Consider the following 57671-nt stretch of genomic DNA (forward strand, 5'->3'; position numbering starts at 1 on the left):
AAGAAGAATAAGAATAAAAAACAGAATACGTAAGATTGTATCTGGTACAGAAACTAGACCAAGATTATCTGTTTTTAGAAGTAATAAAGAAATTTATGCTCAATTAGTTGATGATGTAACTGGTAAAACTATCAGTGCTGCATCTTCAAGAGATAAAGACATTAGTTCTGCTAAAGGCAGCAAATCAGAAAAAGCAACTTTAGTTGGTAAAGCTGTTGCCGAAAAAGCATTAAAAGCTGGTATAGATACAATCTCTTTTGACAGAGGTGGATATTTATATCATGGTAGAGTAAAATCATTAGCTGAAGGAGCTAGAGAAGCAGGACTTAAATTCTAAGAAATTATGTATCAAAAATACAAAAGCGCAGAGTTAGTAAAACCAAGTGGATTAGATCTTAAAGATCGTTTAGTTGGTGTACAAAGAGTTACTAAAGTAACAAAAGGTGGTAGAGCATTTGGCTTTTCAGCAATCGTAGTAGTTGGTGATGAAACAGGTGTTGTAGGACATGGTTTAGGAAAATCTAAAGACGTAGCTAGCGCTATTGCAAAAGCAGTAGAAGATGCTAAGAAAAACCTTGTTCGTATTCCTCTAGTTAAAGGAACTTTACCTCATGAACAAAAAGGAAAATTTGGTGGAGCAAGAGTAAACATCATTCCTGCAGCTCCTGGTACAGGAGTAATTGCTGGTGGAGCTGTAAGAACAGTTTTAGAAGCAGTTGGAGTACATGATGTATTATCAAAATCTCAAGGTTCTTCTAATCCTCATAATGTGGTTAAAGCTACATTTGATGCATTATTACAATTAAGAGATGCAAGAACAATTGCTCGTGATAGAGGAGTTTCTCTTGAAAAAGTTTTTAAAGGATAATAACGATGGCAAAGATAAAAGTAAAAAAAGTTAAAAGTGCGATCAATCGTACACTAAGACAAAAGCGTACATTAGAAGCCCTAGGCCTTAGAAAGATTGGACAAGTAGTAGAGCACGATGCCACACCAAATATCCTTGGTATGGTCGCTAAAGTTTCACATTTAGTTTCTGTAGAAGAAACAAAATAATAACACTGAAAAATGGATTTAAGTAATTTAAAACCTGCAGAAGGTTCAGTAAAAAATCAAGGTAAACGTGTAGGACGTGGACAAGGTTCTGGAAAAGGTGGTACTGCAACTCGTGGTCACAAAGGAGCTAAATCTCGTTCTGGTTACTCTAAGAAAGTTGGTTTTGAAGGTGGTCAAATGCCTTTACAACGTCGTGTACCTAAGTTTGGTTTTACTAATATTAACAGAGTTGAATACCAAGGATTAAACCTTGATACATTACAACAGTTAATTGACGATAAGAAAATTAAAGATACTATCGATTTAGATACAATGATAGCGTTACGCTTAGCTGGAAAAAATGATCTAGTTAAAATATTAGGACGTGGAGAATTAAAGTCTAAATTAAAAGTAACAGCTCATAAATTTACAGCTTCAGCAAAAGCAGCTATAGAAGCAGCTGGAGGAGAAGCAGTAACTTTATAATTAAAACAAGCGCATGAAATTTATAGAGACATTAAAAAATGTTTGGAAAATTGAAGAACTAAGAAACCGAATCATCTTAACACTTGGTTTACTATTAGTATATCGTTTTGGTGCACAAGTCGTACTTCCTGGTATTGATGCAGCGCAATTAGAAGGATTACAAGGTAATACCGAAGAAGGATTATTAGGTCTTTTAAACGCATTCACAGGTGGAGCTTTTGCTAACGCATCTGTTTTTGCTCTTGGTATTATGCCTTACATTTCTGCTTCTATTGTTGTTCAGTTAATGGGAATTGCTATTCCTTATTTACAGAAATTACAAAAAGAAGGCGCAAGTGGTCAAAAGAAAATCACGCAAATTACACGTTGGTTAACTATTGCAATCTGTTTGGTTCAAGCACCAGGATATTTAGCAAGTTTACCAGCTTTAGGTATTCCACAATCAGCCTTTTTATTAGGTCAAGGTGGACTGTTCTATTTTTCTTCTGTTATCATATTAGTAACAGGATGTATTTTTGCGATGTGGTTAGGAGAAAAAATAACCGACAAAGGTATTGGTAATGGTATTTCATTATTAATTATGGTTGGTATTATTGCAACCTTACCTAAAAACTTCTTGTTAAACGCTTCTTCTAGATTAGAAGGAAATAATGTGATGTTAATTCTTTTTGAACTTGTAATTTGGTTAGCTATCATATTAGCATCAGTTATGCTTGTTATGGCTGTTAGAAAGATTGCAGTACAATACGCAAGAAGAACAGCTTCTGGTGGTTATGAGAAAAATGTATTCGGTTCTAGACAGTATATTCCATTAAAGCTTAATGCTTCAGGAGTAATGCCAATTATATTTGCTCAAGCTATTATGTTTGTTCCAGGTTTAATAGGTGGATCTTCATTCTTAAAAGATACAGTCGCTGGACAGTGGATGCAAACAAATTTTTCTGATATATTCGGATTTTGGTACAATTTAATATTTGCTTTATTAATTATAGTATTTACTTACTTCTATACTGCAATTACTGTACCTACAAATAAAATGGCTGACGATTTAAAACGTAGTGGTGGATTTATTCCTGGCATTCGCCCTGGAACTGAAACTTCTGAATATTTAGATAAAATCATGTCACAAATAACATTACCTGGTTCTATATTCTTAGCACTAATTGCTGTGTTCCCAGCTTTTATAGTAAAACTAATGAATGTGCAATCTGGTTGGGCCTTATTTTTTGGTGGTACATCACTATTAATTATGGTTGGAGTTGCAATCGACACTATGCAACAAGTAAATTCATACTTGTTAAATAGACACTATGATGGCTTGATGAAAACTGGTAAAAATAGAAAAGCAGTAGCTTAATTATAATACTATGGCAAAACAAGCAGCAATAGAACAAGACGGAACAATTATTGAAGCATTATCAAATGCTATGTTTCGTGTTGAATTAGAAAATGGTCACATTGTGACTGCACATATTTCTGGAAAAATGCGTATGCATTATATCAAATTATTACCAGGAGACAAAGTAAAATTAGAAATGAGTCCTTACGATTTGTCAAAGGCTCGAATAACCTATAGATACTAATACGATGAAAGTAAGAGCATCAATTAAAAAGAGAAGTGCAGATTGTAAAATCGTGCGTAGAAAAGGTAGACTTTACGTAATTAACAAAAAGAATCCTAGATTCAAACAAAGACAAGGATAGTTATGGCAAGAATTGCAGGTGTAGACATACCAAAACAAAAAAGAGGAGTAATCTCTTTAACTTATATCTACGGAGTAGGTAGAAGTAGAGCAAAAGAAATTTTAGCTACAGCTAAAGTTGACGAAAGTATTAAAGTTCAAGATTGGACAGATGATCAAATAGCAGGCATTCGTGATGCTGTTGGATCGTACACGATCGAAGGTGAATTACGTTCTGAAACACAATTAAACATTAAACGATTAATGGATATTGGATGTTACAGAGGAATTCGTCATAGATCTGGTCTTCCTTTAAGAGGACAACGTACTAAAAACAACTCTAGAACGAGAAAAGGTAGAAGAAAAACTGTTGCTAACAAGAAAAAAGCAACTAAATAATAATTAGTAATATGGCAAAGTCAAGTACTAAAAAACGTAAAGTTATAGTAGATGCTGTTGGAGAAGCGCACATTACTGCGTCTTTTAATAACATTATCGTTTCACTTACCAACAAAAAAGGAGATGTTATTTCATGGTCTTCTGCTGGTAAAATGGGATTTAGAGGATCTAAAAAGAACACACCTTATGCTGCGCAATTAGCTGCAGAAGATGCTGCTGCAGTAGCTCAAGAGGCTGGTTTAAAGAAAGTAAAAGTTTACGTTAAAGGTCCAGGTAATGGTAGAGAATCTGCTATTCGTTCAATACATAATGCTGGGATTGAAGTTACAGAAATTATTGATGTTACTCCATTACCACATAATGGATGTAGACCTCCTAAACGTAGAAGAGTTTAATCTGAATAATAATTCAGAAACTTTAAATAAAAAATTAATAACAAGTATCAACTAGAGATCAACGATTATCGAAGGATAAGATTAAGACCTTAATTCATAATCACTCTAAAAAACAATTAAAATGGCAAGATATACTGGTCCTAAAACTAAAATAGCACGTAAATTTGGCGAAGCTATTTTTGGAGAAGATAAATCTTTTGAAAAAAGAAATTACCCTCCTGGTCAACACGGAAACAATAGAAGACGTGGAAAAAAATCTGAATACGCAATCCAATTAATGGAAAAACAAAAAGCTAAATATACTTACGGTATTTTAGAGCGTCAATTTAGAGGTTTATTTAAAAAAGCAACAGCTGCTCAAGGTATTACAGGTGAAGTTTTATTACAACTTTGTGAGTCTAGATTAGACAACGTAGTTTATAGAATGGGTATTTCTCCTTCTAGAAGTGGCGCAAGACAATTAGTATCTCACAGACACATCACTGTAAATGGTCAGTTGGTAAACGTACCTTCTTATTCTTTAAAAGCTGGTGATGTTGTTGCAGTAAGAGAAAAATCTAAATCTCTTGAGGCTATTGAAAGATCACTTTCTAACTCAAGTCACATTTACGAATGGATTACATGGAATAACGATAAAAAGGAAGGAACTTATGTGTCTATTCCTGCTAGAATCCAAATTCCTGAGAACATCAACGAACAGTTTATCGTTGAATTATATTCTAAATAATAAATTAATCATATTGGGATTTAGCCAAAGGATTTATTTGTCTTCTTCAAACTTATAAATCGCGCAACTAAATAACAATTAAAACGAAGAAATATATGGCAGTATTTAATTTTCAAAAACCGGACAAAGTAATCATGATTGATTCTACTGACTTCGAAGGTAAATTCGAATTCAGACCTTTAGAACCTGGTTATGGATTAACAGTTGGAAACGCACTAAGAAGAGTTTTACTTTCTTCTTTAGAAGGATTTGCAATCACATCAGTTAGAATTGAAGGTGTAGATCATGAATTTTCAACTATTGCTGGTGTTGTTGAAGACGTTACAGAAATAATTTTAAATTTAAAACAAATGCGTTTTAAGCGTCAAATTGAAGACGTTGATAACGAATCTGTTTCAATCTCAATTTCTGGTCAAGAACAAATTACAGCTGGAGATTTTCAAAAGTTTATCTCAGGATTTCAAGTTCTAAATTCAGATTTAGTCATCTGTAACTTAGATCCTAAAGTAAACATTAACGTGGAAATTACTATTGAAAAAGGTAGAGGATATGTGCCTGCAGAAGAAAATAAAAAATCATCTGCACCAATAGGAACAATCTTTACAGATTCAATTTACACACCAATAAAAAATGTTAAATATAGCATCGAGAATTTTCGTGTAGAACAAAAAACAGATTACGAAAAATTAGTTTTCGAAATCATTACTGATGGTTCTATCAATCCTCAAGATGCTTTAACCGAAGCAGCAAAAACATTAATTCACCACTTCATGTTATTCTCTGATGAGCGTATCACTTTAGAAGCTGATGAAATTGCTCAAACTGAAACTTATGATGAAGAATCACTTCACATGAGACAGTTACTTAAAACAAAATTAGTTGATATGGACTTATCTGTTCGTGCACTAAACTGTTTAAAAGCTGCTGAAGTAGATACTCTTGGTGACTTAGTATCGTTTAATAAAAACGACTTAATGAAGTTCCGTAACTTCGGTAAAAAATCATTAACAGAGCTTGAAGAGCTTGTCAATGTTAAAGGTTTAAACTTTGGAATGGACCTTTCAAAATATAAATTAGATAAAGATTAATGACTTCATAATTTGCTCCTCAATAGTGAGTCGAGCAAGATGAAGCTAAAACAAAAATGTCATGAGACACGGAAAAAAAGTAAACCACTTAGGTAGACAAACAGCACACAGAAAAGCAATGCTTGCTAATATGGCTTGTTCTCTTATTGAACACAAACGTATTAACACAACTGTAGCGAAAGCTAAAGCTTTAAAACAATTTGTAGAACCTATGATTACAAAATCAAAGGAAGATACAACGCACAACAGACGTATTGTTTTCTCTCGTTTAAGACAAAAAGAAGCTGTGACTGAATTGTTTAGAGAAGTAGCAACTAAAGTTGGCGATCGTCCTGGAGGGTATACTCGTATTATCAAATTAGGAAATCGTTTAGGTGATAATGCTGATATGGCAATGATAGAACTTGTCGATTATAACGAGATCTACAATGCAGATAAGAAAGCGAAGAAAACAACGCGTAGAAGCCGAAGAGGAGGTGCGAAAGCAGTAACACCACCAGTTGAAACTAAAGCGACTAACGAAGAAGAATAAATGTTAATAAGCATTAATAACATAAAGGATAAACTATTTTAGTTTATCCTTTTTTTTATGCAATTTTGTAAAAATTATGGCGTGACCTTTTTTCGCTAAGGCTACAAAAGGTCGGGCTTTCGGCAGTCGCTTTTATAATTTTCAATTATAAAGAGCTTCAACAAAGCCTTAATCCCTCACGCAAAAGCACACAACACAACAACCTAATAACAATGAAATACCAATCCAGAAGAAAAGCATTAATACTCTTAGCAGATGGCACCATTTTTCATGGTAAAGCTGTAGGAAATAAAGAAGGAACAGCCTTTGGCGAAGTTTGCTTTAATACAGGAATGACTGGCTATCAAGAAATTTTTACAGACCCTTCTTATTTTGGCCAACTTATGGTTACCACCAATGCACATATTGGAAACTACGGAACACATAAAGACGAAAATGAATCTAATAATATTAAAATATCTGGACTCATCTGTAGAAATTTTAGCTACGATTATTCTCGTGATGCAGCAGATAGCTCTTTAGAAGACTTTCTAAACGATAATAACCTGTTCGCCATTTCTGATGTCGATACCAGAGCATTGGTAAGCTATATTAGAGATCATGGCGCTATGAATGCTGTAATCTCTTCAGATGTAGAGCATGTAGAAGATTTAAAAAAACAGCTTGCAGACATTCCACAAATGAATGGTTTAGAATTAGCCTCTAAAGTTTCGACTAAAACACCTTACTATTTCGGAAATGAAAAGGCTTCAATTAAAATTGCAGCTTTAGATATTGGCATCAAAAAAAATATCCTTCGTAATTTATCTCAACGTGATGCTTATATTAAAGTGTTTCCATACAATTCTAAATTTGAAGACCTAGAAGCCTTCAATCCCGATGGTTATTTTTTATCTAATGGTCCTGGAGATCCAGAACCTTTAATAGAAGCACAAGAAGTCGCTAAAGAAATCATTAAAAGAGATTTACCCTTATTTGGTATTTGTTTAGGCCATCAAGTGATTGCTTTGGCTAACGGAGTGTCCACTTACAAAATGCATAATGGACATCGAGGAATTAATCATCCTGTGAAAAATTTAATCACAGGAAAAGGAGAAATTACTTCACAAAATCACGGTTTTGCTATTAATAGAGAAGATGCCGAAGCACATCCTGATTTAGAAATTACGCACGTACATTTAAATGATAATACTGTTGCTGGTATTAAAATGAAAAATAAAAATTGTTTTTCTGTACAATACCATCCAGAAGCCAGTCCTGGACCACATGATTCATCATATTTATTTGATGAATTTATTAATAATATTAAATCAAACTAATACAAAGTAAAAAAAGCATGAGCATAATAATAGATATTCGAGCAAGACAAATTTTTGATTCAAGAGGTAACCCAACTGTCGAAGTTGATGTCGTTACAGAAAATGGTGTTATGGGAAGAGCTGCTGTGCCTTCTGGAGCTTCAACAGGTGAACATGAAGCTGTTGAATTACGCGATGGTGGAAACGCTTATATGGGCAAAGGTGTAATCAAAGCAGTAAGCAATGTAAACACCATTATTGCTCAAGAATTATTAGGGGTTTCTGTATTTGACCAAAATGATATCGATCAAATTATGATTGACTTAGATGGCACACCAAACAAATCTAAGTTAGGTGCAAATGCCATTTTAGGCGTGTCTTTGGCGACTGCAAAGGCTGCTGCTAATGAGTTAGGTTTACCCTTGTATCGTTATGTTGGTGGTGTGTCTGCCAATACCTTGCCTGTGCCAATGATGAATATCATTAATGGTGGTTCACATAGTGACGCACCAATTGCATTTCAAGAATTTATGGTAATGCCTGTTAAAGCAGAAAACTTTACTCATGCGATGCAAATGGGAAGTGAGATTTTTCACCATTTAAAAAAAGTATTACACGATAGAGGCCTGAGCACAGCTGTTGGTGATGAAGGCGGATTTGCACCAACTTTAGAAGGTGGAACCGAAGATGCGTTAGAAACAATTGCTAAAGCTGTTACAAACGCAGGTTATAAATTAGGCGACGATGTCATGATTGCCCTAGATTGCGCTGCTGCAGAATTCTATATTGATGGAAAATACGACTATACCAAGTTCGAAGGCGCTTCAGGACAAGTAAGAACAAGCCATGAACAGGCGGATTATTTAGCGGAGTTAGCTTCTAAATATCCTATCATCTCTATTGAAGATGGTATGGATGAAAACGATTGGGAGGGTTGGAAATATTTAACCGAAAAAATTGGTGATAAAGTACAATTGGTAGGTGACGATTTATTTGTAACGAATGTTGAAAGACTGTCTAAAGGAATTAACGAAAACATTGCCAATTCTATCCTAATTAAAGTCAATCAAATAGGAACCTTAACCGAAACAATTGCTGCTGTAAATATGGCTCACAATGCAGGTTATACCTCAGTGATGTCGCATCGTTCTGGTGAAACAGAAGATAATACCATTGCCGATTTAGCTGTGGCTTTAAACACTGGACAAATCAAAACAGGCTCTGCCTCGCGTTCAGATCGTATGGCTAAGTATAACCAGTTATTACGTATTGAAGAAGAGTTAGGAACTGTGGCTTTTTATCCTAAAGAAAAAGCATTTAAAATTTAAAAAAATATATTATATTTTATAACTTGTCAAATAAAAATAACAGCAATGAAAGGAAAATTATTTACATTAATACTAATTTTTATACTTAGCTTCCCAAAGGCTAATGCGCAAGTATTACCTACAGGTTTTTCTATTGTAGAAGTAGTAAACAATATTGAAAATGTATCTTGCTTTACTTTTGTAGATGCAGATAACATTCTAATAGCAAAACAAAGTGGTGAAATTTATCTTTTAAGCAATGGTGTGCTTTCTAGTGAGCCTATAGTTGAAATTCCAACAATTGTCACTTCTGTTGGAGGTGATAAAGGGTTAGTTGGGTTGAAAATGGATCCAGATTACCCTACTTCTCCGTATGTTTATGTTACTTACACTGTTGAATCAGCAGTATATAATAGAATCTCAAGATTTCAGTTTGTAGATTCTGATATAGAACTGAGTTCGGAAGAAGTATTGTTAGATTTACAGCCAATACCAAACAGATGGCATACAGGAGGATCTATAGTTATTGATGATGAAGGGCATCTGTTTAGTTCTACAGGAGATAATAGTAGCCCTGGGAGAGCTCAATTAATGAACTATACGCATGGGAAAATTGTAAGAATCAATAAAGATGGTACCATACCTATTGATAATCCTTTTTATGTCGGAGATGGTAACCCTGAAGATATAATTTGGTCTATGGGATTAAGGAATCCTTATACAATGGCAATTCATAAACCAACTAATACAATTTTTGTAAATGATGTTGGACAGCACCTATGGGAAGAAGTTAATGACGCAAGTATTGGTGGGCGTAATTTTGGTTGGCCCCTAGAAGAAGGTTATAATAGTGAAGGGTCTATATACGACCCCCCTTCTTATGCTTATGGGCATACGGTTGATGATTCTGACAGGCTTGGAAATGCAATTACAGGAGGAGATTTTTACGACCCAATAGACCCAAAATATCCTAGTGAGTATGTTGGAAAGTATTTTTTTCTAGAGTATGATAAACAATGGATTAATTATATAGACCCTGTACTAGATGGACATGATCATATTCATGATTTAACTAACTCAAGAGAAACATTAGGTACCGAAATACCAAGAGGCGGAATTTATTTAACAACAAGCCCAGATGGGTATTTATATTACTTTAGTAGAATTGAAAATACGTTGTATAAAATAGTCTATTATGATGGTGATGAGCCAATAATATTAGAACATCAAGAAGATACTACTACAATGATTGGAGAGCGCACAAGATTTGAAATTACAGCGGTTGGAGCTCCAGAATTAATATATGATTGGTATAAGGATGGAAGTTTAATTAATAGACCAGTAAACACAAATATATATAGCTTTCCTGATACTCAGGTTACTAGAGCTGGCACTTATCAAGTTAAGGTTTCAAATTCTTTTGGTGAAGTTTGGACTAATGAGTGGGAACTTACTGTTATACCTTTTAATGAAGCTCCAGAATGTACAATTGTTTCACCAGAGCCAACTTTAACATATCAAGCAGGAGATATTATTTCATTTGAAGCTACAGCATCAGACACAGAACAAGGTGTTTTGCCTCCCGAGAACTTTGAGTGGTATGTTAATTTTCATCATGATGACCATGTCCATGATGGACCTCCAATTGCCATTGACTTATCTAGTGGGAATTTCACTATACCTGATGTTGGAGAATCATCTTCAAACGTATATTATGAGTTTATTGTTAGAGTTCATGATGATATTGGTCAGGAAACAGAGTCTTCAGTAAATATTTATCCTCAAATATCTTCAGTGAGTTTTGTAACATCACCTCCAGATTTAGAAGTTACAATTGATGGACCTCGTTATCAAACTCCCTTAACAGAAGATTTTGTTGAACATTTAAAGTTGCCAATAGGAGCACCACCATATCAAACATTACCTGGTGTAGGTGCTATTTATAGACTAAGCCATTGGTCTGAAACTGTCGTTGATGATTTATATACTATTCCAGATGATGATATAGAAATTACAGCTCATTTTGCAGAGTGTACTTATCCTGATAATATTGCATTTTTGGCTTTTGAAGAAACGCCTTTTGGTGTTTCATTTAATTGGCCAGCGACAACACTTCCATGTAATCAGGGCTTTACACTTGAAAATTTGAATTCAGCTGAACTATTTGATGTTTTGGCTTTTAGAGATGTTAGCGAATATGATTATTTAGTTGGCGGACTTGAAGAAGGAGTAGAATATCAATTTAGAGTACAGGCTTATAACGAATATGGTGTGTCTGATTATACGTATGTTAGTTTCACATTAGGTGTAGACGATACAAATCAATTAAGTCATGTATCTGTATTTCCAAATCCAGTACAAAATTATTTTGTTCTTGACGGATTAAAAGTTGAAGCACCTTATGAAATTAATATGTATTCAATTCTTGGTCAGTCTGTCAATCGCCTACTTGTTAGTAATTTAGATGGAAATCAACTTCAGTATGATGTGTCAAAACTATCTAAAGGAGTCTATTTCTTAAGATTGTCTTCTGAAGGCAAAGAAAAGACATTTAAGATTATAAAAAACTAACATCAAGTTGATTAAGTAAACTCATTTATTTTAAATAAAAAAAACCTGTAAAAAATATTTTACAGGTTTTTTGTTTTTCACACGCAACCTTTTACTAATTATTGCATCTATAAAGTAAACTACCAACTATGAAAAAATTAATCCTCCTCCTTATACTTTGTTCTTTTGGATATACACAAGCGCAAATAGTAAATGTTCCAGATGAGAATTTTAAAGCCGCTTTGTTAGAAGCATCTCCAGATAATATTATTGCGAGTAATCTAAGCGGGAGTTACTATAAAATTGATGCCAATGACGATGGTGAAATTCAAGAAAGTGAAGCTTTGAATACTTCTTCATTGATAGTTTATGGTAGAAATATAAATAACTTAGAAGGATTACAAGCATTTACGAACCTTCTTAGTTTGGATTGTAGTAGTAACAATTTAACTGAGATAGATTTGCCAAAATATAAACTTAATAACTCTAAGGGTTGAAATTAACCAGTTAACAGGTTTGGATTTATCCCAAAATACAAATTTAACTAATTTAAGATGCAGTGAGAATAGTTTAAATTCGTTAGACCTTTCAAACAATGTATTACTTGAATATGTAACGGGTTTTTTCAATAACATCACGCATTTAGATCTTTCACAGAATGGATTGTTAAATGTCGCGTCATTTGGTTATAATGATTTAATAGAAGTTAATGCTAAAAATGGTAAAAATGAAAGAATATATTTAGATCCCAATGCTAACCTTGCTTATCTCTGTATAGATGAAAATGACTTGAATTCCTTAGATCAAGTTCCAGAAAATGTAGTAATCAGTTCTTATTGTAATTTTACGCCAGGAGGGAATTACAATACCATTACTGGTCAAGTGTTTTTTGATGTTGATAGTGATGGTTGTAATATAGGCGATGTACCAGCTTTAAATACAAAAGTAGAAATTTACGATGGAACTGAATATGGCGTAACGTATGTTGATGAATATGGTAATTATACTTTTTATGTAGACAGCGGAAGTTTTACAGTTGTTGCAAAAAATGAAAATTATGGTTGTTTTGATAATATTCCTACATTATCTACAGTTAACTTTGAAAATAATTTTAACAATTCAATTTCTAGAGATTTCTGCCTCTCGTCAAATACGAGTTGCATTGATGTAGAAATAGTAATCATTCCAAATATTCTTCCTCGTCCGGGATTTGATGCTAGTTACCAATTAGTTTATCATAATAAAAGTAACGAAACAGTTTCTGGAAATATAGAATTTAATTTTGACGACTCCATTTTAGATTATATATCTTCTTCTATACCATTAGATAATCAAGTCGAAGGAGGTTTATTTTGGAACTATAGTGATTTAACTCCTTTTGAAACTAGAGTTATTGAAGTCACATTAAATGTGAATGGCCCAACTGAAACTCCACCAGTAGATATTGACGATACTTTGGTTTTTTTAGCTACTATTGAGCCTATTGAAGAAGACCAAACGCCAATTGACAATTTTTTTAAATTGGATCAATTAATTAGAGGTTCTTTCGACCCAAATGATAAAACCTGTTTAGAAGGTGAGTCGCTCGAACCAGAGATGATTGGTGAGTATTTACATTATAATATCAATTTTGAAAATACAGGAACAGCAGCAGCAACCTTTGTGGTTGTTAAAGATGTGATTGATGAAAGTATGTTTGATATGAATACCTTACAAGTCATGTTTGCATCACATGAAATGGTAACAAACATAACAGGAAATAAAGTTGAATTCATCTTCGATAATATTAACCTAGAACCAGAAGACAAAGGCAATGTACTGTTTAAAATAAAAACCTTAAATAGTTTAGCGATAGATGATTCGGTGACTAATAGCGCAGAAATTTTCTTCGATTACAATTTTCCAATAGAAACTAACACCACAACCACAACTTTTGAAACCTTATCTGTTGATGAATTTGAATGGAGTAATGCCATTAGTATGTTTCCAAATCCAGTAAGAGATGTTCTTGAAATTAAGGCAGAAGCACTAATGGAATTGATATCAGTTTACGATGTACAAGGCAGAAAAGTGTTTTCAAAAATCATAAACGCGTCTAACACGTCTATTAATGTTTCTAATTTTACGAGTGGTATTTATTTTTTAAACATTCAAACCAATCGTGGTGAACAGGTGGAGAAAATAATAAAAAATTAAAAGGACAGGACAACAATTTAAAGGGAATATGATGTTTTTATATTCCCTTTTTTTATACTATCAATTTTAATAATCATATTATTGAAAATTCCTTGGTCACTTCGCTTTAAAAATCGTGTGATTTTTCGTAATTTAGCCTTCCGAAAAATAAAACAATAGTCAAGAATACGTATGTCAAAAACAGCTACACTAGAAATTGATGGAAATAAGTATGAGTTCCCTTTAACTGTAGGAACAGAAAACGAAGTTGCCATAGATATTAAAACCTTAAGAGGCGTAACAGGAGGAGTAACCACTATAGACCCAGGATATAAAAACACAGGTGCTTGCGAAAGTGCTATAACGTTTTTAAATGGAGAAGAAGGTATTTTAAGATATCGAGGCTATTCTATTGAAGAGTTAGCTGAAAAAGCAGACTTTTTAGAAGTAGCGTTCTTACTTATATTTGGTGAATTACCAACCAAAGAGCAACTTGAAAAATTCCATTCAGATATTAAAGCACAATCTGTTGTTGATGATGATGTTCGAAAAATCATAGATGCATTTCCAAAGTCGGCACATCCAATGGGTGTTATCTCATCTTTAACCAGTGCCTTAACTGCGTTTAACCCTTCTTCTGTGAATGTAGATTCTGAAGAGGAAATGTATAATGCTATTGTTAGAATTTTAGGAAAATTCCCAGTGCTTGTAGCTTGGACCATGCGTAAAAAACATGGATTGCCATTAGACTATGGTGATAATACCTTAGGTTATGTAGAAAACATCTTAAAAATGATGTTTAAAAAACCTAATGAAGAGTATAAGCAAAACCCAATTCTAGTGGATGCTTTAGATAAATTATTAATCTTACATGCCGATCATGAGCAAAACTGCTCTACATCTACAGTACGTATTGTAGGATCTGCACATACTGGTTTATTTGCTTCGGTTTCTTCTGGTATTTCTGCACTTTGGGGACCATTACATGGTGGAGCCAATCAAGCCGTTTTAGAAATGCTTAGCGCCATTCAAGAAGATGATGGCGATACAAAAAAATATATGGCAAAAGCCAAAGACAAAGAAGATCCTTTCCGTTTAATGGGCTTTGGACATCGTGTCTATAAAAACTTTGACCCAAGAGCAAGAATCATTAAAGTCGCTGCAGATGAGGTGTTAGCAGATTTAGGTGTTGAAGATCCTATTTTGGGCATTGCAAAAGGTTTAGAGCAAGAAGCCTTAAACGATGATTACTTTGTGAAACGTAAATTGTATCCAAATGTAGATTTTTATTCAGGAATTATATATAGAGCAATGGGTATTCCAACAGAAATGTTTACCGTTATGTTTGCACTTGGTCGTTTACCAGGATGGATTGCACAATGGCGTGAAATGCGTTTAAGAAAAGAGCCTATTGGACGTCCAAGACAAGTTTATATTGGCGAAAATAGTCGTTCATTTAAAGATATAAAGAACAGGTAAGTATAATTAATACTATTGAAGCTTCATAAGTCATTATGAAGCTTTTTTTTTATATTTACAGCATGCTAAAACTAAACGTCAAAAACGAAACATCACGATTAAGAGCTGTTGTACTTGGTACTGCAGAAAGCAATGGACCAACACCAACTGTAGAGGAAGCGTACGACCCAAAATCTTTAGAGCATATCAAAGCAGGAACCTATCCTGTTGAAGCTGATATGATTCCTGAAATGGAAGCTGTGGCTGCTGTGTTTAAGAAGTATGATGTACAAGTGTTTCGACCAGAAATAATTAAAGAGTGTAACCAAATCTTTACACGTGATATTGCTTTTGTGATAGATGATAAGTTTGTAAAAGCGAATATGCTTCCCGATAGAGAACAAGAGTTTGAAGCTATTGAACATGTCTGGACACAAGTACCAAAAGAACAAAGAATTAAACTGCCTGAGTATTGCCATATTGAAGGTGGCGATGTCATGCTTTATAACGACCACATTTTTATAGGTACCTATTCAGGAGAAGATTATGCCGATTATATTATAGCGCGAACAAATATGGATGCCGTAATAGCGATTCAAGAATTGTTTCCGCATAAAATTGTGAAATCGTTCGAATTGCGCAAATCCAACACCAATCCTAGAGAAAACGCGTTGCACTTAGATTGTTGTTTTCAGCCTGTTGGTAAAGACAAAGCCATTTTGCATCGCAATGGGTTTTTAGTTGAAAGTGAATATGAATGGTTAGTCAATTTCTTCGGAAAGGAAAATATTTTTGAAATCACTAAAGATGAAATGTATAACATGAACAGTAATATTTTTTCTATTGCTGAAGATGTAGTGATTTCTGAACAAAATTTTACACGTTTAAACACCTGGTTACGCGACAATGGTTTTACAGTAGAAGAAGTACCTTATGCCGAAATAGCAAAACAGGAAGGCTTATTACGCTGTAGCACTTTACCTTTAATAAGAGATTAATAAGCACATGCAACAAACAACAAATACCATACTCATGATTCGTCCTATTAACTTTAGGAGAAATGAGCAAACAGCAATAAATAATTATTATCAAAAAGAATCAGATAACGTCTTACCTGAAACTGAAAATGCTAAAGCACAACAGGAATTTGATGCTTATGTAGAAAAGTTACGTGCAATTGGAGTTGATGTTATTGTGGTAAATGATACAGATGAGTTTGATACGCCAGATTCTATATTCCCAAATAATTGGATTTCTTTTCACGAAAAAGGAACCGTTGGACTTTATCCTATGTTTGCTGAAAATAGAAGGCTAGAACGAAGAGAAGATGTTCTTGAAGCTGTTGAAGCTCACGGATTTAAAATTAATAATATTGTCGATTATACAAGTGCTGAAGAAGAAAATGTATTCTTAGAAGGTACTGGGAGTTTATTATTAGATAGAGCAAATGGCATCGCTTATTGCGCTTTGTCTCCTAGAGCAAATGAAGATTTGTTTATTGAATTTTGTGAAGATTTTGAATATACTCCTGTAATTTTTACGGCCAATCAAACTGTGAATGGAAAGCGTGAAGCTATATATCATACTAATGTTATGATGTGTTTAGGTGAAACTTTTGCTGTCATCTGTTTAGATTGTATTGATGATAAAAAGGAACGTAAGAATGTTATGAAGCACCTTCAGGATAGTGGAAAAGAAATCATTAGAATAACTGAAGCACAAGTCAATAATTTTGCAGGAAATATGCTTCAAGTTAAAGCTAAAGATGATAAGCGTTATTTAATTATGAGCCAAGCGGCTTACGATTGTTTGTCGGAAGCTCAAATAAAAATCATTGAAAAACACTGCGCAATTTTAAGTAGTAGTCTTGAAACTATTGAAGCTTGTGGAGGTGGAAGTGCACGTTGTATGATGGCTGAGGTATTCCTGCCAAAAACTTAATGTATTAGATTAAGCTTGCGGATTAGATTTTGGCAATTCAACATAAAAAGTACTTCCAACATGTTCGGTACTTTCTACCCAAATCTTTCCATGATTAAGTTCAACTAATTCTTTGCAAATAGTTAATCCTAAACCAGTTCCTTTTTCATTTTTTGTACCAATGGTCGTGAATGAATTATTTTTAAATAATTGATCTTGATTTTCTTTAGAAATACCAACGCCTGTATCAGTTATACTAATTAACGAATTACCATTGCTTATATGATTTGCTATGGTTATAGTGTCGCCAGCTTTGCAGAACTTAACCGCATTAGTTAAAAGGTTTTGTATAATAATTTCAACCATACTTCTGTCTGCATAAACAAAATCACGCAAAGACAAATCTTCTATTTTAATGCCTTTCTTCTCTGTCTTTTGTTCGATAAGCTTTATTTTTTCACTAAAAACTTCTTGAACATCAAATAAACTTGGTTTAGACTCCAATGATTGCATTTGAGATTTAGACCAATTCAATAAATTAAATAATAGTAAAGAAGCATTATTCGCATTTTCACTTAACTCAGGAATTAAATGATTAAATTCTTCTTGTGAAAGCGAACCATCTTTTAATAAGTCAATAAACCCTTTTATTGAAGTCAATGAATCTTTTAAATCATGTGAAACAATAGAAAACAATTTATCTTTAACCTGATTAATGTCTTCTAAATTTTTTGATTGATCTAAGATGGCTTCATTTTGAAGGTTAATTTGTCTGTTTTTATCTTCAAGTTCTTTGGTGTATTTGATACTATTGTTACGTTTCAAGTAAATAAGAATCAAAAAGGTAGAGGTTATAGCAAGAGCTATGAGTAAAAGATAAAAGATAAACTTTAAACGGTCAATTTCATCTTGACTAGCTTTCTTTTCTTTTTCATGTTGGCTTATAAGTGCTTTGTTTTCTTCTCTAGCACTTACACTTAAATCTTTAGTGTTTTCAATGGTAGAAATAGACTGATTTTGTAAGCTTTCAGATTCTGCGATACGTCTTCTTTCAACCTGATTCTTTAAATCGAAGTGCCTTTTTTGCCAGATATACGCTAATCTGAAATCATTTTCAAGTGAATCTAATTTTGCTCTTAATCTGTAGTTGTTAATTAACTCGTCATTATTTTTTAATGTTCGACCAAGGTCAGTGGCTTCAGAAAGTAAGCGTTCTGCAATAATAGATTTACGTTCTCTTAAATATAAATCTCCTGTAGCATTAAGTGCTGTAAGAACTCCTTGATGATTATTTAGCCTTCTGTTTAACCTTAAGCCTTGTGTTAAGTATTCTTTAGCATCTTCTAAATTATTTAACTGTAAGTACGAATACCCTAGTTTTGTTAACACATCACCTCGTAAGATACTATCACTATCATCAATATTTAAAAGCACATTATCATAATAATATATTGCTCTTTGATAGTCATTTTGGCTAGCGTATAAATCACCTAAACTTTTATTTGCTTCTATGATGCCTTCTTTATTAGAAAGTTCATCTTCTAAGTCTAATGTTTTTTCAAAAAATTCAATAGCCTGATTATCGGCTTTCATATTATTATAAGCAGTAGCTAGGTTTTTATACGAATCGCGAAGTTCTTTTTTAAGACCTCTTTTTTCTAGTTCTTTCATAGCTGAAAGAGAAAGCTGAAGCCCTTTGTCGTAGTTGCCTCGTTCAATTTCAATTAAAGCTAGACTATTATTAATTCTGGCAACACCTAAAGTGTCTGCTAAAGTGGTGTATAATTCTTTAGATTTCACATAACTGTCAACAGCATTGATATAGTCCTCCTTTTTAGAAAAAATAAGTCCTTTGTAGTACGCAATTTCTGCAATTCCAGTAGTGTATTTTAAATCGTTAGAAAGCTTTTCACTTTCTCTAATATACTTTAAAGCTTTATCGTAATCATTTTCCTTATAAAGAATCTTAATAATACGTATAGAAGTATTGACCTTGGTTGTGTCTGGATCTTGGAATGCAACCTGTATATATAAACTCTCTAGTTCCTCGGTTTGGGAATAACCAAGAAAAATAGTAAAAAAGCATATAAGAGTAATTAGTTTCCTCATTTAATACAATTACGTCAGTAAGGTATCAACTTAGAGTTTTTTTTGAGGGAATCAAAAACACTTTGTTAGATTATGTTTAGTTTATTATTTAGTAAAGATTTATCAGATCTTGGGGACTTGATAAAAATTCTTTGAATAACAAAACTCAATAAAAGAGATTAAATAAACTAATTAAAGCGATTTAAAGCAGAAAAATCAGATAAAGTGATGAATTGAAATTTGTGAAATAATATGCAATCGATTAAAGGCATAAAATGATAGAATAAATGCAAGTCTTAGAGTGATTTTTTTTCATTTTGTAATAACTTTCTTATTATTTTTAGCTTAAAAAGAACCTAAAAACCGAAGTGATGACCTTATTTAGCTCATTTTAAAAATAGCAAACTTTAATAAAAACACTATCTTTGCACACTTATAATAAGATGAATAAATGAGCCTTCAAAACACCTTATCAAATCATGTAAAACAAGCAGTAATGTCTATATACAATGTAGCGATAGATACTGTTGAGTTTCAAGCCACACGTAAAGAATTTGCTGGAGATATTACTATCGTAGTGTTTCCTATGTTACGCGTTGTTAAAGGAAATCCAATGCAAATTGGCGAAGGTATTGGTGCTTATTTAGTCGATAAAGTCGAAGAAGTCAAGGCTTTTAATGTGGTTAAAGGCTTTTTAAATATAGAAATAGATGATCATTATTATGTTAATTATTTCAATACGATAAAGACTAACAATGATTATGGTTTTATAAAGCCTGAAGAGAATTCTAAAGCTGTAATGGTTGAGTATTCTTCGCCAAACACCAATAAACCTTTGCATTTAGGGCATATACGTAATAACTTGTTAGGTTATAGTGTCGCTGAAATTATTAAAGCTTCTGGACAAAAAGTCTATAAAACCCAAATTATTAATGATCGAGGGATTCATATTTGTAAAAGCATGTTAGCTTGGAAACGCTTTGGAAATAATGAAACGCCAGAATCTACAGGTCTTAAAGGTGATAAATTAGTAGGAAATTACTACGTTAAATTTGATCAAGAATATAAAAAGGAAATAGCGCATTTAATGGCCAAAGGGCAAACTGAAGATGAAGCAAAAAAGAATGCGCCAATTATTGTCGAAGCGCAGAATATGTTGCGTCTTTGGGAGTCAGGAGATACTGAAGTCGTCGCGCTTTGGGAAAAAATGAATGCTTGGGTATATGAAGGCTTTGATATTACTTATAAAAACCTAGGTGTTGATTTTGATGCCTTATATTATGAAAGTCAGACCTATCTCTTAGGAAAAGAGTTTGTTGTTGAAGGCTTAAAAACAGGCGTTTTCTTTAAAAAAGACGATGGCTCAGTTTGGTGTGATTTAACAGATGAAGGTTTAGATGAAAAAATCGTACTTCGTAGTGATGGTACTGCAGTCTATATGACACAAGATATTGGTACTGCCATTCAACGTGTTAAAGATTATCCTGATGTTGGCGGCATGGTTTATACTGTTGGAAATGAACAAGAGTATCACTTTCAAGTACTGTTTTTAATAATTAAAAAATTAGGTTTCGATTGGGCTAAAAATTTATACCATCTAAGTTATGGTATGGTAGATTTACCTTCTGGAAAAATGAAAAGTAGAGAAGGAACGGTTGTAGATGCCGACGATTTAATAGTAGAGATGGCTGATACAGCTGGCGACATTTCACAAGAATTAGGAAAATTAGAAGGCTATTCTGAAGCTGAAAAGCAAGAGTTGTACAAAATTATTGGTCTAGGAGCATTAAAATATTATATCTTAAAAGTGGATCCTAAAAAACGTATTTTGTTTGATCCTAAAGAGTCTATAGATTTTCAAGGAAATACAGGCCCTTTTATTCAATATACTTATGCTAGAATACAATCTATCTTACGAAAAGCTAATGTAGATAATACAATTAAGCTTGATGCCTCTGATATATCTTTACATGAAAAAGAAAAAGAGCTTATAAAGCAAATATTAAACTTTCCTGAAGTTATTCAAAACGCAGCAAATCATCATAGTCCTGCATTAGTTGCTAATTATACATACGATTTAGTGAAAGAATTTAATTCCTTTTACCAAAATGTATCTATTCTTGGCGCAGATACAGAAAATGAAAAACGATTCCGTGTTCAGTTATCACAAGTGGTTGCTAATACCATAAAGAATGCTTTTGGACTACTTGGTATTCAGGTGCCTGAAAGAATGTAGAAATAATTTCTTAATCTTATTTACTCAAAATTTCAGCAAGCTCAATAGCACAGCCCCAAGCTAGAGTAAAACCAGCACCTCCATGGCCATAATTATGAAAAACATTAGGGTGTGTTTTATCAAACTCAAAACGAACGCTATGTCTTCGTGGACGCAATCCAACTAAGGTCTCTATTATTTTAGGGTCTTCTTGACACAAGCCTTTTAATCTGTTTAAAATGAGTTTAGTGTCTGCTGGTTCATTATTTTTATTCCAGTCGTTTTCGTAGTCTGTACCTCCAACGATACAGTCTTCACTTCTGTTAATGACATAACTTAAGGCTCCTTTTTGGGTAGAATCAGCACAAGAAACAATTGCCATTTTTTCACATCGTAAAATTTGCCCTCGCATAGGATGTAATTCTTTATCATTACACAATGTTTTTGCACCTAAACCAGTACAATTAACAACGTATGTATCTAAACTTGCTAGTTCTTCTAAAGATGAGATTTCACGTTCTTTAAAAGTACCACCATTGGCTAAAAATTGTTCAAATAAATGGGGTAAATACAAATGAGGTTCAGCTAATGGCACATTAGATATAAAAGCCATTTGCATGCCTCTTGGTAATTCTTCTTTTGTAGCTTTTCTAACGGTTCCTTCTGGTAATTGTTTTGTCCAACCTGTGTTGCTTTTTGGTGTGTAAGCTGTTATAAATGGAATAAATATAATTCCGTTTCCTACACTTTCTTCAGTTTTATAATGCATGTAAGTCATAGTAGCCCATGTATTTGTTTTCTTTTTTGGACCAACTTCAAAAGGAAACCATATCGCACCAACTTTACTAGATAAGGTTTTGTCGTAGCGTTCTTTGGCAATCAAATTTACCTGAAAACCAGATTTTTGGAGTTGTAAAGCAGAGGTTAATCCTATAATTCCTGAGCCTATAATAGTCACTGATTTCATAGTGTAATATGATATTTTTTCAGAAAATGATTTTTTATTGTAGTTTTTTGAAGTTAGTTGTTTTTTTATTAAAAATCAAAATAGAAAAAGTATTTTTGTATTATGCAAAACACGCTTCAAAATTATATTCCAGAACCTGCAATACCTTATGTTTTAGACCTATTAAAACAGGATGGTTTAATGGTTAAAATCAAAAATGAGCGTAAAACACGTCATGGTGATTATAGGAAATTGCCAAACGGAAAACACCAAATTACTATCAATGCAAATTTAAATGTGTACAGGTTTTTATTGACCTTAATCCATGAAATAGCTCATTTGGAAGCGTATAAGAATTATGGACGTTTTATTAAGCCGCATGGCAAAGAGTGGAAGCGAACCTTTCAGCATCTCATGTTGCCTGTTATAAATCCGCAAGTCTTTCCAGAACAGTTATTGCCCTTATTAGCTAAGCATTTTATGAATCCTAAGGCTTCTAGCGATACAGATGCTCCATTAGCTTTAGCATTAAAACAATTTGATGCGCCTAATGATAAAACCTTTATTTTTGAAGTACCCTTTGGAAGTGTCTTTAAACTTTATAATGGACGCGTCTTTAAAAAAGGGCAGAAGCGTGTTAAACGATATGAAGCCATTGAAGTTAATTCAGGAAAGTTGTATCTTTTCAACCCAAATGCAGAAGTTGAAATATTAAAAAAAGCTGTTAATGAATAAAAATTATTACGCCATTTTAATGGCAGGAGGAGTAGGTTCAAGATTTTGGCCTGTAAGTACGCAAGATTTTCCTAAGCAATTTCACGATATGCTTGGCACAGGCGATACTTTAATTCAAAAAACGTTTAATCGTTTAGCAAAACTTATTCCGCAAGAGAATATTTTTATTTTAACTAATGAGCGTTATAACGATTTAGTCTTTGAACAATTACCACAAGTGACTAAACGTCAAGTAGTTTTAGAGCCTGCAATGCGTAATACTGCACCATGTATTTTGTATGCTGCATTAAAAATCCAAAAGGAAAATAAAGATGCTGTAATGATTGTGGCTCCAAGTGATCACTGGATAGAAGATGAAAGCACTTTCACGCAAAATGTGCAGCAAGCTTTCGATTTCTGTGAAGAAAATGATGCACTTATGACGCTAGGTATAAAACCAACGTTTCCAAATACAGGTTATGGTTATATCGAGTATGATAAAACAGCGAATAAGAGCATAAAGGCTGTGAATCAATTTAGAGAAAAACCAGATTATGAGACTGCTAAAGAGTTTATTGCTCAAGGTAATTTTTTATGGAATGCAGGCATTTTTATGTGGAGTGTAAATGCGGTTGTAAGGGCTTTTCAAAACAATCAACCTGATTTGTTTGCTTTATTTAAACAAGGCTATGACGTGTATAATACCGATTTAGAAGATGATTTTATACTTGAGAATTATGCTAAAGCTGAAAATATTTCTGTCGATTATGCCATTATGGAAAAGTCAACGAATGTTTTTGTATTACCTGCTGAGTTTGATTGGAATGACCTTGGAACCTGGGGAAGTTTGTATGACAAGTTAGATAAAGACGATAATAATAATGCCGTTGTAAACGCAAGAACGTTGACCGAAGATGCTTCTGGAAACATGATTAGAACTAAGAATGAAAAAATTGTTGTTGTTGATGGTTTGAATGATTATATAATTGTAGATAAAGACGAAGTTTTGCTTATCTTTCCTAAAACAAAAGAACAAGATATTAAAAAAGTACTCCAAAATGTTAAAAATAAATTTGGAGAGAATTACGGATAATTATGAGTGAAGAAAATAAATTTAACTTTTCTGAAGATGAAAATGCAGCTAAAGAACAAGCTGTTGAACAATCTAAAGAAGCTGTAAAGCAAGATGCTAAAGGGCTTTTTCATAGTATTAAGGTCTTTATGGTTGAGCTTTTAGATTTTCGTGATGACACAGATCGTGATGCAACAATTAATGCCATTAAAGGCGATATTTCTTTTAAAGGCGCAACAGCATGGATCTTAATTTGCTCTATTTTTGTCGCCTCTGTTGGTTTAAATGCAGATTCTACTGCAGTTGTAATTGGTGCCATGCTTATTTCACCTTTAATGGGACCAATTTTAGGAATAGGTATGTCTATTGCCTTAAATGATATTGATACGCTCAGAAAATCGCTAATAAATTTAACAATCATGATTGTGTTAAGTTTACTTACTGCGTTTTTGTTTTTTAAATTTTTCCCAACAGCAGATTTAGTGACTAATGAACTTTTTGGACGTACAAAGCCTGATGTGAGAGATGTGCTTATTGCCTTTTTTGGAGGCATGGCCTTAATAATTGCCAGAACTAAAAAAGGAACCATCGCATCTGTTATTTTTGGAGTCGCTATTGCGACAGCTTTAATGCCACCATTATGTACTGCAGGATATGGTTTAGCTCATAATTGGGATTATTTTGTTGGTGCGATGTATTTATTTACAATCAATACCATTTTTATCGCGCTTGCAACATTTATTGTGTTGAAGCTTTTACGTTTTCCAATGCTAAAATATGCGAACTCAAAAAAAAGAAAGCGTATCGCACAGTTTGCTTCTGTTCTAGCCATTTTAGTGATGGCTCCTGCAATTTGGACATTTGTGATTTTCATAAGAGAAAGCGGATTGCAAAGTGATTATAATCAGTATGTAGAAAATGAAATAAAATCGAATAGAGATTTGTGGTTTCAAAATGGAACACTAAACGCTAACGATAAAAAAATCACGCTCTATTTTAATGGCGAAATAAGTGAAGCTACAGAAACTGATTTAAGAAATGAATTAAAAGGCTATGAAAAAATTAGTGATTTTGATTTAGATATTAATGGAAATAAGAATAGAAGTTTTGATAAAATATCTGATGCCTACGACAGAGCTATTAAAGCACTAGATGAGAAAGATTTTATTATTGCTGGTTTACAAGATAAAATAGATAATTTATTAGATGAGATCAGTATTGTTAATCAAAAAAACAATACCATTTCTTTTAGTAATTTATCAAAGGATGCTAAAATAAAATTTAGTGACTTAGAGTATTTTGGATATTCTAAAATGCTTGTTTCTGCTGACTTTATTAAAGTCGATACAATTAATGTGGCTTCTGCTAAATGGAACTCTAAATTAAATGATAGTGTTGTAAAAGTAAGAGATGAAGAGTTAGTGAACTGGTTAAAAACGCAAGTGAAAGCAGATACTATTGTTTTAAAAAGACAGTAAGTTTGTCTTAGGTATTCTCATCAATATACATTTTACGTACTTTTTTAAACAATTCAGAAGAATAGACAAAGTCGGTTACAACAGCATTATCGGTTTTAAAAATGGTTTCTTTTGAGCCTTCCCAAGCTTTTAAGCCATCTTTTAAGAACACAATTTTTTCACCAATTTCCATTACAGAATTCATGTCATGAGAGTTGATGATGGTTGTAATATTATATTCATCTGTAATTTCCTGAATTAAATTATCAATAACAATTGCAGTTTTTGGATCTAATCCAGAATTAGGTTCGTCGCAAAATAAATACTTAGGATTGTTTACTATCGCTCTAGCTATAGCAACTCGTTTTTGCATACCACCAGAAGCTTCACTAGGCATTTTGTTATGCGCATCTGTTAGATTGACGCGATTTAATACAAAATCAACACGATCTTGCATTTCGCTTTTACTTTGTTTAGTAAACATACGTAATGGAAACATGACATTTTCAGCAATAGTCATAGAGTCAAAAAGGGCTGAACCTTGAAAAACCATACCCATTTCACTTCTTAAATCACGTTTTTGATCATCATCTAACTCAGAGTAAATTTTTCCATCATAAGAAATTGTGCCTTCTTCAGGAGTAAATAGCCCTAACAAACATTTTAAAAATACAGTTTTTCCAGAACCACTTTGTCCAATGACTAAACTTGTTTTCCCTTTTTCAAAAGTAGTGCTAATACCTTTTAAAACATGAGCTTCTCCAAATGATTTGTGTACGTTTTTAACTTCTATCATTAGCTTAACAACATTTGAGTTAGTATATAGTTTAAAAGAATAATAACGACACTGGTCCAAACAAAAGCGGTCGTACTAGCTTTACCTACTTCTAGTGCACCACCTTTCATGAAGAATCCGTGAAAAGAAGGAATCGTAGCTAAAACAAATGCAAAAACAAAGGTTTTGATAAAGGCATAGGTGATATGAAATGGAATAAAATCAGTCTGAACACCAATAATAAAATCTTCTAATGAGCTATAGCCACCATAGATACAAGCAGCCATTCCTCCTAATATACCAAGAAACATGGCTATAGAAATGACAAATGGGTATAACATAAGTGCAATAAATTTTGGGAAAACTAAATAGTTTATGGCGTTTATTCCCATTACTTCTAAAGCATCAATTTGTTCTGTAACTCGCATAGTTCCAATACTTGAGGTTATAAAGGAGCCAACTTTTCCAGCCATGATAATAGAAATAAAAGTTGGAGCGAATTCTAAAACAATTGATTGTCGTGTTGCAAAACCAACTAAATATTTTGGAATTAAAGGATTGCTAATATTTAATGCAGTTTGAATTGTAACCACTCCACCAACAAAAAAGGAAATAAAAGCAACAATACCTAATGATCCCATGATGAGGTCATCAATATCCTTAAAGATTAATGTTTTCATTACAGACCATTTTGTAGGCTTGCGAAACATATCTTTAATCATTATAAAGTAAGCTCCTATATTATGAAGGTAAGTCATAAGCAATTTTGTTATGCTAAAGTATAAAAAACTACGAGGTATTTAATGATAAATTAATCTAAAAAGGAAAAATTTCACACATAAAAATCTGTACTTTTGAAAACTGTATTAAATCATCTTATTATGAAGTCTTTATTTTATGTTTTAGTTTTTACTGCTTTCTTTAGTTGTAAAGCGCAAACAATAAGTTCAACACAAGTTGTTAAAACAACAGAAAATGTAATTCATACAAATCCTAAACTTGTAGTTGGTATTGTTATCGATCAAATGCGTTATGATTATTTAACCCGTTTTAACGCTAAGTTTAGCGATGGTGGTTTTAAACGTATGATGCGTGAAGGCTTTAATTGTAAAAACAATCACTTTAATTACATTCCTACCAAAACAGGTCCTGGACATGCTTCAGTATTTACAGGAACGACACCAAAATATCATGGTGTTATTGGCAATAACTGGTTTGATAAAATTTTAAAACGTAGAGTTAATTGTGTAGAAGATAATACAGTAGAACCTATAGGAACAGAAAGTAAAGATGGTAAAAAATCGCCTATAATGCTATTGTCAACAACATTTGCTGATGAAAACAGATTGTTTACACAAATGCAAGGTAAAACGATTGGAATCTCTATTAAACATAGAGGTGCTATTTTACCAGCTGGACATTCTGCAAATGCAGCTTATTGGTGGGATTATGATCATGATGGCAATGGGAATTGGATAACGAGTTCTTTTTATATGAACGACCTTCCTCAATGGGTTAAAGATTTTAATGCTTCCAATGTGGCCGAATCTTATTTTAAAAACTGGGAGCCTTTATATGATATCGATACTTATACTGAAAGCGGGAGTGATTTAAACACCTTCGAGCGTATCTTTGAAGGTAAGGAAACGGCTACTTTTCCTTATAATTTAGAAGAATTAAGACATCAAAACGGAAATTTTAAAATCATTGCAGAATCTCCTTTTGGAAATACATTAACCACAGATTTTGCCTTAAAAGCGATTGATGCTGAAGCCTTAGGGAAAGATGATATTACTGATGTGTTAACCATTAGTTACTCAAGTACAGATAAAGTCGGACATGATTTTGGTGTGAATGCTATTGAAACTCAAGATACTTACTTGCGCTTAGATTTAGATTTAGAACGTCTTTTTAATGCTCTAGATGATAAAGTAGGAAAAGGCGAGTACACTGTGTTTTTAACTTCAGATCATGGTGCTCCTTATACGCCTAGTTATTTAAAATCAAGAAGAATACCTTCAGGTCTTTTTGACTTAAGCCAACTATTTGATGAATTAAATGAGATGCTTTTTAAGCATTATAAAGTTTCAGATTTAGTTTTAAGTAGAATAAATAATCAAATCTTTTTTGACCACGAAAAAATTGAGCAACATAAGTTGGATTTGAAAGCACTAAAAGATAAAGTTGGAAAGCAATTATTGACTTATGATTTGATTGATAAAGTGTATTTGACTTCTGAAATTAACCAGTTTGAAGGAAGCTCAGGCTATTTAGAGGATTTATTAAACAATGGCCATCACCAAAAACGTTCAGGTGATATTTTGTTTGTATTTAATCCTTCGGTTTTTAAAGATACACCATGGAATAGAACAGGAACAGACCATCATTCTGGAATGGTATATGACACACATGTTCCATTATTGTTTTTTGGTAAAGGCATTAAGCAAGGAAGTACTTTTAAGAAAACAAGAATTATTGATATAGCTCCAACTATTTCAGCACTCTTAGGAATTAGCTTTCCAAATGCTGCTACAGGAATTCCACTTGAATTTGTATTAGAATAGTATATTGCTGTTGTTTTTTAGAAAGAAAAAACACTAAAGTTTGTGATGTTATTTTTTATACAAAAAATAGTTATTAACGAGCTCGATATAGGTTTTCTTGGCTTCGTCTTCTGTGATGTCTTGAATTTGAAATAAAGCATTAGTTTTAAATGCATTTATAATTTGTTTTTTGCTGCTAGGCCTTGAGTAATTGTTAGTTGCTTTTTTATAATACGCATATAAGCGTAATAAAAAATCGGCAGGAAAAGGCTCTTGGTGTTCGTTAACTCGAGCAACTGCTTCAGTAAAGGCGATATGTAATTCTTCAGCAGTCATTTATATTTCAGCAATAATACTTTCTCCACCGCGAACTTTTTCATTTAAAGCAACTTTAATTTTGGTGTCTAAGGGTAAAAATAAATCAACTCTTGATCCAAATTTTATAAATCCAGAATCATCACCTTGAATTGCAGAATCACCTTCTTTAGCATAGTTTACAATACGTTTGGCTAATGCTCCAGCAATTTGTCGGTATAAAACTTTTCCATATGTAGAGTTTTCAACAACCACAGTAGTGCGTTCGTTTTCTTCACTCGCTTTTGGGTGCCAAGCAACTAAATACTTTCCTGGATGATATTTGCTAAATAAAACTTTACCGTTAATTGGATAACGCGTTACATGTACATTTAAAGGTGACATAAATACACTGACCTGCAGTCTATTTTCTTTAAAATATTCACTTTCATAAACTTCTTCAATAACAACAACTTTACCATCTACAGGAGACAATACATGTTGGTCATTGTTAATTGTGTTCCTTTTAGGGTTTCTAAAAAACTGAAGGATTAAAAATAAGAAGACACCTAGAGCTATAAACAGTAAAATTTGAAGCCAGTTTATACTCACAAATTTATCAATAAGTAAATAACTAGCAATTACGAGTATAAATGTAATTAGGATGATTTTATGACCTTCTTTATGAAACATAATGTAAAATTCTTAAAAATAAATAAATAAATGGTGCTGCAAATATAATACTATCAAACCTGTCTAATAATCCACCATGACCAGGCATAATAGTGCCACTATCTTTAACATTGGCCTGACGTTTAAATTTTGATTCAATTAAATCACCTAGCGTGCCAAAAACACTTACAATAATACTTAAAATTAACCATTGTGTAAAACTTAAAGTCTGTGTAAAATACGAAATAAAATAACTAGCAATACAGGCAAAAAATAAACCACCAAGAAACCCTTCAACTGTTTTTTTAGGAGAGATGCTAGGAAATAACTTTTGTTTACCAAATTTAGAACCTACTAGATAAGCAAAGGTGTCATTTACCCAAACTAAAATAAAAGCTCCTAATAAAATATTGGGGTTATATGCTTCATAATAGTTTGCAATAAGAATTAAAAAGACAAAAGCACTAGAAAGGTAAAAAGTAGTAATTATAAAGCGTTTAGAACTAAAAAGTGGGATTGTTTTTTCTGAAAACAAATCCTTGATTAAAAAAAGCTGAACAAAAATAGTAATAACTTGAAGGATTTGTGTCGCTTCATATAGACCTACATTAGAGTTCATAAATAGTTGCCAATATCCAAAAACAAAATACAGAACTGTAAAAAGTAGATAAGGAATAAAGCTTTTTAATTGGATGAGTTTTTTAAATTCATGCAAACAGATAAGACCAAAAAGAAAAAACAAAATGATTAGCGCATGCTTGTTATATAAACTAAAAATAAGTAGCAACACATAGAGTAATCCTGAAAATGCGCGAATAGCAATGTCCTTCATTTGTTGGTTATTGTTATTTTAGAAATAAGATGCAATAAATAGATTCACGTTTTATCTTAAAGATCTTCTAAAAGCAACAAATATAAGTTTTTTGAACTACTACCATAAGTTAAGAAGTCTTTTTCATCAGAAGATTTAAAGTGCTTTATAGTTGTAATGTTCGTAGGAATCTTTTGTTTGTTTTTGTTTTTAATGCCTTTTAAGCCTTCTCCAATATTCTCGACAATTTGGCTAGTTGTTGCAAATACGACACAATTAGAAGGTAGTTCTGTTAATTTTTTTTCTGCAATTTGATTAGAGGAAATAAGTAAAGAACCATCATTTGCGATAAGGTTTTCACAGGTAGTAAGCATATATTCGGCTTCAGATATAACTCTAGTAGTTGTTAATTGAGAATTTGAAAACTTGTTTTTTAAGTTTTCGTCTAATAGAAGTACGGAAGATTCATGCCAACTGTTTTCATCAATAATGTTTTGTAAACAATCAAATACTTCGTTTAAATTTTCGCAATACAGGAATTTTCCACCATTAGCTTTAAAGTTTATCGTAAACCTTTCGTCTATTGGCAGCTTTAAGTCTGGCATATATTTACCACGATCGTCTGATTGAAATTCATCTTCTGAATGATCAGATTTGGAACCAAAAATTTTTCTAAAAAGACTCATTTAAATTATAGCAATTTATATCTGTGCTATAGGTTTTTTCAAATATAAAAAATCTTAAACTAACCATAGGGTTAATTTAAGATTTTAAATTAATGTTAACAAAATTCTAAAATATTTTATTAGTCTAATAGTGGGTGTTCTTCGACTTCAAAAGGGCGTTCACCAAAAATTTTCTCTAGGTTATCTTTAAAAATAACTTCTTTTTCAAGCAATACTTCTGCAAGTTCAGTAAGCTTGTCTTTATTTTCTTCTAAGAGCTTAATGGCTCTTTGATATTGCTTTTCAATAATATTAGATATTTCTTTATCAATCAATTCTGCGGTCTGCTCACTATAAGGCTTTGTAAAGCCGTATTCGCTTTGGCCAGAAGAATCATAATAGGTTAAATTTCCAACTTTATCACTTAAACCATAAATCGTTACCATGGCTCTTGCTTGCTTTGTAACTTTCTCTAAATCACTTAAAGCTCCTGTAGAAATTTTATCAAAAATCACTTTTTCTGCTGCACGACCACCAAGTGCTGCACACATTTCGTCTAGCATTTGTTCTGGTCTAACAATTAAACGTTCTTCAGGCAAATACCAAGCAGCACCTAAAGAACGACCTCTAGGTACAATGGTTACTTTGACTAAAGGCGCAGCATGTTCTAGCATCCAGCTTACAGTAGCATGTCCAGCTTCATGAAAAGCAACAGCTCTTTTTTCACTTGGAGTAATAATTTTATTTTTCTTTTCTAATCCACCTACAATTCGATCTACAGCATCTAAGAAATCTTGTTTGTCAACAGCTTTTTTACCTTGTCGAGCTGCAATTAATGCAGCTTCATTACACACGTTAGCAATATCTGCTCCAGAAAATCCTGGGGTTTGTTTAGAAAGGAAGTCGATATCTAAACCATCAGCTTTTTTAAGAGGCCTTAGGTGGACTTCAAAAATTTCTTTACGTTCTCTAACATCTGGAAGATCTACAAAAATTTGTCTATCAAAACGTCCAGCTCTCATTAAGGCTTTATCTAAAATATCTGCTCTGTTGGTTGCTGCAATAACAATAACGTTTGTATTGGTTCCAAAACCATCCATTTCGGTAAGCAGTTGATTTAAGGTGTTTTCGCGTTCATCATTACTTCCTGACATGGCATTTTTTCCTCTAGCACGACCAATGGCATCAATTTCATCAATAAAGATAATAGCAGGAGATTTTTCTTTAGCTTGTTTGAATAAATCACGAACACGCGATGCTCCTACACCTACAAACATTTCAACAAAATCTGAACCAGATAATGAGAAGAAAGGCACTTTAGCTTCGCCAGCTACAGCTTTAGCTAACAATGTTTTTCCAGTTCCTGGAGGTCCTACAAGTAATGCGCCTTTTGGTATTTTTCCTCCTAAAGAGGTATACTTTTCTGGGTTTTTCAAGAAGTCTACAATTTCTTGAACTTCTTCTTTAGCACCTTCTAATCCAGCAACATCTTTAAATGAAGTTTTTACTTCTGTATTTTGGTCAAAAAGCTTGGCTTTAGATTTTCCAATATTAAAAATCTGTCCGCCAGCGCCTCCACCTCCACCACCAGACATACGTCTCATGATAAAAATCCAAACACCTATTAAAAGAATAAAAGGAATAAGTCCAATAAGCAAGTCGCCCCAAGCATTAGATTCGGTTTTATTAACTAAAATATTAGATTTACCAATTGCTTTTAAATCATTTTCAAAATTTGATTGATCTCCAATTTCAAAAGTATAATTAGGAAGTCTTGATGAAGTAGGTAAAAAACTTGAAGGCTTAGATTTTTTATGAATTTCTTTAGCTTCAGCTTCTTTTGTTAAATAAACTTTTGCTAAGCGTTTATTAATTATTTCTACTTTTTCAACATCATTGTTTTCAGCGTATTCAAAAAACTCATAAGGTGTTATGATTTTGGTGTCTTGAAAACCACTTCCGTTTAAAAATTGCATAGCAATAAAAATTGCCAGAATTCCGCCATAAATCCAGTAAGGACTAAATTTAGGTTTTTTACTATTTGTATTTTTTTCGTTTGCCATTAACTTGTTTAATAGTTTGATTCAATTACTGTGGTTTTAGCGTCTCCCCAAAGACTCTCAATGTCATAATACTCTCTAATGTGTTTTTGAAAAACATGTACCACAACGTTAACATAATCCATTAAAACCCATTCTGCGTTGTCCATGCCTTCAATATGCCAAGGTTTATCTTTAAGATTTTTGCTAACTTTTTTCTGAATAGAATTAACAATGGCGTTGACTTGTGTGTTTGAAGTACCTTCACAAACTATAAAATAGTCACATACTGTATTTTCAATCTCTCGTAAATCTAATATATTTATATCTTTCCCTTTTACATCTTCAATTCCAGCTAGTATTGTTGTTATAAGTTGGTCTGGATTCGTTTGTTTTATCGCCATTAATTTGATTTAAATTTGTGCAAAGTTATTATTTTTTTAGTTCTTTATACTGTTAAAAATCTATAAGATTTCACAGAATGAATATAATTAATCCATAATGCGTATAATCAAACTTAATGCCACCAATTCAACTAATACTTATTTAAAACAATTAAGTGGTAAAGAGGTGATTTCTGATTATACAGTTGTGCAGACTCAATTTCAAACTCAAGGTCGTGGTCAAATGGGTACAAAATGGTCCGCAAATTCTGGTGAAAACCTTATGTTTAGTGTATTTAAGGAAGTTTCTTTTTTAAAGTTTGATCAGCATTTTTGTATTAGTATGGTGACTGCTTTGGCAATTATAAAGACTTTAAAATCTTTTAACGTTCCTAAATTGAGTGTGAAATGGCCAAACGACATTTTGTCAGAAGACAAAAAGATTTGTGGTGTTTTAATAGAAAATAGCATTAAGCAAAATAAATTTAAGGACTCTATTATTGGTGTTGGTATTAATGTAAATCAAACTCATTTTGAAAATTTGCCAAAAGCCTCTTCATTACGGATTATTACTGGCAGAACCTTTCATTTTGATGAACTATTAATCAGGCTAATAGAGCATTTAAAACAATATTTTTCTTTATTAGAAGCTCAAAATTTTGAAGCCATAAAAAACGAATACGAATCTTATTTGTTTCGAAAAAATAAGCCTTCTACATTTAAAGATAAAACAGGTAATATGTTTTCGGGTTTTATTCAATCCGTATCAGAAACAGGTAATCTGCAAGTACGCCTTGAAGATGCTATTTTAAAAGAATATGATTTAAAAGAAATTACCCTATTGTACTAGATGTTATTTGGCATGTTAGATGTTAAGGTTTCAATAAATTTGCTAATTGGACCTTTGATCATCATAGCCATCATGGCGTTAAATTCGCCTTCAAAAGCTAATTGTACTTCGCTTGAATTTTCGGAGGTTTCACTAATGTTAGCCGTTAATGAAAAATCTATTTTCCCACCTGCAGCACCTAACACAATTTTATTAGGAGCTATGGCTTCTTTCTTTTTTAGTACAATTTCTGGCATGCCTTTTAAAGCAAACAAAAACGTGTCGTTATCAATCACTTCAAACTTGCTAATGTTTTCAGGCATTAAGTTTTCAAAGTTTTTAACGTCACTTAAAAAATTGAACGTGTCTTGTGCAGATTTATCAATGATTACTTTTGGAGATTCTAATTTCATAGTACTGTTATGTTGTTGTTTATTACTTGTTTAGTTGCGCAACTAAACAGCTATACAACTAATCATCATATGTTTTATATCAAATTGCGTTCCATTCACTCGGATTTGAATTCCAATCTGACAAAGTTTGTAATTGATCTTCAGAAATATATTTAGTTTCTAAAGCCTGTTCAAGCAAATTTTTATAATTACTTAAAGTGTGTAGTGCGATGCCTTCTTTTTTGAAATTATCATCAGCAATAGCAAATCCATAAGAAAAAATAGCAACCATGCCTTTTACATTGGCTTTAGCTTCTTTAAGCGCTCTTACAGCATTTAAACTGCTCTTCCCAGTACTTATTAAATCTTCAACAACCACTACATTTTGTCCGCTTTCTAAGAAACCTTCAATTTGATTTTGGCGACCATGTTTTTTAGCTTCGGGTCTTACATATATAAAAGGTAAACCTAAATATTCTGCAACCAACATACCAATGCCAATAGCTCCAGTCGCTACACCAGCAATAACATCTGGTTTGCCATATTGTGCTTCAATATGTTTACCCATTGTTTCTCTTATGTAATTTCTAACCAGCGGAAAAGATAAAACAATTCTGTTGTCACAATATATAGGCGATTTCCAGCCTGAAGCCCAAGTAAAAGGGGTTTTCGGACTTAATTTTATAGCATTAATTTGCAGTAAAACTTCAGCCGTTTTTTTAGCAGTGTCTTTATCAAAAATCATAGACACAAAATTACACATAAATTTAATTTTAATGCTATTTGTTTTGTGCAAAAAAATGATAAATTTACAAAACCAATCTAGACCTAAAAGATGTATCACGTTTTTGTAAACGATAAACCTATTGTACTTACCTCTGTTGTAGAAAAAGAATCTGGCTTTAAAAACTATTTACTAGATACGGTTAATATAGGTAAAGTTATAAGAGAGTTAAATACCACATCGCTAAAAGAAGCTAGACTCATCCATAAGAATCCTGAAAAATTAATCAAAAAATTTTTAAAGCTTCTACCTAATGTTATTGCAGGAGGTGGAAAGGTGTATAATTCTCAGCGCGATATTTTATTTATTTACAGAAATGATAAATGGGATTTGCCGAAAGGAAAAACAGAAGCACATGAAACCATTGAAGAAACAGCACTTCGCGAAGTTGCCGAAGAAACTGGTGTCGCTGGATTAGAAATTACTAAACCGTTACAAACCACTTATCATATTTTTAAACGTAATGGTAAGCATAAGATTAAAATTACCTACTGGTTTGAAATGAAAACGACATTTAAGGGCAAGCTCTATCCTCAAGAAAACGAAGGAATTACTAAGGTAGAATGGCTTAATGCTAAAGCGCGTACCAAGGCCTTAGAGAATAGTTATGCCAATATAAAAGTATTACTTTAGTTTTTTTGGGCAAGTTTACCTTTGGTAAAACACGCTTTCCGCTATATCTTTTTATGCAACTATTCAGCATAAAAAGGATGCCGCTGCAATCGTTCTTGCGAGATGCATTATTTTATTCGATACACAGGATATTGTAAATGCGCTTTTTCATAATGCGCACTTTTCTTGTGTAACCAATCTAATTGTGCATACCAATTATTAGCAAAGTCTTTATCGTAAGATTTTTTTACATTCAATTCTATTTGAAGCTCTGGATGTTGAACTAATAACTGTTTCGCTTGATCTTCCCAAACATAGGGCGAAAATCCTTCTTTTTGTTGTAAAATAGGATCAAAGAAATTCCAGTTAAAAAACGAATCTGGTGCTTGAGGCTCAAGCGTTTCTAATAAATAACGTAGCCCTTTTTGATTGGTTCTAATAAGGTAATCGCCTTCTCTAAATGCAATACGCTCTGTACTAGATGTTATCGTGGTATTGTAATGCTGGTAATGACCTTCATAGGCTTGCTTACTTGTTTCGTAAGTAGCAATCTTATAAGACTCGACATCAATTACAGTTTGCTTTTCAAGAGTAGTCATTTCTATTTTATTTAAAGCTAATAATTCAATAACATGATGCCAAGCTTGAGGAATTACATAAGCAGATGGTATAGTTACCGAATCTGTAGGTTTAAAGTAATTCTGATAACTGACATCTTTAGTAAATGGTTGGCTTCTGTCAAACTTTAAACGGTCCTTTCCAGTAATACTACTTGGTATCATGCTGCCTTCATACCCTTTAAAAGCTATAGTCGATACTTTTGAAGTATCTATTTGCCAGTTTAGCGGATAGGTTTTATCATTAAACAATTTTTGACTATAACTTTCACGTAAAGTTTTAATTTTATGATGATCTTTCTCAACTATTTCAATCATGCTTTTCATTAGCTCGTAAGTGCCTTCAGCTCTTTGTTTGTAAGGTTTTAACATGTGTGTTTCAACCATCATGCCTAAGGTGTTCCAAAGGGTTGTATAACCAGTCGAATAACGAGGCGAATCCATAAATTGTGAAAAACCTTGTTCAGGTGTTTTGTTAAAGACATTGACATAAGGTGTGATGTCCCATTTCTTGACCGCTAATTTCTGCTCTAATCTCGGCATCATTTCTTGATGTAAATAATTACCTAAAACACCTCCTAATTTATTGTGTTGTGTAAATAAATGTGTTAAAGTATATTGGTAATCTGCACCATTACTCACATGATTATCTATAAATACATCGGGTTGAACTAGATGAAAAATTTCAGCAAATGTTCTTGCGTTTTTTGTGTCGCTTTTTATAAAATCTCGATTTAAATCGTAATTACGCGCATTACCTCTAAAACCATATTCTTTTGGTCCATTTTGATTGGTCCTAGTTGTAGAATTCCGATTTAAACTTCCGCCTACATTATAGATAGGAATCGTTACTAAAATTGTGTTTTTTGGCGCTTCTATTGTTCCTTGTGCCATATCGCGAAACAATAGCATGGTGGCATCAATACCATCCGATTCTCCTGGATGAATACCATTATTAATTAAGATAATACGTTTGTCTTTTCTGATTTCTGAAAAATTAAAAACACCATCAGGATTTAAAGTGACAATATGTAAAGGCTTACCAGAATCTGTTTCACCAATGGCTTGAATGTTAATTTCAGAATACTTATCTGCAAGTTCAGTATAATAGTTAATAACTTCTTGATAGGTCGCAGTTTCAGTACCTTCACTTTTTTCAAAAGTTGTTGTGAAATCAAAGTCGATTTTATTGTGCTCTGATTGACACGCACTTAATAAAATTAATAACAAAACTAATTTCTTCATTTCTAAGGCTTTTAGTAATTCACTAGTTCACAAATATAGCAATATACTCTTGTGTTTTTATTAATTAACTGTACTTTTGCTGCTCCAAAAAAAAGACATGACTGAGTTTATTAGAAGACGTACTAAGAATGCCAAAAACGATATTTTATCAGGTTTAACTGTAGCTTTAGCTTTGGTACCTGAAGCGGTAGCTTTTGCTTTTGTAGCAGGCGTAGATCCTTTAGTTGGTTTATACGCAGCATTTATGATTGGTTTAATCACATCAATTTTTGGAGGACGACCAGGAATGATAAGTGGGGCAACTGGCGCTTTAGCAGTAGTTATGGTGGCACTTGTTGCTAAAGGTAATGCTATGGGAGCTCCTGGAGAACAATTAGGGTTGTACTATTTATTTGCTACCGTTATTTTAATGGGAATTATACAAATGCTGGCAGGTATTTTTAAGTTAGGAAAGTTTGTACGATTGATTCCGCATCCTGTAATGATGGGATTTGTAAATGGTTTAGCAATTGTTATTTTCTTATCGCAGTTAGGCATGTTTAGAGATGCTAATGGCGATTGGTTTTCGGGGTCGCAACTATGGATTATGGTAGGACTTGTTGTTTTAACTATGGCAATTATGTTTGGTTTGCCAAAAATCACCAAAAAATTGCCTGAAGCTTTATTGGCTATTCTAGTGGTTTCGGCGATTGTTATTTTTGGAAATTTAGATGTCGCAACCGTTGGAAGTTTTATTCGTGATGGAGGAGGAGAGGGTCTTAAAGGAGGCTTGCCTACTTTTCAATGGGATATTTTTAATAAAGTGCCTTTTAACTTAGAAACCTTAAAATTTATAGGACCTTATGCTTTAATTCTTGCTGCTATTGGTTTAATAGAGTCTTTAATGACTTTAAATTTAATTGATGATTTAACTGAAACTAGAGGGAATTCTAATAGAGAGTGTTTGGCTCAAGGTGGAGCGAATATTGTTACTGGACTCTTCGGAGGAATGGGTGGTTGTGCCATGATTGGTCAGTCATTAATCAATATAAAAGGAGGAGGACGAGGTAGATTATCTGGTATTGTCGCAGCATTAGCGTTATTAGCTTTTATCTTATTTGCTTCTGGACTTATTGAACAAGTACCTATTGCAGCATTAGTAGGTGTTATGTTTATGGTGGTAATAGGGACCTTTGCGTGGTCAAGTTTTAGAATAATGAATAAAATTCCTAAATCCGATTTATTTGTTTTGTTTTTAGTTTCGGCATTAACGGTTATTTTCGATTTAGCCATTGCAGTTATTGCAGGTGTTATTGTTAGTGCTTTGGTGTTTTCTTGGGAAAATGCGAAGCGTATTAGAGCACGTAAACGTATGAAAGATGATGGCACAAAAGTTTATGAAATTTGGGGCCCATTATTCTTCGGAAGTATCTCTGCATTCAATGAAAAATTCGATGCTAAAAATGATCCTGAAAATGTGGAAATCGATTTTGTTGAAGCACGTATAAGCGATCATTCTGCTATTGAAGCGATATTTAATTTGGTCGAAAAGTATGAAGCTGAAGGTAAGCATATCACACTAAAACATTTAAGCGAAGATTGTAAAGTGCTATTGTATAAAGCCAGTCCTAAGTTTAAACATGTTATTGTGGAAGCTGTAGATGATCCACGTTATCACTTGGCTGCAAATCCTGAAGATTTCCCGAAACCTCTTTCTGAGTATAAACTCTAAGTTATTCTAGGTTTCTTGATTGCCCACTTAATAATTTCCATCCCGCTTTTCTTTTAATTAAAGTGCCAGATTCTATGATTCTAAAAGTCGTATTTGCATTGCTGGTGTCTATCATCGTGCCTTTTACTATTCCTGAATAATTAGCAATAGTATTTTTTAAAGGAAATATTTCAATAGATTCAAATGAAAACTCAATAGATTTTATAAACTTTGAGTTCTGTGTTAATATGGTTTTTACCGAATCTATTGTTAATGCGCTATTATATCCTGGAGGAACCCAATAAAAATCAGAAGAATCATCTAAATAATCAAATTCTGCAACTAAGCCTTCTGTCTTTATAGCCTCGTGATAATCATTAAACATCTCAATAATTTCAGAAGAAATTTTTTGTTTTTCAGTTTCAGAAAGCGGATTGTTATTTTGGCTACAAGCAATTAAGCTACAACTAAGAATAAATAATATAAATGATTTAAGATTCATAACTTTATTTCACTCTTACACTTTTTGGAACTAGCTTGGTATAATCACCATCATTTCTTATAACGTCACGAACTATAGAGGAAGCAATATAACTAGTTTTTGCAGCCGTTAGCAAAAACACGGTTTCAATAGGCGCTAAGTCACGATTAGTATGAGCAATGGCTTTTTCAAATTCAAAATCGGCTGGATTTCTTAAGCCACGAAGTATAAATTCAACATTGTGTTTTAAACAAAAATCAACAGTTAAGCCTTTGTAAGTAACAACTGTTACTTTTGGTTCATCTTTAAAGGCGTCTTCAATAAATTTTTTACGTTGCTCTAAAGAGAACATGTATTTTTTTTCAGCATTCACACCAATTGCAACAATAACTTCGTCAAATAAGGTTACTCCGCGTTTTATAATATCATAGTGCCCTAATGTAATTGGATCAAAGGATCCTGGAAATATAGCTCGTTTCATAATTTAAAATTACGGATTTTATTTTAATGCCTCTTCTATGGCATTGTCAAATAATTCAGAAAGTGATATTCCAGCTTTTGCAGCTTGTTGTGGTAAAATGCTTTCTTTGGTTAATCCAGGAACAGTATTTACTTCTAATAAATGTGGTTCATCATTTTTAAAAATATATTCACTTCGTGAAAACCCTTTCATTTTTAAAATCTCATAAACCTGTTGAGCTACTTTTGTGACTTTGTCTTCTTGAGATTTACTAAGTCTTGCTGGTGTAATTTCTTGTGATTCGCCTAAATATTTTGCTTTGTAATCAAAAAAATCGTTTTGACTAACAATCTCAGTAATAGGAAGTACTTTAGTTGCTCCTTTATAAGTAATTACTCCAACAGAAACCTCTGTTCCGTCTAAAAAAGATTCTATAATAATTTCATCATCTTCTTTAAAAGCAACGTCTATCGCATGTTGTATGTCTTCTTTTTTATATACTTTAGTGATACCATAACTACTTCCTGCTTTGTTGGCTTTAACAAAACAAGGCAAACCGACTTTAGTAATAATGGCATCCTCATTTATAGTATCTCCAAGATTGATATAATAGCTTTCAGCAGTTTTAATGCCATAAGGTTTTAAAACACTTAAACAGTCTCTTTTATTAAAAGTTAAACTGGCTTGATACATGTCGCAACTGGTTTGTGGCATACCTATTAATTTAAAATAGCTCTGCATAAAACCGTCTTCTCCTGGCGAACCATGAATGGCATTAAATACACAATCAAATTTTATTTTTTTGTTGGCAACTGTAACAGAAAAATCATTTTTATCAATAGGGAATTCGCCGTTGTTTGCATCAACATAAACCCATTTGTCTTTAAAAATGTGAATACGATAAGCATTGTATTTGTTTTTGTCAAGAACTTCGAATACAACATTTCCGCTTTTTAAAGAGATTTCATATTCACTAGAAAACCCTCCCATGATAATGGCAATATTTTTCTTCATATTCATAAGAAACGATGGAATAAATCGTTTAGCTAAAATATCATTAATTAATCAAAAGTAAAAACACTTTGGTTTTTATATATTTGCTTATCTAAAACAACAACATGAGTATTGTTAAATTTCTTTCAAGTAAAATATTTTTAAAACAGCTTTTGTTAGCTTTTGTGGCCATTTTTGTATTGTGTTTTATTATGCTTAAGTGGCTTAATATTACGACTAATCATGGAGACTTTGAAACTGTTCCCGAACTAAAAGGGAAGTCTATTGAAGTGGCTAAAATTGAATTAGAAGACAATAATCTAGTCATGCAGATTCAAGATTCTGCAAATTATAACCCTAACTATCCAAAATTTTCTGTTATCGATCAAGATCCTCCTTCTGGAGAAAAAGTAAAAGAAAATAGAAAAATTTATTTAACATTAAATCCGTCAGGTTATAGAAAAATTCAAGTTCCAGATTTAAGAGAACGTACATTTAGACAAGCAAAACCAATGTTAGAAGCTCTTGGTTTTAACATTGGAAACATTACTTATATTGATTACCTTGGTAAGGATGAAGTGGTTAGATTGCGTTTTAATGGCGAGACTTTAAAAGCAGGAGACTTACTACCAAAAACCTCTAAGATTGATTTGGTTTTAGGGAATGGCAATAGACCTTCTTCAAATTAGTTATGACAGAAGATTATACACCCGAAAATCAAAACGATAGCGACGAGTTATACGAACATTATGCGTTTACTGTAGAGAAAGGTCAAAATCCACTTCGTATCGATAAATACCTCATGAATTTCGTCGAAAACGCTACGCGAAATAAAATACAAGCAGCAGCCAAATCAGGCCATATATTCGTTAATGGAGACGCTGTTAAATCAAGTTATAAAGTAAAAGGGAATGATCAAATCAAAGTGTTATTTGAGCATCCACCTCACGAAAATTTGTTGGTCGGCGAAGATATTCCGTTAGATATTGTTTATGAAGATGACCAGCTTCTTGTCGTGAATAAACCTGCAGGTATGGTTGTGCATCCTGGTCATGGTAATTATTCAGGAACCCTTATAAACGCACTTATTTACAGATTTGAAAACCTTCCAAACAATTCTAGCGAACGTCCTGGTTTAGTACATAGAATTGATAAAGATACCAGCGGACTTCTAGTGGTTGCAAAAACCGAAGACGCCATGACTAAACTAGCACTTCAGTTTGCCGAAAAAACAAGCGAGCGTGAATATGTGGCTTTGGTTTGGGGAAATATTGAAGACGAACAAGGCACCATTGAAGGAAATATTGGAAGACATCCTAAAAACAGATTACAAAATACCGTGTATTTAAACGATGAGGAAGATAAAGGCAAACCCGCTGTAACACACTACAAAGTGTTAGAGCGCTTAGGCTATGTCACCTTAGTATCCTGTAAGTTAGAAACAGGTCGAACGCATCAAATTCGCGTGCACATGAAACATATTGGTCACACGCTTTTTAATGACGAACGCTATGGTGGAAATCTCATTTTAAAAGGCACCACATTTACCAAGTACAAACAATTTGTAGACAATTGTTTTAAAGTATTGCCTCGCCAAGCTTTACATGCAAAAACCTTAGGGTTTGTACATCCAAAAACAAACGAATTTATGCGTTTTAATACTGAAATCCCAGAAGATATGCAGCAGTGTATCGAAAAATGGAAGCAGTATTCTAAGCATCAAAATAATTAGTTGGGCGTTTCACGACTTCGCTAAAGCGTCGTCATGTCAGGCTCTCGCAAGTCGCTCTCTTCAAGGAGCTCCAACAAATGCTCCATCCTTAACGCGAATCTGTTTTCATAATAAACATTTATAGAAGCATAGAATATTTCAGTTTGTATAATTAAAAATATCAAGAAGTAAATTGTAAATTTGAGGTATAAGAATGGCAAATATGAAACTAGTATTATCTCCAGCAAAATCTTTAGATTTTGAAAGTCAATTACCAACTATAAAAAGTACTGAAGCTTGTTTTTTAAAGGAAGCTGAGCGTTTAAATAAGTTGCTAAAAAAGAAATCGGCAAGAAGTTTGTCTAAACTGATGCATATTTCAGACAATTTAGGACAACTCAATTACGAGCGCAACCAAGCGTGGACTTTACCTTTTACATCTTCAAATGCAAGACCTGCAGCTTATACTTTTAGTGGCGATGTGTATCGAGGTTTAGATGTGTATAGCTTGCCTTCAGAAAAAATGGCAAAGCTGCAAGAAACTGTTCGTATTCTTTCTGGATTATATGGTGTTTTAAAACCCTTAGATTTAATGCAAGCCTATCGCCTAGAAATGGGCACAAAATTTCCAGTTGGCAAAAACAAGAACCTTTACGAATTTTGGAGAAAAAAAGTAACCCAAGCTTTAAACGAGGAATTGAAAGAAAACGAACTCTTTTTAAATCTAGCCAGTAATGAGTATTTTAAAGCAGTAGATAAAAAAGCATTGAAAGTTCCTGTGATTACCGCAAATTTTAAGGATTTGAAAAATGGTGAGTACAAAATGATTTCCTTTTTTGCGAAATATGCACGTGGTTTAATGGCGCGATATATTATTGATACGAATGCTAATACTTTAGACGATATAAAAGGCTTTAACTACGAAGGTTATGGTTTTAGCGAAGCCATGTCTACAAACACAGAATTAGTTTTTATTAGGTAATTAAGCTTTTGCTTTTTTATCGATACTAATTTTAGTTTCAGGTTTTATACGTTTTTTAATTTTTGGTCTTCTTGCACCAAAAGTCCCTCGATGTATTTTACCTCGTTTTGTTTTTTTATCTCCTTTTCCCATAATTTTGGTTTAATTTGTTTACTTATAGTATAAGGAATTTAATCAACAAAATCAAGTAAACGTGTTTCTACATAAGCATCCATATCAACCGTTTATTCAAAAAGACACCAAGAAACTAATTGTGGGCACATTACCTCCACCACGCTTTAGTGTTGGTGCACTTTTAGAAAAAGATGTGGACTTTTGCTACGGAAGTTATTACAATTCTTTATGGCTTTATATAGATAAAATTCATAATCTTAATTTGCGATATGATAATTCTCAAGCAGCTATTGAAGAACGAAAAGCTTTTTTAATTCAGCACCAAATAGGTGTTTGCGATATTGTCTCAAGTGCAGAACGCGATAAAATAGATGCATCGGACTTAGGAATGAAAAACATAAAGCTTCGCAATCTTATTAATTATATTAAGCAATTTCCAAGTATTGAAACGCTTTTGTTTATTGGTGGAAATAGTAAAAATGGTCCAGAGTATTTCTTCAGAAAACAAATAAAAGAACACCAGATAAAATTAGAAATTGTTTCTAATGAAATTCCTAGAATACATGAGTTTGCTCTAGGAAATAGAACGATTAAAACCGTGTCTTTAACCTCGTCCTCAGGCTCAGCAAATAGAGCAATTGGGAGCATGCTTTTGTATAAACAGCTAAAGCAAAGCAACCCTAAATTTAACACCTTCGATTTTAGAGTTTTGCAGTATCAGGATTTTTTTTAGTTGCAAACAGAAGCAATTTCTTCTGGCGTAATCTGTAATGCTCTTTCATTGGTGTTTAAATTTGAAAGCAGTAACGCTTCGCCATACATTGTAAAGTTTTTAAATCGATGCTCTAGTTTTAAAATCATTCCACCATCAACTTTCTCTCCATAAAATTTCCAGTTATAAGCTTCATGTTTACGGTAAGTGCTAGGTGCAATCTTCACATCTTTACTTACATAATATTTATTCCAAAAATACTTGCCTTGAAATTCTAAAACCTGACAATTATGTCCTAGAATTTTTTCATCTGTATCATATACTTTGAAGTGAAGAATAGAGTCGGTAGATAAACTGTAGTCTTCACATTCTTGCTGTAAATTTGAGTTAATTTTGATTAGACATTTATTAATCTTACTAATATAAAAATAGGTTGTAGTATCGTTATCTATAAAGGTGCTTTGATAATTATTTAAATTAAATTGAAAGATGCTTTTTCTTATTCTATTAAGGTTTAATGAATCGGCATTTAATGAATCACTAGTGTAATGGTATTTATAGATAATCTTTCCTTGAAAGTATTCCTCATCATTCTTGTTACAATGAAATAAAGTAACGCAAAAGCAGAGGAATGAAGTTTTAAAAAAAATAGAGCGCATTTTAATAAAAAAGTTTGTTCTATAAAAATACTAAAATTAAAAATTCATACGAAAACTAACATTTGGCGTGATGCCAAGCGATTGATTTTCGACTTTAGAAATCGTCTCATCTGGACCTAAAGTATAATACGTGTTTATGATATTTTTAGTGTTAAATAGATTCCAAACTGATGCGCCAACTTCGGCCTTGACATTTTTAAAGATATTAAAGTCATGCGTAGCAGATACATCTACACGTAAATAATCATCTAAATGACTGCTATTTGGTGCGCTATAATTTATATTACCATTTACAACTGGAAGCGTATAATCTGGTTGAGTATAGGGTTTGCCAGAATGCCAATTGACACCTAATGCCAATTTTAATTGATTTAAGGTGAAGATGTTAGAAAACGTAATAGCATGAGTAATGTCTGTGTTGTTTGGAAATGTTTGGCCATTATTTAAACTGTTAAAAAGGTAGTTATTTTTACTAAATGAATAACTGAGCCAAGTGTTGAATTTTTCAAACTGTTTGTTAATTAAAAAATCGATGCCTTTAACGTTAAAACTTCCAATTGTTTTTACAAATTGGTACTGATTTTGAAACCCTTGGCTTCTGGTCGTAATTCCATCTACATCTTTATAAAAAGCTTCAGCACTAATGAGGAGGTTGTTTTTATTATAGTGTAATCCAATAGAGGCTTGCTTGCTTTTAATAATTGGAATGTCCTCATCATTGGCTAAAATCCATCGACGTTTTTCAATGCCTAAAAAATCATTCTGTAAATCGATGATTTGTGAAGTCGTTTGACTTTTATATTCTCCTAGTAATTCAAATCTAAAATGATTTGCAAAGCGTTGACTAAAGCTTAATCGTGGTTCGACTAAGACTGCATCAAATTTTGAAATATAGTTGAGCCGTAATCCAGCTTTAATATTAGTGTTGAGCTTATTTGTTAATAATTGACCTTCGGCAAAAACAGAATGCGTTCTAATGACTTCCTTTATATAACTTCTAAATACAGGATTATTAACATCTTCTAAGTTACTAATACCAACTTCAAAAAATTGATAACCCATATTGAAGTTAATGTTTTCATCGATTAACCATGCTGTGTTTAGTTTAAAGGCATTATCAATAACTTCGTTTTCTTGAATTAATCGTTGATTGTTGGTAATATCGAAATTTTTAGCGTCTAAGTCATAATTTGATAAATACATTTGAGCAGTCGTGGTTAATGCAGGATTCCAATGTCTTGTGTAGCTAATTCCTCCAGCTAAATTACGTTGAATGAGCTTACTGTTTAAAGACTCGTTAATATTGTTTATGGTAGATTGCTCTTCGTAATTTAAGTTGTTATAAATGGTTAGGAAACTAATTCGAAGTTTGTCTTTTTTTGAAATGTCAAACAAGAGTTTTCCAGTAAAATCATAGAAATAAAACGTTTCGTTTTTAGAAATGGTGTTATTTTGATTTTCTTGATTGTTCGTAAAATCTGAATCTTGGAAAATACGCTTAAAATACTGGTCATATGTTGGAGCAGTCATGAAATCTGTAAATGAACGTCTGGCAGATAATTGGAGTTCGGCATGTTTACCAATAGGAGCTTTAGTAAATACATCGGCATGTACTAAATTAAAACCAGCTCCAACCTTAAGATGCTCTTGCAAGGTGTTGGAAAGTTTCATATCTATAACACTAGAAACGCCATCTCCATATTGCGCTGAGGTTCCGTTTTTAGATACATTCACTTTACTTGTAAGGTAAGGGTTAAAGGCAGAAATTAATCCGAAGAAATGACCAGATTGATACATTTTTATACCATCCCAAAGGATCAGGTTTTGATCATGTGTTCCACCTCTAACGTTAATGTTAGAAACTGTTTCGTCAACACTTATAATTCCTGGAAGTGCTTGAATAGTTTGTAAAATGTCAGGTTCAATAAGACCAGGAAGAATGTCTAATTGCTCAGGTTGAATAGTAACCATTCCTGAGTTGTTTCTAGAAATACCTGAAGCTAAATATTTAGTAATTACAACCTCATTTAAAAACTGAGTAGTCATTTCATTAGTTGTAGTATTACGCGTTTTTATCACTATAAACCGTTCGTTTAGAACTTCAAAAACTAAAGACGTTTCATCTTCTAAAATTCGTAATATATCCTTAAAAGGAAGTGTGAAATCAGGAGCTTTAATATAAGAATCAGCTATCGTTTCATCTGTATAAGAAAAACTAATCTCATGAGTATTTTCAAGAGTTTTTAAAATTTGCGCAAGCGGTTGCTTTTCATTTTGTGAGCTTTGAGAGAACATCGTCAAAACACTCAAAAAAAAATTAAAAAAAATTAAAAAAGCAATACCTTTTTTATTCACGCATTAATGTTACAGTACTATTATTTCTACTATAGGTTAAATGTAAAGGTAAAGTTACAGATTGTATAGCAACTTGAAAATTATCATGTGTAAAATTACCAGTAAATAACTTGTCTAAATCTATGCCTTTTGTAATGAATTTTATATGATATTGTCTTTCAAATTCATCAAGAACATATTTGTATGGTATACTTTTAAACGTACTTTCATTAATCATCCAGCTTGGTTGCTTTAGTTGTACTTTTTCGTTAGTTATTGTTTTTTCGTCTATAACTAAAAAGCTCTCGCCAGGGCTTAGCTGAAGTTGTTGATTATGATGTGCAACACTTACTAAACCTTCATAACAAACCACCTCAAAAAACTGATTGCGCTGTTTTACATTAAACTCTGTGCCTAAAACTGTGACTGTACCTTCGCTAGTTTTAACCTCAAAAGTAGAGCCTTTAGCCACTTTAAAAAATGCCTCGCCATCTAGAGTGACCACTCTTTTGTCTTTCCATGAGCTTTTATTATAAGTTAAATTAGAAGCAGCATTTAATGTGACTATAGAATTGTCTGGTAATTCAAAATTAGTTTTTTGAGCATCTATGGTTGCAATAGTAATATCTGAATTTGTATTAAAGAACCAAAAACCACCTAAGGTAATAATCGCAATAGCAGCAATACGTAACAAAGGCTTTAACCAACGTTGTGTTTTTGGTTTAAGGCGATTGTTAATTAAATTAAGTTCAGATTTTTCATCAAAATCTGGAGCTTTAAAATGATCTAAACCCTGAGATAATTTCATTAATGCATTGTAGTCTTCAAGGGCTTTAAAAGCCTCAAGTTCTTCAGCATTAAGATCATGCTCTAACCATTTTTGTATTAAATATTCTCTTTTCATAATCTGTATTACAATAATATAACAGCTTTCATTAAAAAACTCCTACCTATAATTCGTCAATCTCTTCTCTTAACTTTTTTAAAGCACCATAAATACGTTTTTCTACAGCTTTTGTAGAGATGTCTAATAGTGATGCGATTTCTTTAAATTTTTTGCCTTCAACTCTATTTAATAAAAATGCTGTGCGCTGAGCTTCGGTTAATTTGCTAATCGCATTTTGTAGTTTTTTCATATACTCTTGTTCTTGCATCACAAATTCTGGCGATTCATTAGTATAAGATTTAGGCTTATTTTGATTATACTTTAAAACTACTTTTTGATGCGCAACTTCATTCAGCATTAAATTATTAGCGACCGTAAATAAATAGCTTTTGGCTTTGTCAGGAGTAACCTTACTGCAGTTTTGCCAAAGCTTTATAAATGCTTCTTGTACTTTATCTTTAGGGTTTAGGTGATCGCCAAATTTGTAGTATAAAAAATTATTCAGGTCTTTAGCATACTTATTAAATATAGCATTAAAACTAATTTCATTACAAACATTATTATTTATTGGTTTTGACATAAAAGCTGATAAAGTATAATACAAAGAAGATACAATATTTTTAAAAAATCAAGGTAGGAGTTTTTTAAAGTTAAATGTTATAGAAGTATATAGCACTAAAAATTGCTATGAAAAGAAAAATTACTTTTAACTAATAAATCAAACTATGAAAGCTTTCAATTTTAAGAAACTCCTTTTTCTACCTCTATTTTTTTTATTGCTCTTTGCGTCTTGTCAAGAGGAAGCAGTAGAAGTAACCAGTCCTGATGACGAAGAAACAATTGCTCCAGATTCTAATTTGGCAAATTTAATGCGTAACACTGCAGCTAATGATGGCTCGTTTGATAATATTATTGATTTTGCAAGTTGTTTAGAAGTTGAACTGCCTGTTACTGTTGTTGTAGATGGTGTTGAAATTATTATAAATTCAGAAGATGATTTTGATTTAATTGAAGCCATTTTCGATGAATTTGATGGTGATGAAGATACTCTTGAAATACTTTTTCCGATTACTATTATTTTAAGTGATTATACTGAAATTGTTATTGAAAATCAAGATGCTTTAGAAGAGTATATTAGAGCGTGTGGCGATGAAAATGAATACGATGATGATATAGAATGTATCGACTTTCAATACCCAATTAGCATATCAATTTATAATACAGACTTTGAAATTATTGATACTGTAACGATAACTAGCGATGCAGGTTTGTATGCTTTTATTGAAAGTTTAGAAGGTGGCGTCCTTGCTAGTATTAATTTCCCAGTGACTATGATTTTAGCCAATGGAGACGTTATTGAAGTGGCAAATAATACCGAATTAGAAAATGTAATTTCTGAAGCTGAAGATGATTGTGATGAAGATGATGACAACGATTGGGATGATGATGATATAGAAGATTGTGATGTCAATTTAGCAGGACTTGAATCTCTGTTATTAGAATGTAATATAATTGCCTCTGTTTATGATAATAGTGGGAATATAATCGATATGAATTATCTGGATTTTAATTCAGATGGTGAAGTGATTGTTAACGGAACGCCTGCAGTAACAGAAGTTGGGACTTGGGGTTTATCAGAGTTTGCTTCAGGATACGTCTTAACGATTAGTGGCTTAGTTACTTTTGATTTATTGAATGGAGAATGGTTGCTTGATGGGTGTGATGGTGATAATATTATCCTTTCACTAGGAACAGGCTCAACCATGATGACTATGCAATTAGAACAAGATTGTAGAGATGTTCCTGATTGTTCAGAATCATTTGTTGTCGCTTCTTTAACAGAATGTTACTGGTATGCAGAAACTAACCTGTTTGATATATTTGTTCCAGAAGAACTTTATTTTTCAATAGATGGAACTGTAGATGTATATAACTCTGAAACTAATGAATTAACAACTTCTGGAACTTGGTCTATTAATTCAGACCCAGGCACAGGTAATCTTTATTTAATTCCTATGTTTAATGAAGAACCATTTTCAATGTTAACAGCATCATGGGAAATGATAGAATGTGATGAAAATAGATTCGAATTTGTAAACGGAGATAATACATTAGTACTTGAACAAGTGTGTGAAGATTGTGATAACCCTGGCACACTAACTAATGATTTAATAATTTATATGCCATTTTCAAATGAAGCTAATGATTTAATTTCGGGAAGAGTAGAAGAGGTCTCAAATGACTTTGTAGAAGATAGAGCTGGAAATTCAACTTGCGCTATAGCATTTTCTGGAAGTGATAATTTCTCGATTCCTGTAACCGATCAAAATCAGTTAATACAAGGTGATAGTTTCACAATAAGTCTTTGGTTTAAAATGCAAAATAGTGAAGTAGGTGATTTAGAAATTTTCTTTAGGTCTCCAGGAGATGCAACTCAAGGTTTTAATCTAGGAGTATACGACTTAAACTCGCCACTGTTCTTTGATAATTTGGGCTTCTCGGTTTGGGATAACGACTGGAATTCTGAAGTAGATGTAGTATGGGATAATACAGATTGGCACCATTTAGTTGCAACAGTTGATAGCGATAATACTGTACGATTATATAGAGATGGAATTTTAAGAAATGTTATTGAAGATTCTGACTTTAGTGTTGGATCAGAACCTTCTAGTATGTATATTATAGGTGAAGATTTTGTTGGACACCTAGATGATTTAAGAGTGTATAAAAGAACTATAAGCTCAAGTGAAGTAGAACAATTGTATGAATTAGAAGGTGATTGCTACACCTGTCTATAGTTTGTTAAATATATGTGCTGCAGATAAATACTAGTAAATACTTTGATAACATCGAGATACTATTTATAAATAACTTTAGTTATATTTAATAATCAATTAATCTAAAACAAAAAATTATGAAAAAAGCACTTATTTTAGCTTGGCTACTCGTATTGTCATTCTCACTTATGTCTGGAATGTGTTCTTCAGATGATCATGATGACGATGACGATGGTGGTCACAGCAATGCTGCAGAAATAGCAGCTTTAGAGAATACAATGGAATCAGGGAACTGGAAAATAACCTATTTCTTTGATACAGATAGTGATGAAACTAGTGACTATACTAGTTATATATTCAGTTTCGAAACAGATGGAACTTTAGTCGCTTCTAATGTCCTAAACACTTATACAGGAAGTTGGTCAATTACAGATAGTAGCAGTAGTGATGACGATGATGATGATAGTAGCGATGATATTGATTTCAACATTAACTTTAGCACACCAGCTGATTTTGTAGAACTTAGTGATGATTGGGATATTATTTTATATTCATCCACAAAAATTGAACTCATTGATGTTAGTGGCGGAGGTGGAGGAACTGACTACCTCACTTTTGAAAAACTTTAGTTTTAGTTGGTTAGTAAATAAAGGAAAAACATAATTTGTTTTTTAGCATGTAATCATTGGTTTTTCCTAAATTTCAAATAGCTGTTTATGAAAATAAGCAGCTATTTTTTTGTTATTATTATTAAATTCTTACTTTTTATTACAGGACAAATCCGTAAATTTGCATCTTTCAAAAGCAAATGATTTATGTTTAATAATTTAAGTGAAAAGTTAGATAAAGCACTACACGTATTAAAAGGACATGGTAGTATTACTGAAGTTAATGTTGCAGAAACCTTAAAAGAAGTACGTCGCGCCTTGCTAGATGCAGATGTTAACTTTAAAATTGCAAAAGAATTTACTAATAAAGTAAAACAAAAAGCTTTAGGACAAAATGTTTTAACAAGTCTACAACCTGGGCAACTCATGGTTAAGATTGTTAAAGATGAATTGACTGAGTTAATGGGTGGAGATGCCGAAGGACTTAATTTATCTGCGACACCAAGTGTAATTTTAATGTCTGGTTTACAAGGTTCTGGTAAAACAACCTTTTCTGGAAAATTAGCCAACTTTCTAAAAAATAAAAAAACTAAAAAACCTTTATTAGTCGCTTGTGATGTGTATCGTCCAGCAGCAATAGATCAATTACATGTTGTAGGAGATCAAATTAATGTTGAGGTGTTTAGTGATAAAGGAAATCAAGATCCAGTAGCCATAGCTCAAGCAGGTATTGCGCATGCCAAAGCTAATGGACATAACATTGTGATTATTGATACAGCTGGTCGATTGGCTGTTGATGAGGCTATGATGACTGAAATTTCTAATATTCACAAAGCTATTCAGCCTCAAGAGACCTTGTTTGTCGTCGATTCTATGACTGGGCAAGATGCAGTAAATACAGCAAAAGCGTTTAATGATATTTTAAATTTTGATGGAGTTATCCTAACCAAACTGGATGGTGATACTCGTGGTGGTGCAGCGATTTCTATTAAATCTGTCGTTAATAAACCTATTAAATTTATTGGAACAGGAGAGAAGATGGAAGCTATTGATGTCTTCTATCCTTCACGTATGGCAGATCGTATTCTTGGAATGGGAGATGTCGTGTCACTTGTTGAAAGAGCTCAAGAACAATTTGATGAAGAAGAAGCGCGTAAGCTTCAAAAGAAAATCGCTAAAAATCAATTTGGATTTGATGATTTCTTAAAGCAAATTCAGCAAATTAAGAAAATGGGGAATATGAAAGACCTTGTTGGAATGATTCCAGGTGCTGGAAAAATGATGAAAGATATAGATATAGATGATGATGCTTTTAAAGGTATTGAGGCTATTATTCATTCAATGACGCCAAAAGAAAGATCACAACCAGCCATTATAAATGCAAGTCGGAAAAAACGTATTGGAAAGGGTTCTGGAACTTCTGTTCAAGAAGTTAATCAATTATTAAAGCAATTCAACCAAATGAGCAAGATGATGAAAATGATGCAAGGTGGTGGCGGAAAACGTATGATGCAAGCTATGAAAAACATGAGATAACCTCATGTTTTTTTATTATGATAAAAAATCAGTGTCACCTCGAGCGCAGTCGAGAGGTCGCATAAACAATTTAGTTTTTATAAGGTCTCGACTGCGCTCGACCTGACATAATAATTTTATTATCAATGACAATTCTAGACGGAAAAAAAGTAAGTAACGACATTAAAGATGAAATTACTGAACAAGTAAAAAAAATGAAAGCCAAAGGCGAAAAAGTGCCTCATTTAGCTGCAATTATTGTTGGTAATGATGGCGCTAGTTTGACTTATGTTGCTAGTAAAGTTCGCGCTTGTGAACGCGTTGGCTTTGAATCAACCATGGTGAGAATGTCTAACACAACGAGCGAGATAGAGTTGTTAGATAGAATTGAAGAATTAAATGAGAATGATGATATCGATGGTTTTATTATTCAACTGCCATTACCTCCTCAAATAAATACGCAAAAGGTATTAATGGCTGTTCATCCTGATAAAGATGTTGATGGTTTTCACCCTACCAATTTTGGAAAAATGGCTTTAGATATGTCCACATTTATTCCAGCAACACCTTTCGGTATTTTAGAATTATTAGATCGCTATGGTGTGCAAACTAAAGGGAAACATACTGTGGTTATAGGACGTTCACATATTGTAGGACGACCAATGAGTATCTTAATGGGAAGGAAAGGGTTTCCAGGAAACTCTACTGTAACCTTAACACATAGTCACACCAAAAATATTACTCAAATTACAAGCCAAGCAGATATCATTATTACAGCTTTAGGTCATCCAAATTATTTAAAAGCTGAAATGGTTAAAGATGATGTCGTAATAATTGATGTTGGTATTACGCGTGTTCCTGATGAAAGCAATGCCAAAGGATATGTTATTACTGGCGATGTCGATTTTGAAAATGTAAGTAAAAAGGCTAGTTATATTACGCCAGTTCCTGGAGGTGTTGGTCCAATGACGATTGCAATGCTATTAAAAAACACCTTATTAGCTAGAGAGCGTCATATGCAATAAAGAACTTATATTGCAGTATGATTTTTAATCTACTAGCTTCTTCAATAAGTTTAGAACGTGTTACTATTGGTAGTGCACAACATGTAGTGCCTATATGTATTGCCTTGCTATGTTGTGTGGTGCTAATTCGTGTTTCTAACCGTAAATTTAACCAGCAACAAAAAGAAAAAACCTTTCAATGGTTAGGGGCTTTTGTGTCTTTAACGGTTCTTGTCTTTCATGGCTATTATATGAGCCTTGGAACATATAATTTTTCTGAAGACTTGCCTTTATTTTTATGCAGTTTCTTGGCTTTAATAATTCCAGTTTTCACACACTTTAGAAAATATTGGATGTATGAGATACTCTTGTTTTGGATTATTGCTGGGACATCTCAAGGTGTAATTACACCAGATATAGCTGAAGGTTTTCCTAGTTTTGATTATTTTAGATATTGGATTGTTCATTTAGGCTTACTCATCATTATATTTTATGCAACTTTAGTTTTGAAGATGCGTCCACAATTTAAAAGCGTCTTTAAATCCTTTTTAGCACTGCAAGTATATGCTATTGTTTTAATGGGTGTTAATTATTTGCTTGATGCAAATTATTCCTATTTAAACAGAAAACCAGAATCGGCTTCAGCACTTGATTATTTAGGTGATTGGCCTTATTATTTGTTGGTCATGGAAGCGATTCTGATTCCGTTTTTCTTATTGATTTATTTGCTGTTTTATCTTACAAGAAAAAAAGCTTTTCTGTAAGTCATTTATTATTGTATTCTTCACTAGAAAGAAAATAATTAATTAATGAAATCACTTTTTTACTTTCGTCATGATGTACAAAATGTCCAGCATTTGAAAGCACGTTTATAGTTAAATCATTGTCAACATGCTCCCAAGTATTATTATGATCTTTGGTAATTAAAAATTGATCTTTTTTGCCATGAATAATAAGTACTGGCATTTTAATATTTTGAAGGTTATCATTTCTTCTTAAAAAGTATTCTTTATTGTAATTTTCAGAGTTTTGAACATTTGCCTTATAGTAGTTTATCATGGCATTTTTATCAGATTTTTCGAAGGCAGTATTATAGAGTTGTTTGTCATAATCGTTAGTCACTTTATTTGAAAACCAATTTTCATTTAAATTTTGCTTAAACTCCTCACTTATAAATGTATCAACATAGCTTGTTTCTTTTTCATTAAAAGGGACTTCCACTTTTTTATCTCCTGCTTTAGGATGAGGCACACTTAAAATGACAAGTTTTTTAATAAGGCGTGGATTTCTAGCGGCTAAGCGCCATGAGATAGCAGCTCCCCAATCATGTGCGACAAGGTATATGGATTTGTTTCCAATATCTCTTATGACTGCTAATAAATCGTTAATTAAAATGTCAAAAGTATAGTTGTCAACACCTTTGGGTTTATCACTTAAATTATAACCTCTTAAGTCTATTGAAGCAACATAATAGTCTTTTGAGAAAAATTCCATTTGGTCTTTCCATGAATACCAAAAATCTGGAAAACCATGTACAAATAATATTAAAGGTTTTTCCTTTTTTCCAGTTGTAACGTAATGAATGTTAATCCCATCATTATTAGCATAATGATGTTCTACTGTATTGTAAAAGCTTTTTTCTTGAGCATATAAAATATTGACGGTTAATAGAAAAACAGCTATAAATGCAATATTTTTTGAGCCTTTTAGTGCGACTATTTTTTTTGATGTTAATGGACTTATTTTAGACATATTTAGAACCACTTTTATAAGAGATTTACTATTCTCTTACACATTCAATCTTCCAAAAAGGAAAGGTTATTGTTCCAGATTTATCCACCCATTCGCCAATCCATTTATAGCCAGATTCACTAATATCGTAAAACGTTAATCTGCTAAAACCTTCAGTCCCACTTGGAGCATTTTGAGCTTTAAATAAAACTATATTTCCATCATCGTTTTTATTGCCTTCCCAAGTACCTAAAGAAGTTGTAGGTCCAGCTGATGAATAATAATGAACATACCATTTACTGCTATCAGCAATAAATTGACGAATGCTTCCAGAATGATTTCCATCGGCTTTTAAAGTTTCATCTTGTACTGCTTTTCCATTCATGATGTATCTCCATTTCCAAGTCATATCTACTGGTTCTGCCCAAGTTTGATCTGGGTTTCTAGAGGTTGATTTACAATTGCATAAGCCAATTAAATCTTGATAGTCTTTAATTTGTTTTGGGGCTTCTGGGTTGGGTTGTCCATAAGGAAAAGCTTTAGAGGCTTCATATTCGTTTTGAGCATAGGTAAATACTGTTGCTAATACTAGAAGAATAGATAATTGAATTGTCTTTTTCATGATAATGATTTTTAGTTACATCAAATCAAATGAAAAAATAAGGATTTAAAAGGATAATTGCAGAGAGTAGTTGCTTATTTGCAGTAAGCTTGGTTAAAGAAAATATAAAGGGTTATGATAAAAAGTCTTTAACTGTTTTTAAATTGCTTTTAGATACTGAGATCTCTATGTTGTTATTGAGTATAAG

61 protein-coding genes (2 of these 61 only partly in view) are annotated in these 57671 nt (G+C 32.6%); 37 read left to right on the forward strand and 24 right to left on the reverse strand.

Annotation, left to right across the window (positions count from 1 at the left end):
- From rplR to ctlX, 20 genes are all read left to right on the forward strand, one after another.
- Positions 1-337: the 3' portion of a 50S ribosomal protein L18 gene (rplR, locus tag ACFS5M_RS05515; protein ID WP_183486612.1), read on the forward strand. Its footprint begins 20 nt before the window's first position; only the last 337 of its 357 coding nucleotides appear in the window; the start codon falls outside the window, past its left edge; the stop codon is at positions 335-337.
- A 6-nt stretch (positions 338-343) separates the two neighbouring features.
- Positions 344-868 carry a 30S ribosomal protein S5 gene (gene rpsE, locus ACFS5M_RS05520; protein WP_183486614.1) on the forward strand — a complete coding sequence of 175 codons (525 nt, stop codon included), beginning with the start codon at positions 344-346 and terminating at the stop codon, positions 866-868.
- Positions 869-873: 5 nt separating this feature from the next.
- Entirely contained in the window at positions 874-1056 is a 183-nt protein-coding gene (gene rpmD, locus ACFS5M_RS05525; protein ID WP_183486616.1) for a 50S ribosomal protein L30, read from the forward strand.
- Between the two features lie 12 nt (positions 1057-1068).
- The gene (gene rplO / locus ACFS5M_RS05530; RefSeq protein ID WP_183486618.1) at positions 1069-1521 is read left to right on the forward strand and encodes a 50S ribosomal protein L15; all 453 of its coding nucleotides are present in this window, start codon (positions 1069-1071) and stop codon (positions 1519-1521) included.
- A 13-nt stretch (positions 1522-1534) separates the two neighbouring features.
- Positions 1535-2878, forward strand: a complete 1344-nt coding sequence (gene secY / locus ACFS5M_RS05535) for a preprotein translocase subunit SecY (RefSeq protein ID WP_183486620.1) — start codon at positions 1535-1537, stop codon at positions 2876-2878.
- A 10-nt stretch (positions 2879-2888) separates the two neighbouring features.
- Positions 2889-3104 (forward strand): translation initiation factor IF-1, encoded by a 216-nt coding sequence (gene infA, locus ACFS5M_RS05540; RefSeq protein WP_028289261.1) that lies wholly within the window; start codon positions 2889-2891, stop codon positions 3102-3104.
- Positions 3105-3108: 4 nt separating this feature from the next.
- Positions 3109-3225, forward strand: coding sequence for a type B 50S ribosomal protein L36 (gene ykgO, locus ACFS5M_RS05545; RefSeq protein ID WP_010519235.1), 117 nt, complete (start codon positions 3109-3111; stop codon positions 3223-3225).
- 2 nt (positions 3226-3227) lie between these two features.
- The gene (gene rpsM, locus ACFS5M_RS05550) at positions 3228-3602 is read left to right on the forward strand and encodes a 30S ribosomal protein S13 (RefSeq protein ID WP_183486622.1); all 375 of its coding nucleotides are present in this window, start codon (positions 3228-3230) and stop codon (positions 3600-3602) included.
- An 11-nt stretch (positions 3603-3613) separates the two neighbouring features.
- A complete protein-coding gene (gene rpsK / locus ACFS5M_RS05555; RefSeq protein ID WP_183486623.1) occupies positions 3614-3997 on the forward strand; it encodes a 30S ribosomal protein S11 in 384 nt (127 codons plus the stop codon).
- A gap of 121 nt (positions 3998-4118) precedes the next feature.
- A complete protein-coding gene (gene rpsD / locus ACFS5M_RS05560; protein ID WP_183486625.1) occupies positions 4119-4724 on the forward strand; it encodes a 30S ribosomal protein S4 in 606 nt (201 codons plus the stop codon).
- 95 nt (positions 4725-4819) lie between these two features.
- Complete coding sequence (locus ACFS5M_RS05565) at positions 4820-5812, forward strand: DNA-directed RNA polymerase subunit alpha (RefSeq protein ID WP_183486627.1); 993 nt, start codon at positions 4820-4822, stop codon at positions 5810-5812.
- Positions 5813-5873: 61 nt separating this feature from the next.
- On the forward strand, positions 5874-6344 hold the full coding sequence (gene rplQ, locus ACFS5M_RS05570) for a 50S ribosomal protein L17 (protein ID WP_183486629.1): 471 nt from the start codon (positions 5874-5876) through the stop codon (positions 6342-6344).
- A gap of 212 nt (positions 6345-6556) precedes the next feature.
- Positions 6557-7663, forward strand: coding sequence for a glutamine-hydrolyzing carbamoyl-phosphate synthase small subunit (gene carA / locus ACFS5M_RS05575; protein ID WP_183486631.1), 1107 nt, complete (start codon positions 6557-6559; stop codon positions 7661-7663).
- Positions 7664-7680: 17 nt separating this feature from the next.
- Complete coding sequence (gene eno, locus ACFS5M_RS05580) at positions 7681-8970, forward strand: phosphopyruvate hydratase (RefSeq protein WP_183486633.1); 1290 nt, start codon at positions 7681-7683, stop codon at positions 8968-8970.
- Positions 8971-9015: 45 nt separating this feature from the next.
- Entirely contained in the window at positions 9016-11520 is a 2505-nt protein-coding gene (locus ACFS5M_RS05585; protein ID WP_183486635.1) for a PQQ-dependent sugar dehydrogenase, read from the forward strand.
- A 128-nt stretch (positions 11521-11648) separates the two neighbouring features.
- Entirely contained in the window at positions 11649-11996 is a 348-nt protein-coding gene (locus ACFS5M_RS05590) for a hypothetical protein (RefSeq protein WP_183486637.1), read from the forward strand.
- A 19-nt stretch (positions 11997-12015) separates the two neighbouring features.
- On the forward strand, positions 12016-13695 hold the full coding sequence (locus ACFS5M_RS05595; protein ID WP_183486639.1) for a T9SS type A sorting domain-containing protein: 1680 nt from the start codon (positions 12016-12018) through the stop codon (positions 13693-13695).
- A gap of 171 nt (positions 13696-13866) precedes the next feature.
- Positions 13867-15153, forward strand: coding sequence for a citrate synthase (locus ACFS5M_RS05600; RefSeq protein ID WP_183486641.1), 1287 nt, complete (start codon positions 13867-13869; stop codon positions 15151-15153).
- Positions 15154-15215: 62 nt separating this feature from the next.
- Positions 15216-16130, forward strand: coding sequence for a dimethylarginine dimethylaminohydrolase family protein (locus ACFS5M_RS05605; RefSeq protein WP_183486643.1), 915 nt, complete (start codon positions 15216-15218; stop codon positions 16128-16130).
- Between the two features lie 7 nt (positions 16131-16137).
- Positions 16138-17073, forward strand: a complete 936-nt coding sequence (gene ctlX / locus ACFS5M_RS05610) for a citrulline utilization hydrolase CtlX (RefSeq protein ID WP_183486645.1) — start codon at positions 16138-16140, stop codon at positions 17071-17073.
- Between the two features lie 9 nt (positions 17074-17082).
- Here the strand turns inward: ctlX and ACFS5M_RS05615 are convergent, their stop codons facing one another.
- Positions 17083-19161: an ATP-binding protein gene (locus tag ACFS5M_RS05615; RefSeq protein WP_183486646.1), complete on the reverse strand. Its 2079-nt coding sequence runs from the start codon at positions 19159-19161 to the stop codon at positions 17083-17085.
- 430 nt (positions 19162-19591) lie between these two features.
- Between ACFS5M_RS05615 and argS the strand changes: the two genes are divergently transcribed.
- Entirely contained in the window at positions 19592-21376 is a 1785-nt protein-coding gene (gene argS, locus ACFS5M_RS05620; protein ID WP_183486647.1) for an arginine--tRNA ligase, read from the forward strand.
- Between the two features lie 16 nt (positions 21377-21392).
- Here argS and ACFS5M_RS05625 read toward each other — a convergent pair whose 3' ends face one another.
- Complete coding sequence (locus ACFS5M_RS05625; protein WP_183486648.1) at positions 21393-22322, reverse strand: FAD-dependent oxidoreductase; 930 nt, start codon at positions 22320-22322, stop codon at positions 21393-21395.
- 102 nt (positions 22323-22424) lie between these two features.
- Between ACFS5M_RS05625 and ACFS5M_RS05630 the strand changes: the two genes are divergently transcribed.
- From ACFS5M_RS05630 to ACFS5M_RS05640, 3 genes are read left to right on the forward strand one after another with little or no spacing between them, the layout of a single operon-like run.
- Positions 22425-23036, forward strand: a complete 612-nt coding sequence (locus tag ACFS5M_RS05630; RefSeq protein WP_183486649.1) for a SprT-like domain-containing protein — start codon at positions 22425-22427, stop codon at positions 23034-23036.
- Positions 23029-24108 carry a mannose-1-phosphate guanylyltransferase gene (locus tag ACFS5M_RS05635; protein WP_183486650.1) on the forward strand — a complete coding sequence of 360 codons (1080 nt, stop codon included), beginning with the start codon at positions 23029-23031 and terminating at the stop codon, positions 24106-24108. The genes ACFS5M_RS05630 and ACFS5M_RS05635 overlap by 8 nt, the downstream gene beginning before the upstream one ends.
- 2 nt (positions 24109-24110) lie before the next feature.
- Positions 24111-25565, forward strand: a complete 1455-nt coding sequence (locus ACFS5M_RS05640; RefSeq protein WP_183486651.1) for a DUF389 domain-containing protein — start codon at positions 24111-24113, stop codon at positions 25563-25565.
- A 7-nt stretch (positions 25566-25572) separates the two neighbouring features.
- Here ACFS5M_RS05640 and ACFS5M_RS05645 read toward each other — a convergent pair whose 3' ends face one another.
- Both ACFS5M_RS05645 and ACFS5M_RS05650 read right to left on the reverse strand, forming a co-directional pair.
- Positions 25573-26340, reverse strand: a complete 768-nt coding sequence (locus ACFS5M_RS05645) for an ABC transporter ATP-binding protein (protein ID WP_183486652.1) — start codon at positions 26338-26340, stop codon at positions 25573-25575.
- Positions 26340-27077: an MlaE family ABC transporter permease gene (locus tag ACFS5M_RS05650; RefSeq protein ID WP_183486653.1), complete on the reverse strand. Its 738-nt coding sequence runs from the start codon at positions 27075-27077 to the stop codon at positions 26340-26342. Before ACFS5M_RS05650 ends, ACFS5M_RS05645 begins: the two co-directional genes overlap by 1 nt.
- A 123-nt stretch (positions 27078-27200) precedes the next feature.
- On the opposite strand from ACFS5M_RS05650, the gene pafA reads away from it, so the two are divergent.
- Positions 27201-28883 (forward strand): alkaline phosphatase PafA, encoded by a 1683-nt coding sequence (pafA, locus tag ACFS5M_RS05655; RefSeq protein WP_183486655.1) that lies wholly within the window; start codon positions 27201-27203, stop codon positions 28881-28883.
- A 48-nt stretch (positions 28884-28931) separates the two neighbouring features.
- Here pafA and ACFS5M_RS05660 read toward each other — a convergent pair whose 3' ends face one another.
- From ACFS5M_RS05660 to rsfS, 6 genes are all read right to left on the reverse strand, one after another.
- Positions 28932-29198 carry an acyl-CoA-binding protein gene (locus tag ACFS5M_RS05660; protein ID WP_183486665.1) on the reverse strand — a complete coding sequence of 89 codons (267 nt, stop codon included), beginning with the start codon at positions 29196-29198 and terminating at the stop codon, positions 28932-28934.
- Positions 29199-29849, reverse strand: coding sequence for a phosphatidylserine decarboxylase family protein (locus ACFS5M_RS05665; protein ID WP_183486666.1), 651 nt, complete (start codon positions 29847-29849; stop codon positions 29199-29201).
- Positions 29839-30660: a phosphatidate cytidylyltransferase gene (locus ACFS5M_RS05670; protein WP_183486668.1), complete on the reverse strand. Its 822-nt coding sequence runs from the start codon at positions 30658-30660 to the stop codon at positions 29839-29841. Before ACFS5M_RS05670 ends, ACFS5M_RS05665 begins: the two co-directional genes overlap by 11 nt.
- Positions 30661-30716: 56 nt before the next feature.
- Positions 30717-31325 carry an LUD domain-containing protein gene (locus tag ACFS5M_RS05675; RefSeq protein WP_183486670.1) on the reverse strand — a complete coding sequence of 203 codons (609 nt, stop codon included), beginning with the start codon at positions 31323-31325 and terminating at the stop codon, positions 30717-30719.
- A gap of 119 nt (positions 31326-31444) precedes the next feature.
- The gene (gene ftsH / locus ACFS5M_RS05680) at positions 31445-33367 is read right to left on the reverse strand and encodes an ATP-dependent zinc metalloprotease FtsH (protein ID WP_183486673.1); all 1923 of its coding nucleotides are present in this window, start codon (positions 33365-33367) and stop codon (positions 31445-31447) included.
- Between the two features lie 8 nt (positions 33368-33375).
- Positions 33376-33747: a ribosome silencing factor gene (gene rsfS, locus ACFS5M_RS05685; RefSeq protein ID WP_183486675.1), complete on the reverse strand. Its 372-nt coding sequence runs from the start codon at positions 33745-33747 to the stop codon at positions 33376-33378.
- 97 nt (positions 33748-33844) lie between these two features.
- Between rsfS and ACFS5M_RS05690 the strand changes: the two genes are divergently transcribed.
- Positions 33845-34576, forward strand: coding sequence for a biotin--[acetyl-CoA-carboxylase] ligase (locus ACFS5M_RS05690; RefSeq protein WP_183486677.1), 732 nt, complete (start codon positions 33845-33847; stop codon positions 34574-34576).
- On the opposite strand, the gene ACFS5M_RS05695 is transcribed toward ACFS5M_RS05690, so the two are convergent.
- On the reverse strand, positions 34573-34968 hold the full coding sequence (locus tag ACFS5M_RS05695; RefSeq protein ID WP_183486678.1) for an SRPBCC family protein: 396 nt from the start codon (positions 34966-34968) through the stop codon (positions 34573-34575). The two genes, ACFS5M_RS05690 and ACFS5M_RS05695, sit on opposite strands and share 4 nt — an antisense overlap.
- 79 nt (positions 34969-35047) lie before the next feature.
- Positions 35048-35692, reverse strand: coding sequence for an orotate phosphoribosyltransferase (gene pyrE / locus ACFS5M_RS05700; RefSeq protein WP_183487294.1), 645 nt, complete (start codon positions 35690-35692; stop codon positions 35048-35050).
- Positions 35693-35782: 90 nt separating this feature from the next.
- Between pyrE and ACFS5M_RS05705 the strand changes: the two genes are divergently transcribed.
- Positions 35783-36364: an NUDIX hydrolase gene (locus tag ACFS5M_RS05705; protein WP_183486680.1), complete on the forward strand. Its 582-nt coding sequence runs from the start codon at positions 35783-35785 to the stop codon at positions 36362-36364.
- A 107-nt stretch (positions 36365-36471) separates the two neighbouring features.
- On the opposite strand, the gene ACFS5M_RS05710 is transcribed toward ACFS5M_RS05705, so the two are convergent.
- Positions 36472-38205 (reverse strand): M14 family metallopeptidase, encoded by a 1734-nt coding sequence (locus ACFS5M_RS05710; protein ID WP_183486682.1) that lies wholly within the window; start codon positions 38203-38205, stop codon positions 36472-36474.
- A gap of 97 nt (positions 38206-38302) precedes the next feature.
- Between ACFS5M_RS05710 and ACFS5M_RS05715 the strand changes: the two genes are divergently transcribed.
- On the forward strand, positions 38303-39916 hold the full coding sequence (locus ACFS5M_RS05715) for a SulP family inorganic anion transporter (protein WP_183486684.1): 1614 nt from the start codon (positions 38303-38305) through the stop codon (positions 39914-39916).
- A gap of 1 nt (position 39917) precedes the next feature.
- On the opposite strand, the gene ACFS5M_RS05720 is transcribed toward ACFS5M_RS05715, so the two are convergent.
- From ACFS5M_RS05720 to ACFS5M_RS05730, 3 genes are read right to left on the reverse strand one after another with little or no spacing between them, the layout of a single operon-like run.
- On the reverse strand, positions 39918-40397 hold the full coding sequence (locus tag ACFS5M_RS05720; RefSeq protein WP_183486686.1) for a hypothetical protein: 480 nt from the start codon (positions 40395-40397) through the stop codon (positions 39918-39920).
- A 4-nt stretch (positions 40398-40401) separates the two neighbouring features.
- Positions 40402-40857 (reverse strand): pantetheine-phosphate adenylyltransferase, encoded by a 456-nt coding sequence (gene coaD / locus ACFS5M_RS05725; RefSeq protein ID WP_183486689.1) that lies wholly within the window; start codon positions 40855-40857, stop codon positions 40402-40404.
- Between the two features lie 18 nt (positions 40858-40875).
- On the reverse strand, positions 40876-41850 hold the full coding sequence (locus ACFS5M_RS05730) for a D-alanine--D-alanine ligase (RefSeq protein ID WP_183486691.1): 975 nt from the start codon (positions 41848-41850) through the stop codon (positions 40876-40878).
- A gap of 104 nt (positions 41851-41954) precedes the next feature.
- Between ACFS5M_RS05730 and ACFS5M_RS05735 the strand changes: the two genes are divergently transcribed.
- From ACFS5M_RS05735 to yaaA, 3 genes are all read left to right on the forward strand, one after another.
- Positions 41955-42518 (forward strand): PASTA domain-containing protein, encoded by a 564-nt coding sequence (locus ACFS5M_RS05735; RefSeq protein ID WP_183486693.1) that lies wholly within the window; start codon positions 41955-41957, stop codon positions 42516-42518.
- Between the two features lie 2 nt (positions 42519-42520).
- On the forward strand, positions 42521-43561 hold the full coding sequence (locus ACFS5M_RS05740) for an RluA family pseudouridine synthase (RefSeq protein ID WP_183486695.1): 1041 nt from the start codon (positions 42521-42523) through the stop codon (positions 43559-43561).
- 202 nt (positions 43562-43763) lie between these two features.
- Positions 43764-44522 carry a peroxide stress protein YaaA gene (gene yaaA, locus ACFS5M_RS05745; RefSeq protein ID WP_183486697.1) on the forward strand — a complete coding sequence of 253 codons (759 nt, stop codon included), beginning with the start codon at positions 43764-43766 and terminating at the stop codon, positions 44520-44522.
- On the opposite strand, the gene ACFS5M_RS05750 is transcribed toward yaaA, so the two are convergent.
- Positions 44523-44654: a 30S ribosomal protein THX gene (locus ACFS5M_RS05750; RefSeq protein ID WP_183486699.1), complete on the reverse strand. Its 132-nt coding sequence runs from the start codon at positions 44652-44654 to the stop codon at positions 44523-44525.
- A gap of 61 nt (positions 44655-44715) precedes the next feature.
- On the opposite strand from ACFS5M_RS05750, the gene ACFS5M_RS05755 reads away from it, so the two are divergent.
- On the forward strand, positions 44716-45369 hold the full coding sequence (locus ACFS5M_RS05755) for a uracil-DNA glycosylase family protein (protein ID WP_183486701.1): 654 nt from the start codon (positions 44716-44718) through the stop codon (positions 45367-45369).
- Here the strand turns inward: ACFS5M_RS05755 and ACFS5M_RS05760 are convergent.
- From ACFS5M_RS05760 to ACFS5M_RS05775, 4 genes are read right to left on the reverse strand one after another with little or no spacing between them, the layout of a single operon-like run.
- Complete coding sequence (locus ACFS5M_RS05760; protein ID WP_183486703.1) at positions 45366-46007, reverse strand: hypothetical protein; 642 nt, start codon at positions 46005-46007, stop codon at positions 45366-45368. The two genes, ACFS5M_RS05755 and ACFS5M_RS05760, sit on opposite strands and share 4 nt — an antisense overlap.
- Positions 46008-46043: 36 nt before the next feature.
- A complete protein-coding gene (locus ACFS5M_RS05765) occupies positions 46044-48302 on the reverse strand; it encodes a TonB-dependent receptor plug domain-containing protein (RefSeq protein ID WP_183486705.1) in 2259 nt (752 codons plus the stop codon).
- Between the two features lie 52 nt (positions 48303-48354).
- Complete coding sequence (locus ACFS5M_RS05770; protein ID WP_183486707.1) at positions 48355-49245, reverse strand: FecR family protein; 891 nt, start codon at positions 49243-49245, stop codon at positions 48355-48357.
- 46 nt (positions 49246-49291) lie between these two features.
- Positions 49292-49807, reverse strand: coding sequence for an RNA polymerase sigma factor (locus ACFS5M_RS05775; RefSeq protein ID WP_183486709.1), 516 nt, complete (start codon positions 49805-49807; stop codon positions 49292-49294).
- Between the two features lie 145 nt (positions 49808-49952).
- Between ACFS5M_RS05775 and ACFS5M_RS05780 the strand changes: the two genes are divergently transcribed.
- The 5 genes from ACFS5M_RS05780 to ACFS5M_RS05800 all read left to right on the forward strand — a co-directional run bounded on the left by ACFS5M_RS05780 (position 49953) and on the right by ACFS5M_RS05800 (position 55895).
- Complete coding sequence (locus ACFS5M_RS05780; protein ID WP_183486710.1) at positions 49953-52025, forward strand: LamG domain-containing protein; 2073 nt, start codon at positions 49953-49955, stop codon at positions 52023-52025.
- A 116-nt stretch (positions 52026-52141) separates the two neighbouring features.
- Complete coding sequence (locus tag ACFS5M_RS05785) at positions 52142-52633, forward strand: hypothetical protein (protein WP_379898169.1); 492 nt, start codon at positions 52142-52144, stop codon at positions 52631-52633.
- A gap of 186 nt (positions 52634-52819) precedes the next feature.
- Positions 52820-54148, forward strand: coding sequence for a signal recognition particle protein (gene ffh, locus ACFS5M_RS05790; protein WP_183486712.1), 1329 nt, complete (start codon positions 52820-52822; stop codon positions 54146-54148).
- A gap of 125 nt (positions 54149-54273) precedes the next feature.
- Positions 54274-55152: a bifunctional 5,10-methylenetetrahydrofolate dehydrogenase/5,10-methenyltetrahydrofolate cyclohydrolase gene (locus ACFS5M_RS05795; protein ID WP_183486714.1), complete on the forward strand. Its 879-nt coding sequence runs from the start codon at positions 54274-54276 to the stop codon at positions 55150-55152.
- A gap of 17 nt (positions 55153-55169) precedes the next feature.
- On the forward strand, positions 55170-55895 hold the full coding sequence (locus ACFS5M_RS05800; protein WP_183486715.1) for a YwaF family protein: 726 nt from the start codon (positions 55170-55172) through the stop codon (positions 55893-55895).
- Position 55896: 1 nt separating this feature from the next.
- Here the strand turns inward: ACFS5M_RS05800 and ACFS5M_RS05805 are convergent, their stop codons facing one another.
- From ACFS5M_RS05805 to ACFS5M_RS05815, 3 genes are all read right to left on the reverse strand, one after another.
- On the reverse strand, positions 55897-56883 hold the full coding sequence (locus tag ACFS5M_RS05805) for an alpha/beta fold hydrolase (RefSeq protein WP_183486717.1): 987 nt from the start codon (positions 56881-56883) through the stop codon (positions 55897-55899).
- A gap of 28 nt (positions 56884-56911) precedes the next feature.
- Positions 56912-57484, reverse strand: coding sequence for a hypothetical protein (locus ACFS5M_RS05810; protein ID WP_183486719.1), 573 nt, complete (start codon positions 57482-57484; stop codon positions 56912-56914).
- A 112-nt stretch (positions 57485-57596) separates the two neighbouring features.
- On the reverse strand, positions 57597-57671 hold the end of the coding sequence (locus tag ACFS5M_RS05815; RefSeq protein ID WP_183486721.1) for a LytR/AlgR family response regulator transcription factor. Its footprint extends 753 nt past the window's final position; 75 of the gene's 828 nt are visible here — the last part of the coding sequence; its start codon lies beyond the right edge, outside the window; its stop codon occupies positions 57597-57599.

It is taken from the genome of Lacinutrix iliipiscaria (genome assembly GCF_042686125.1).
Taxonomy (GTDB): Bacteria; Bacteroidota; Bacteroidia; order Flavobacteriales; family Flavobacteriaceae; genus Oceanihabitans; species Oceanihabitans iliipiscarium.

Bases quoted from the DNA above. Each gene is read 5' to 3' on its own strand.
- ACFS5M_RS05615 (WP_183486646.1), bottom strand. From the start codon at position 19,161: ATGAGGAAACTAATTACTCTTATATGCTTTTTTACTATTTTTCTTGGT.
- ACFS5M_RS05670 (WP_183486668.1), bottom strand. From the start codon at position 30,660: ATGAAGGACATTGCTATTCGCGCATTTTCAGGATTACTCTATGTGTTG.
- ACFS5M_RS05765 (WP_183486705.1), bottom strand. From the start codon at position 48,302: ATGTTCTCTCAAAGCTCACAAAATGAAAAGCAACCGCTTGCGCAAATT.
- secY (WP_183486620.1), top strand. From the start codon at position 1,535: ATGAAATTTATAGAGACATTAAAAAATGTTTGGAAAATTGAAGAACTA.
- ACFS5M_RS05805 (WP_183486717.1), bottom strand. From the start codon at position 56,883: ATGTCTAAAATAAGTCCATTAACATCAAAAAAAATAGTCGCACTAAAA.
- rpsE (WP_183486614.1), top strand. From the start codon at position 344: ATGTATCAAAAATACAAAAGCGCAGAGTTAGTAAAACCAAGTGGATTA.
- ACFS5M_RS05720 (WP_183486686.1), bottom strand. From the start codon at position 40,397: ATGAATCTTAAATCATTTATATTATTTATTCTTAGTTGTAGCTTAATT.
- ACFS5M_RS05590 (WP_183486637.1), top strand. From the start codon at position 11,649: ATGAAAAAATTAATCCTCCTCCTTATACTTTGTTCTTTTGGATATACA.
- ACFS5M_RS05710 (WP_183486682.1), bottom strand. From the start codon at position 38,205: ATGAAGAAATTAGTTTTGTTATTAATTTTATTAAGTGCGTGTCAATCA.
- ffh (WP_183486712.1), top strand. From the start codon at position 52,820: ATGTTTAATAATTTAAGTGAAAAGTTAGATAAAGCACTACACGTATTA.
- rpsK (WP_183486623.1), top strand. From the start codon at position 3,614: ATGGCAAAGTCAAGTACTAAAAAACGTAAAGTTATAGTAGATGCTGTT.
- ACFS5M_RS05600 (WP_183486641.1), top strand. From the start codon at position 13,867: ATGTCAAAAACAGCTACACTAGAAATTGATGGAAATAAGTATGAGTTC.
- ACFS5M_RS05650 (WP_183486653.1), bottom strand. From the start codon at position 27,077: ATGACTTACCTTCATAATATAGGAGCTTACTTTATAATGATTAAAGAT.
- infA (WP_028289261.1), top strand. From the start codon at position 2,889: ATGGCAAAACAAGCAGCAATAGAACAAGACGGAACAATTATTGAAGCA.
- ACFS5M_RS05565 (WP_183486627.1), top strand. From the start codon at position 4,820: ATGGCAGTATTTAATTTTCAAAAACCGGACAAAGTAATCATGATTGAT.
- rpmD (WP_183486616.1), top strand. From the start codon at position 874: ATGGCAAAGATAAAAGTAAAAAAAGTTAAAAGTGCGATCAATCGTACA.
- ACFS5M_RS05665 (WP_183486666.1), bottom strand. From the start codon at position 29,849: ATGTTTCATAAAGAAGGTCATAAAATCATCCTAATTACATTTATACTC.
- rpsD (WP_183486625.1), top strand. From the start codon at position 4,119: ATGGCAAGATATACTGGTCCTAAAACTAAAATAGCACGTAAATTTGGC.
- pyrE (WP_183487294.1), bottom strand. From the start codon at position 35,692: ATGATTTTTGATAAAGACACTGCTAAAAAAACGGCTGAAGTTTTACTG.
- ACFS5M_RS05785 (WP_379898169.1), top strand. From the start codon at position 52,142: ATGAAAAAAGCACTTATTTTAGCTTGGCTACTCGTATTGTCATTCTCA.
- ftsH (WP_183486673.1), bottom strand. From the start codon at position 33,367: ATGGCAAACGAAAAAAATACAAATAGTAAAAAACCTAAATTTAGTCCT.
- ACFS5M_RS05760 (WP_183486703.1), bottom strand. From the start codon at position 46,007: ATGCGCTCTATTTTTTTTAAAACTTCATTCCTCTGCTTTTGCGTTACT.
- ACFS5M_RS05770 (WP_183486707.1), bottom strand. From the start codon at position 49,245: ATGAAAAGAGAATATTTAATACAAAAATGGTTAGAGCATGATCTTAAT.
- ACFS5M_RS05715 (WP_183486684.1), top strand. From the start codon at position 38,303: ATGACTGAGTTTATTAGAAGACGTACTAAGAATGCCAAAAACGATATT.
- ACFS5M_RS05780 (WP_183486710.1), top strand. From the start codon at position 49,953: ATGAAAGCTTTCAATTTTAAGAAACTCCTTTTTCTACCTCTATTTTTT.
- ACFS5M_RS05730 (WP_183486691.1), bottom strand. From the start codon at position 41,850: ATGAAGAAAAATATTGCCATTATCATGGGAGGGTTTTCTAGTGAATAT.
- ACFS5M_RS05810 (WP_183486719.1), bottom strand. From the start codon at position 57,484: ATGAAAAAGACAATTCAATTATCTATTCTTCTAGTATTAGCAACAGTA.
- ACFS5M_RS05695 (WP_183486678.1), bottom strand. From the start codon at position 34,968: ATGAAATTAGAATCTCCAAAAGTAATCATTGATAAATCTGCACAAGAC.
- ACFS5M_RS05625 (WP_183486648.1), bottom strand. From the start codon at position 22,322: ATGAAATCAGTGACTATTATAGGCTCAGGAATTATAGGATTAACCTCT.
- ACFS5M_RS05740 (WP_183486695.1), top strand. From the start codon at position 42,521: ATGACAGAAGATTATACACCCGAAAATCAAAACGATAGCGACGAGTTA.
- ykgO (WP_010519235.1), top strand. From the start codon at position 3,109: ATGAAAGTAAGAGCATCAATTAAAAAGAGAAGTGCAGATTGTAAAATC.
- eno (WP_183486633.1), top strand. From the start codon at position 7,681: ATGAGCATAATAATAGATATTCGAGCAAGACAAATTTTTGATTCAAGA.
- ACFS5M_RS05705 (WP_183486680.1), top strand. From the start codon at position 35,783: ATGTATCACGTTTTTGTAAACGATAAACCTATTGTACTTACCTCTGTT.
- rplQ (WP_183486629.1), top strand. From the start codon at position 5,874: ATGAGACACGGAAAAAAAGTAAACCACTTAGGTAGACAAACAGCACAC.
- ctlX (WP_183486645.1), top strand. From the start codon at position 16,138: ATGCAACAAACAACAAATACCATACTCATGATTCGTCCTATTAACTTT.
- rsfS (WP_183486675.1), bottom strand. From the start codon at position 33,747: ATGGCGATAAAACAAACGAATCCAGACCAACTTATAACAACAATACTA.
- ACFS5M_RS05735 (WP_183486693.1), top strand. From the start codon at position 41,955: ATGAGTATTGTTAAATTTCTTTCAAGTAAAATATTTTTAAAACAGCTT.
- ACFS5M_RS05750 (WP_183486699.1), bottom strand. From the start codon at position 44,654: ATGGGAAAAGGAGATAAAAAAACAAAACGAGGTAAAATACATCGAGGG.
- coaD (WP_183486689.1), bottom strand. From the start codon at position 40,857: ATGAAACGAGCTATATTTCCAGGATCCTTTGATCCAATTACATTAGGG.
- ACFS5M_RS05630 (WP_183486649.1), top strand. From the start codon at position 22,425: ATGCAAAACACGCTTCAAAATTATATTCCAGAACCTGCAATACCTTAT.
- ACFS5M_RS05605 (WP_183486643.1), top strand. From the start codon at position 15,216: ATGCTAAAACTAAACGTCAAAAACGAAACATCACGATTAAGAGCTGTT.
- ACFS5M_RS05635 (WP_183486650.1), top strand. From the start codon at position 23,029: ATGAATAAAAATTATTACGCCATTTTAATGGCAGGAGGAGTAGGTTCA.
- ACFS5M_RS05800 (WP_183486715.1), top strand. From the start codon at position 55,170: ATGATTTTTAATCTACTAGCTTCTTCAATAAGTTTAGAACGTGTTACT.
- argS (WP_183486647.1), top strand. From the start codon at position 19,592: ATGAGCCTTCAAAACACCTTATCAAATCATGTAAAACAAGCAGTAATG.
- ACFS5M_RS05690 (WP_183486677.1), top strand. From the start codon at position 33,845: ATGCGTATAATCAAACTTAATGCCACCAATTCAACTAATACTTATTTA.
- rpsM (WP_183486622.1), top strand. From the start codon at position 3,228: ATGGCAAGAATTGCAGGTGTAGACATACCAAAACAAAAAAGAGGAGTA.
- ACFS5M_RS05645 (WP_183486652.1), bottom strand. From the start codon at position 26,340: ATGATAGAAGTTAAAAACGTACACAAATCATTTGGAGAAGCTCATGTT.
- ACFS5M_RS05775 (WP_183486709.1), bottom strand. From the start codon at position 49,807: ATGTCAAAACCAATAAATAATAATGTTTGTAATGAAATTAGTTTTAAT.
- ACFS5M_RS05675 (WP_183486670.1), bottom strand. From the start codon at position 31,325: ATGAGTCTTTTTAGAAAAATTTTTGGTTCCAAATCTGATCATTCAGAA.
- pafA (WP_183486655.1), top strand. From the start codon at position 27,201: ATGAAGTCTTTATTTTATGTTTTAGTTTTTACTGCTTTCTTTAGTTGT.
- ACFS5M_RS05640 (WP_183486651.1), top strand. From the start codon at position 24,111: ATGAGTGAAGAAAATAAATTTAACTTTTCTGAAGATGAAAATGCAGCT.
- rplO (WP_183486618.1), top strand. From the start codon at position 1,069: ATGGATTTAAGTAATTTAAAACCTGCAGAAGGTTCAGTAAAAAATCAA.
- yaaA (WP_183486697.1), top strand. From the start codon at position 43,764: ATGAAACTAGTATTATCTCCAGCAAAATCTTTAGATTTTGAAAGTCAA.
- ACFS5M_RS05795 (WP_183486714.1), top strand. From the start codon at position 54,274: ATGACAATTCTAGACGGAAAAAAAGTAAGTAACGACATTAAAGATGAA.
- ACFS5M_RS05660 (WP_183486665.1), bottom strand. From the start codon at position 29,198: ATGACTGCTGAAGAATTACATATCGCCTTTACTGAAGCAGTTGCTCGA.
- ACFS5M_RS05585 (WP_183486635.1), top strand. From the start codon at position 9,016: ATGAAAGGAAAATTATTTACATTAATACTAATTTTTATACTTAGCTTC.
- carA (WP_183486631.1), top strand. From the start codon at position 6,557: ATGAAATACCAATCCAGAAGAAAAGCATTAATACTCTTAGCAGATGGC.